This is a genomic window from Catellatospora sp. NPDC049609 (assembly GCF_040675365.1).
In the GTDB taxonomy this organism is placed as follows: Bacteria; Actinomycetota; Actinomycetes; order Mycobacteriales; family Micromonosporaceae; genus Catellatospora.
Genome location: NZ_JBFAOU010000046.1, coordinates 1 through 49,246 on the forward strand (window position 1 = coordinate 1; position 49,246 = coordinate 49,246).

Genomic DNA, 49,246 nt, shown 5'->3' on the forward strand with positions numbered 1-49,246 from the left:
TCCAAGACCCGAGGTCAGTTGGGAAGAGGGTCAGACCGGACCGGGAGGACTCCCATCCCGGTCCAGCCATGCCCCGATGAGGTCGGCAGCGCCGAAGGCGCCCCCCGGCGCAGGCCCGCAGCCGTCTTCGAGCGCGGTCAGCGCTGCGCGGCGGGCACCCAGCGCGCGACCAGGCGGCGGCGGGCGACCATGCCCGCGGCGAGCACCGGCATCCCGGCCAGCAGCAGCCACAGCGGCCGCCCGGCCCAGTACGCCCACGACTCGACCTCACCGACGCGCTGCACGCTGTACCCGTCGTCGTCGAGCACGTACGCCTCGATCGTCGTGGTCTGCGTGCGCGCCTCGAGCTCCTGGTAGAGCAGGGTCAGCCGGCCGCGCTGCAGGCGCCCGTCGGCGTGCCAGGTCGCGCCGTGGCAGTAGAAGTCCGCCCGGGGCGCCCTGGTCCAGATCGTGCCGTGCCGGCAGTCGGCGTCGACGACGGCCACCTCGGTGCGCTGCCCGTACAGGCCGACGTAGTCGGCGGGTGCGAGCTGGCGCATCGCCACCCCGGACACGCCCCACGACAGGCCGAGGGCGCCCAGGCCGACGATCGTCGCCACCGCGACCGCCGCGCCCTGGCGCAGCCGGCTCGCCCCGCGCGGCGCCGCGTCGAGCAGCGCGAACCCGAACGCCAGGCCGGGCAGCGCGATGTTGACCATCGTCAGGCCGAACCCGGCGAGCACCGTCGTGCACACCGCGAGCGCCAGCGACGCCAGCCCCACGCCCCCGACCAGGACCGCCAGCCCCACGACGGTGCTCGCCACCAGGTCCGACACGGACACGTCGTAGTCACGCCGGGGTGCGGAAGGGCTTGCGGACCGCTCGGCCATCTTCGTCCCCTCAGGTGGCGTTAGAAGGCCTCACTTTAGGGGTACGCGTGCGGGTTGGCATCCGGTGAACCACGGGGCGGCCCAGACCGCACGCCAGGTCACGGCCGGACCGTCAGCACCACTCGATGCCCTGCCCGTGGCCCATGGTGAAGGCGACCGGGCGTCCGTCCACCGCCAGCACGAACCGTCCCCGCGGCACGTCGCCCGCGACCTGCCGCGCGACCTGCGGGACCACCGCCGCCGCCTCGTTGCTGACCCACACCGTGCCCGGCCGCCGCCGCGCCAGCTCCGCCATCTGCCCGGTGAACCGCTCCACCCCGGCGGTGTCCAGGTAGGCCAGCACCGCGGTGTGGAACACCACCAGTGTCGCGTCCGCCGGGGCCTGCTCGGCCAGCGCGAGCAGCGACTCGTTGAGGTCGCCGCGGACCAGCGCCGGCGGGTCGCCCGCGGCGATGGCGGCGGCGGCGACCAGGCGCTCGCGCCGGTCGGCGTGCTCGGGCCAGATCAGGCTCTCCAGCCAGCGCACGTCACCGGGGTCGGTGACGTCGAGCGGGTTCAGGTCGATGCCGGCCCGCCACACGACCCGCGGCACCTCGGCCGGCACCGGGACCGGCCCGTCGACCGCGCACTCCAGCAGCGGCCCGTCCGCGGGGCCGAACGGCTCGCCGTCGCCGAACCGGTACCGGTAGCGGTCCGGGTAGAGGCACAGCCCGGCGGAGGCGCCGACCTCGAGCAGCGCCAGCGGCTGCGGCAGCGCGGCGAGCACCGGCAGCAGCGTCGCGCACCGGCCGGCCTCGTTGGTCTGCGTGCTGCGGTCCAGCATCTCCCGGCTCACCGAAGCCCAGTTCGCGAGCAGGAACTCCCGGAACGCCGGGTAGTCCCCGACCGGCCCGCCGAGCAGGCGTACGGCGCCGAGCAGCAGGTTGGGCTGGCGCTTGGCCAGCGGCAGCTCGCCGAGCATGGCGAGCGCCGCCGGGTCCTCGGCGATGGCCGTGCACAGCCGCTCGTACGACGGCGACCGTCCGGCCAGCTCCCGCTGCGCGAAGGTGCGGTAGGTCTGCGCGAGGGCCTCGTCGCCCCGGGGGATGCCATTCACGATCCGTACCGTAGAGCGTGGCCGGAGCCGGGCGCACCGTGATCAGCGCGACACGGCGGTGTGGTGTGCCAGCAGCCGGGTGAGCAGCTCTGTCAGCTGTGCCCGCTCCCGGTTGTTCAGCGGCGCGAGCAGCTGCTCCTGTACGCCGTCGAGCAGCTCGGCGAGGCGGTCGAGGCGCTCGCGGCCGGTGCCGGTGATGGTGATGACGTTGCGGCGGCGGTCGCCGGGGTCGGGGCTGCGCCGCACGAGGTCGCGTTCGGCGAGCTCGTTGAGGGTGGCGACCAGGTCGGACAGGTGGATGCCGCTGCGCCGGCCGAGGGTCGCCTGGCTGGCGGGGCCGTGCTCGGCGAGGGTGGCCAGGACGCGGTAGTGGTAGCCGCGGGCGTCGGCGGCGGCCAGCCCGTCGGTGACCAGGCGGCCCGCGTGCGCGGCGGTCTGCGTGAGCAGCCAGCTCGGCAGGCTGGTGAGGCGGGTGGGCGCGACGTCGGCGGCCGGTGCGGGCATGTGATCACTGTACAAGCCGTTGGTGCCCCTAACGGAACGTCGGCGCGGGCGCGGGTCGCCGTGCCACCCCCTTTCGTCAGCGGGCGGACACGGCGGCGGTGGAGGAGGAGGCGGCGCCGCCGGTGATGGCGGCCATCAGGGCCATGTTCATCGCGTAGATGACCTTGCCGACGGCGGGTCCGCACCACTCGCCCTCGGTCAGCTCCTGGATGCGGTGACGCATGTCGTCGCGGTTCATCTCCGGGAAGTGGTGGCGGTCCAGCATCAGCGTGTGGATCAGCGAGAGCAGGCTGACCGAGTCGCGGTCCGGCTCGGCGATGCGGTTGAGCACGTCACGCAGGTGGTCCACCAGGTTCTTCTCGGCGGCCCGGTCCACCTCGGGGTAGCGGGGCCGGTGGAAGACGCCCATGACGCGGTGGTCCACCCGCTCCAGCACGCCCTTGGCCACGAGCCCTTCGAGCAGTCGCTGGCGGTGGTGCGGGGAGGCCAGGTGGTAGATCCACCAGTCGGGGGCGTGGCCCTTGGCGTCCTCGGCGATCTCGACCAGGGCGGCGTCGGCGGACAGGTTGCCGACCGCGGTGCGGTCGACGGCCACGACCTCGCCGCGCTGGATCGCGATGCGGCCCGCGTTGGCCAGGCTGAACAGCACCGCCCCCTCGATCCCGAAGTCGAGGTGGTTGATGGGCACCAGCGGCCTGCCGGTCGCGTCGTCGTAACTGAGCAGGACCAGCTGCTCCGCCAGAGAGAGCTCCATAAGCCCGAGTTTAGGCGCTTTGCCCGCATCCGCAGGGGCTACGCGGGACTGCCGCCCCGCGCACTAGGCTGCGGCCATGGGTGAGCACCGCTACGAGCTGACCGTCGAGTGGACGGGCGACGAGGGCACCGGCACCGGCAGCTACCGCGGCTACCGGCGTACGCACGAGGTGCACGCGCCGGGCCGGCCGACGCTGCCCGGCTCGTCGGATCCGGCGTTCCGCGGCGAGGCCGACCGCTGGAACCCCGAGCAGCTGCTGCTGGCCTCGCTGTCGCAGTGCCACATGCTGTGGTACCTGCACCTGTGCTCCGTCAACGGGGTGGTCGTCACCGGCTACACCGACACCCCGCAGGCGACCATGGTCGAGGACGAGACCGGCGGGCACTTCACCGAGGCGGTGCTGCGCCCGCACATCACCGTCGCAGACGCCGGGATGACCGAGCGTGCCCTGGCGCTGCACGCCGACGCGAACAAGGCCTGCTTCATCGCCGCCTCGGTCAACTTCCCGGTGCGGCACGAACCGGTGATCGTCACCCCGGGCCAGGGCTGATCCCCGGAGCGGCACGAGCCGGTCATTGTCCCCCCGGGCCGAGGCTGATTCCCGGTCCGGCACGAACCCGCGATCGTCATCCCGGGCCGAGGCTGACACCGCGGCATCGTCGCGCTCCGGAGCCGCTCAGCCGAGCAGCGAGCCTTCGCGCAGCCTGCGTACCCACCGCTGGACCTGGGCTCGGCCGCGCAGCCGCACCACCGCGACCTGCTCGCCGCGCTGCTCCAGCAGCCCGGCCACGCGCTGGCCGGGCTGGCCCTGGGTGCGCCACGCCCAGCGGATCACGTGCTCGGGATCGGTGAACACGGTGCGCAGCGGCCCCTCGGTGTTGCCGTTCCACAACTGCTCACGGCGCCAGCGGCGCAGCACCGTGCGGCGGGTGACCTGCCACATGGTCAGCCGTCGCGGGTGGTCCAGCCACAGCACGGTGTCGGCGCGGCCGCTGAGCAGGTCGCCGAGCTTGTTCGTGTACTGCCACTCGGTGACCCAGCGCGGTTGCGCGGCGAACGCGGCGACGTCGTCGGCGAAGGTCGGCAGCGGCTGCCAGTCCGGCCCGTGGTGCAGCGCGTCCAGCTCGACGCGGGGCAGCCCGAGCGTCTCGGCGATCGCCGTGCTCAGCGTGGTCTTGCCCGCCCCCGAGGTCCCCGCGACCAGCACACGGTCGGGCACCCACGGCAACGGATCGTCGACGGTCAGCAACGGCACCGGCGTACCCTACCGCGAAGATCGCCGCGCCGTGCGACCGCCAAGATCCCGACGATCTTGCGCGAACTGTTGCTGTTATGCCCGGAACGAGTGTGTCGTCCCCACAGTCCGCGCAAGATCGGCGAGGTGGAGCGGGTGAGGCGGGTCGGGTCAGTAGACCTTGAGGAGGTCTACGACGAAGATGAGGGTGGCGCCGGGCTTGATGACGCCGCCCGCGCCGCGGTTGCCGTAGCCCAGGTGGGGCGGGACGACGAGTTTGCGGCGGCCGCCGACGCGCATGCCGGCGACGCCCTGGTCCCAGCCGGCGATGACGCGGCCCGCGCCGAGCTGGAACTGGAACGGCGAGCCCCGGTTCCAGGACGCGTCGAACTCCTCGCCTTCGAAGGTGACGCCGACGTAGTGCACGGCGACGGTGCGGCCGGCGACGGCCTCGTCGCCGTCGCCCACCACCAGGTCGGTGATCTCCAGGTCGGCCGGAGGCGCTCCCTCGGGGAACTCCACGGTCGGTTTGCTCAAGGTCATGTTTGCCATCCTAGGCACACCGGGAACGCGGTCAGCGCAGCGCCGCCGTCGAGCCGCGCACCACCAGCTCGGGGCGGAACATGTACTCGCTGTGCGGGGCGGCGTACCCGCCGATCTCGTCGAGCAGCGCGCGCACCGCGGCCTGCGCCATCGCCCGCACCGGCTGGCGCAGCGTGGTCAGCGGCGGGTCGGTGTACGCCATCAGCAGCGAGTCGTCGAACCCGACCACCGACACGTCGGCGGGCACGGCAAGGCCGCGCTCGCGCACCGCCCGGATCGCGCCGAGCGCCATCAGGTCCGACCCGCACAGCATCGCGGTGACGCCGCGTTCGAGCAGCCGCAGCGCGGCCCCGTGGCCGCCCTCGACGCCGAACGGCGCGATCTCGATCAGGTTCTCCAGGTCGCCGGCGTACAGCCCGGCCATCGCCTGGGCGAACCCGGCGACCTTGCGGCGGGTCGGGGTGAACCGGCGCGGGCCGCAGATCAGCCCGATGCGCCGGTGCCCGAGCGAGGCCAGGTGCGCCACGGCGAGCTCGGCCGCGGCGTGCTCGTCGCACGACACGAACGGCGCGGCCACCCCCGGCAGGTATCCGTTGACGAGCACGAACGGCACCCGGTCGGCGGTCAGCCGGTGGTAGCGGCCCGGGTCGCCGTCGGCGGAGGCGTGCATGCCGGACATGACCACGATCCCGGCGACGTCGCGCTCGCGCATCATGTCGACGTACTCGTCCTCGCTGACCGTGCCCGGCGTCTGCGTGCACAGCATCGACGTGTAGCCCTGCTGGGCCAGCGTCGACTCGGCGATCTGCGCGAACGCCGGGAAGATCGGGTTGTCCAGCTCGGGCAGGATCAGCCCGACCAGGCCCGCGCCGGTGCGGTGCAGGTGCCCGGGGCGCTCGTAGCCCAGCACGTCCAGCGCGGTCAGCACCGCCTGGCGGGTGGACGCCGAGGCGCCGGGCCGGTCGTTGAGCACCCGCGACACGGTCGCCTGGCTGACCTGCGCCTGGGCGGCGATGTCAGCCAGGCGTGCGCGCGTGCCCACTCAGCCCTTCGTCCCGCCGGCGGTCAGGCCGGACACCAGGTGGCGCTGGGCGTACAGGAACACCAGGCCGGCCGGGACGGTGACCAGCACCGCCGCGGCGGTCAGGTACTCCCACTGGGCGTTGAACTGCGGCACGAACTGCTGCATGCCGTAGGCCAGGGTGAACCGGTCGTCGGTCTGCATGAACGCCGACGCGTACGCCACCTCGCCCCACGCGGTCAGGAAGGTGTAGAACGCGGTGACCGCGATGCCGGGCCGGGCCAGCGGCATGATGACCTTCCAGAACGTGGCGAACGGGCCCGCGCCGTCGATCGAGGCGGCCTCGTCCAGCGACGTCGGGATCGAGTCGAAGTAGCCCTTGAGCATCCACGAGCAGAACGGCACCGCGATCGTCAGGTACGCGATGACCAGCGCCGCGTGGGTGTTGATCAGCCCGAGCGCGGCCATGATCTGGTAGATCGGCACGATCAGGATCGCGACCGGGAACATCTGCGTCACCAGGAACACCAGCAGCAGGTGCCGGCGGCCGGGGAAGTTGAACCGCGACAGGGCGTAGCCGGTGGTCGCCGACATCAGGATGCCGATGAGCATCGTGCACAGCGCGATGACCACCGAGTTGACCATCCACGTGGGGAAGCTCGTGTCGAACAGCACGTAGGAGTAGTTGGCCAGGGTCGGTTCCTTGACCAGCGTCAGCTCGCTGCTCTGCACGGCGTGGCCGGGCTTGAACGACGACAGCAGCACCCACACGATCGGGAACACCGCGATCAGCGACGCGACGATCAGGGTGGCGTGCAGGCCGAGCGAGGCCAGCGGGCTGCGGCGGCCGCGGCCGCGGGGGTGGGCGCCGGTGGTCTGGGGGGCCGGAGCGGCCATCGGAGTGACGGTCATGGTCACCACACCTCGCCTTGCTTGCGCAGCGCCCGCCGGTACAGCACCGAGAAGACCAGCAGGATGGACAGGATGAGTACGCCGTACGTGGACGCCATCGAGTAGTTGCGGATGCCCTCGAACGCGGACCGGAACGCGCCGGTCACCAGGATCTCGGTCTGCCCGGCGGGGCCGCCGCCGTTGACCAGGAAGATCACCGGGAACATGTTGAAGGTCCAGATGGTGCCCAGCAGCAGCACGGTCATGCTGACCGAGCGCAGGCCGGGCAGGGTGATGTTGACGAAGCGCTGCCAGGCGGTGGCGCCGTCGATCTCGGCGGCCTCGTACTGCTCGGTGGGGATGGTCTGCATGCCGCCGAGCAGGGTCACCATCATGAACGGCACGCCCAGCCAGATGTTGGCGACGATGGCGGTCAGCAGCGAGGTCTTCCAGTCGGCGAACCACTCGACGCGGCTGATGCCGGCGGCCTCGAGCAGGGAGTTGATCAGGCCGAACTTCTCGTTGAACATGAACCGCCAGGCGAACGCGGACACGAAGGCGGGCACCGCCCACGGCAGGATCAGCAGCACCCGGTAGACGCCGCGCCCGCGGATGGGGCGGTTGAGCAGCACCGCCAGGCCCAGGCCGAGCGCGTAGTGGAACACGACGCAGCCGACGGTCCAGATCAGCGTGATGCCCAGCCACTGCCAGAACCGCCCGACCTTGCCCGAGAGCACGTCGGCGTAGTTGTCGAGGCCGATGTACTGCCAGGCGTTCGGGTTGGGCCGGCACACCTCGGCGCCGGTGATCGACCGGTCGCAGATCTCGGCGAGCTGGTTGGCCTCGGTGAGGTCGGTGAACGACAGCAGGATGCCGCGGCCCAGCGGGTAGAAGATCAGCACCGCGAGCACGATGACGACGGGCGCCACCATGACCCAGGCGTACCAATGCTTGTCCCAGCTGCGGCGCAGTCGTCCTGGTCGGGGGGTCTCGCGCGGCGGGGGACTGGTCCGGGCCGGCGGCGTGGCGGTGGCTGTGCTCACGGGCGTGCTCCGAGGGGGTGGAGGGGCCGCGCCCTGCCGTCGGGCGCGGGGGAACGGGGCCGAGGCCGGTCCCTGTGACGGGACCGGCCTCGGGCGAGGATCAGGACGCGGAGTAGTCCTTGACGACCTCGGTCTTGTACGTGTCGGCGACCGTGTCGAGCGACGCCTTCGCGTCCTTGCCCTGGACCAGGACCTCGGTGGCCATGACGTCGAGCGCGGTGAAGAACTGGCCGCCCTCGGGGATCCACGGACGCGCCACGGCGGCCGCGACGACCGGCTGGAACGCGGCGATGATCGCGTTGTTCTTCACCGAGTCGATCTCGTACGCCGACTTGCGGGTCGGCAGCACGCCCAGCTTGTCGGCCAGGAACGCCTGCGACTGCGCCGAGGACATGAACTTCACGAACGCGATGGCCGCGGCGGCCTTGTCCTGCGCCATGCCGGAGTACAGCACGTAGTTGTGGCCGCCCACCGGGGCGCCGGCCTTGGCGGAGCCGGCCGGGACCGCGGCGACGCCGAGGTTCTCGATGCCGCCGAAGGTCGGGGCGGTGCGGACGTTGTTGACCTCCCACGGGCCGTTGATGATCATGGCGACCTTCTGCTCCTTGAACAGGGTCATCATGGTCCCGTAGCCGTCCTTGGCCGGCGGCTTGACCGCGGCACCGGACTTGACCAGGTCGGCGGCGACCTTGATGCCGGCGACGTTGGCGTCGGAGTTCACCACGATCTTCTTGGCGGCGGTGTCGACCAGGTCGCCGCCCTCGCCGTAGATGAACGGCAGCAGGAAGTAGCCGCCCGGGTTGATGAACAGGCCGTCCTTGCCGGTCTTGGCCTTGATCGTCGCGGCGGCGGTCTTCACGTCGGCCCAGGTCTTGGGGGCCTCGGTGATGCCGGCCTCGGTGAAGATCTTCTTGTTGTACATCAGCGCGAGCGAGTCGGTGACCTGCGGCACGCCGTAGGTCTTGCCCGCGAACTTGTTCGCCGACATCGGGGTGGCGAAGAAGTCGGACTCGTCGGCGAGCAGCTCGCTGCCGTCGAGGTTGTACAGGTAGCCCAGGGAGGCGAACTCCGGCACCCACGCCACCTCGGCGCGCAGGATGTCCGGGGCGCCCGACTTGGCCGCGGCGGCGGTCTTGAACTTGTTCTGGGCGTCACCGAACGGGACCGACTGGTAGTTGATCTTGACGTTCGGGTACGTCTTGTTGAACTCGGTGATGAGCTGCTTGAACGCCGGGCCCTCGTTGGCGGGGTCCGACGTGTCCCACCACGTCAGCTCGGCCGACAGGGCCGCGGGGTCGGTCTTGGTGGGTGCCTCGGTCGCGTCGTTGCCACAGGCCGTCACCACGAGAGCGATGGCGGCGGAGGCAAGAACGGCGATCCCTCTGGCGGTGCGACGCATTATTCGCTCCTCGGGGGTATGCCTGTCCTTTCAGCGCCGGACGTTAGCAAGAAGTTTCTGATTCAGAAAGTCCTTGCGGCTCCCGCAGCAAGCCCGTTACCAAACGGCAGCCGAAAACCGGCCAAAACCAGGACCATCTGCATGCGTGACCCCGTTCACAGCGCTATGATCTAACGAAATCAATCGGAAGACCTTGCTAACAGTTTCACGGCCCGGTGAAAACGGCTGCCGCCGGGCACCCTCGACGTGACACAGTCCACGCATGCGCGATCCCGACCACACCGACCTCGACCAGGCACTGCGCTCAGCGCTGACGGTGCTGCGCGGCCAGGCCGGCGCCGACTGGACCGTCCCCGCCGGGCCGCTGGACTGGACCTGCCGCGACACCGCCGCCCACATCGCCCACGACCTGCTCGCCTACGCCGGTCAGCTCGCCGCCGCACCCGACGACGCGTACCTGCCCTGCGACCTGACGGTCCGCCCCCACGCCACCGTTGCCCAGATCTTGCAGATCATGACGGCATCGGGCGGTCTGCTGTCCACCGCGCTGGCCGCCGCCGACCCGGCGCTGCGCGCCTGGCACTGGGGACCGTGCGACCCCAGCGGCTTCGCCGCCATGGGCATGGCCGAGACCCTCCTGCACACCCACGACATCACCCAGGGCCTGCGCGCCGCCTGGACGCCGCCCGCCGACCTGGCCGCCCTGGTCCTGCACCGGCTGTTCCCCGACGCCCCCGACGGCGACCCCACCGCCGTCCTGCTGTGGTGCACCGGCCGCGGCGAACTGCCCGGCCACGCCCGCCGCACCGAATGGTCCTGGCGCGCCGCCCGGCCGTGACCCGGCGGCCCGCGCCCGGCGGGCCGCCGGGGACGCAAGCGATGAGGCTTCCCACAAACCGTTGAGGCCGCCGGACCGCGGCCCTACCGTCATCGCATGAGCGCCGACGACGTCCGGGCGCTGCTGCGCGAGCGCGGCGCCGAGACCATCGACCACCCCGGCGGCACCCTCCACGCCCACCTGGTGCGCGTCCACGACCGGCTCGCCGGCCACGGCCTGCCCGAGGCGACCTGCCTGGCCGGGCTGGCCCACGCCGCGTACGGCACCGACGGCTTCGACACCGCCCTGCTCACCCTCGACGAGCGGCACGTGCTGCGCGCCGCCGCAGGCGAGCAGGCCGAGCAGACCGTCTACCGCTACGCCGCCACGCTGCGCAAGGCCACCTGGCGGGAGCTGGCCGCCACCCGGCGGCTGCACGACCGCTTCACCGCCACCGCCGAGACCCTCACCGCCGCGCAGCTGCGCCCGCTGGTCGACATCAGCATCGTCAACGAGCTCGACCTGTGCGAGCAGGCACCCGAGGTCGCCACCCGCTACGGCGACTACTTCCGCGGCCTGTTCACCTCCTGGGCCGAGCTGGCCTCACCGCCGGTGCTCGCCGACGCCCGCGCCGTCCTGCGGTTCTGACCGCCGCGTAAATCGTCGCGCCCAGGCGCCAACCATCGCCGCCCCGGCTGTCGTCTACGGGGGTCGAGCAGTGTCGGCACAGGGGACAGGAGCGGCATGGACGACGCCGGGTTCGACGAGTACGTGCACGCCCGGCTGGGCCAGTGGTCACGGGTGGCGTACCTGCTCACCGGTGACCACCACGCCGCCGAGGACCTGCTGCAGAACGCCCTGTTCAAACTCGCCGTGTCCTGGCGCAAGGTCCGCATCGACACGCCCGACGCGTACGTCCGCAAGATCCTCTACCACGAGCACGTGTCCCACTGGCGGCGCAGCCACCACCTGCGCGCCGAACACGTCACCGACCGGCTGCCCGAACGCGCCACCGGCGCCGACGTCGCCGCCGACACCGTCCGCCGGATCCTGCTGCGCCAGGCCCTGGCCAAACTCACCCACAAGCAGCGCGCGGTCATCGTGCTGCGCTTCTTCGAGGACCTCACCGAACCCGAAGCGGCCGACGCCCTCGGCGTGTCCGTCGGCACGATCAAGAGCCAGACCTTCCGTGCCCTCGCCCGGCTGCGGGAGGTCGCCCCGGAACTGCACGTGCTCGTCAAGGAGACCAGGGAGGTGCCGGCATGAGCGACCTGCGTGAACTGCTCGACGGCCTGGCCGGCGAAGCGCCGCGCTACGACGTCGTGCCCGCGGTGCGGGCGCGCCGCCAACGGCGCATCCGCCACCGCCGCATCGCGGGAGTCGGCCTGCTGGCGAGCGCCGTCATCGTGGCCGTGGGAACGCAGGTGCCGCGGGCGTTCGGCCCCCCTGGCGACAGCCCGGCGGCGCAGCCGTTCCCCACCGTGTGGAACGGCTGCCAGGCGCAGCGCCTGCCGCTGCCCGCCGGCTACGACGGAGTCAGCGCGGTGGGCGCGATGGATCCCACGGGCCGCTACCTCGGCGGAGGCGCGAGCCGTGGCCAGACCTCGATCGCCGTCATCTGGGACCGCGGGGGTCAGCCCCGGCAGGTGCCGGTCCAGGGCGATTCCGTCGGTGTCGCCGACCTGGACGCCACCGGCACGGCTCTGGTGAGCAGCGTCGTCGACGGTGAGAACGTCGGCTGGATCGTGCGCGACGGCATCGCCGCCCGGCTGCCTGGCACCGACGTGGCCGTGCTGCGGTTCAACGCCACCGGCCAGGTCCTCGGCAGGATCGGCATGCGGCCCATGGTGTGGCGCGACGCCAGCAGGCAACCCACCCCGCTGCCGCTGCCCGACGGCATCACCCAGGCCGCCGTGTACGACATCGCCGACGACGGAACCGTCGTCGGCACGATCCACGGCACGGCCGGCCCCCGCCCCTACCTCTGGCACCCCGACGGCACCGGCGAGGAGCTGGCACTGCCCGAGCAAGCCGCCGAGCCGATCCAGGACGTCCGCGTCGGCGCGGTCTATGGCGACTGGATCACCGGCGCGGTGCGGTACGGCGACTCCGCCGGAACCACGCTGCTCATCCGCTGGAACCGGGCCACCGGCCGGCAGTCGTGGTGGCCGGCCCGCAGCATGCCGGACGCGTACGGCGACGGCATCGGCGCCGGAGCAGACCGGTTCCACGACGGGCGCGCACGGCTCGATCCCGACACGGTGCACGCCGGCACCGACATCGAACTCACCGCGTTCGGCACCGGCCGGACCCTGCCGACCGCCGCGGGGGCCGTCCCGCCCACCAACGGACCGGACGCGCAGTTCGCGGCGATCAGCCGGGACGGTTCCGTGATCGGCGGCAGCCAGGAGTTCCCCATCGCCGCCGGCAGCGAACAGACCATCCCCGGCGCCGTCTGGTGGCGCTGCGACTGACCGACGCCGCTGGAGGGCGGTCTGCGGGCCGCCCTCCGGCACAGGTCACGGACAGCCGCGGTGGCGCTCCCACTCGTGCGACAGGATCGACATCACCGTCGCGTCGACCCACCCGTCGCCGTCGCGCTTGACCTCACGCAGCACACCCTCGGCGACGAACCCGACCTTCTCGTACACCCGGCGCGCCCGCGGGTTGAACGCGAACACCTCCAGCCCGATGCGGTGCAGGCCCACCTGCTCGAAGCCGTACCCGACGAACATCCGGACCGCCTCGGTGCCCAGACCCCGGTCGCGGCCGGCCGGGCCGATCAGCACCCGGAAGTTGCAGCTGCTGTCGGCCGCGCTCCACTCGTTGAACACGACCTCCCCGACGCACCCGCCGCCGGCCCGGTCCACCACCGCCAGGTCCAGGCGGTCCGGCTGGGCGTTGCGGGTGCCGTACCAGCGCCGCAGGATCCTCTCCTGCTCCACCGGGTCCTCATCGGCGGTGCTGCCGGTCAGCCGGATCACCTCCGGGTCGCTCAGCGCGGCCCGCATCCCGTCCAGGTCCGTGTCGGCGAACGGGCGCAGCACCACCTTCTCGCCGGTCAGCGTGGGTTTGACGGAAAAGTCCGCGACGTGTTCCCCGATCATCCCGCGATGATGGCGACCCGCCCGCCCCGGCGCAAACACAAATCCGTCACCGCCACCCCCACCGCGCCGCGGACCACCGGCCGGCCACGCCCGAACCCGGACCCCGCGGCACGAACCCACCCGAGCACAGCACCCGCCACCCTGATGAGGCATGCTGGACACCGAACGTTGCGACTGGCGGCACGAGGATGGGAACGACCATCGGGGAGCAGGCCGCGGAAGCCGACCGCCTGGGCGACCGCGATGAGGAGCCGCATGTCCGCGCCCACCACCACCGCCCGGCTGCTGCCCGGCAAACCCGTCGCCGAAGCCGTCCTCGCCGACGTCGCCACCCGCGCCGGCGCGCTGCGTGCCCGCGGCATCACCCCGAGCCTGGCCACGCTGCTCGTCGGTGACGACGACGCCAGCGCCGGCTACATCCGCATCAAACAGCAGCAGGCCGCCGACCTCGGCTTCGTCTCACCGCACGAGCACCTGCCCGCCGACGCCGGCCAGGCCGACGTCGAAGCCGTCATCAAAGCCTGGAGCGACGACCCGGCCGTGCACGGCATGCTCGTGCAGTACCCGATCCCCGGGCACCTCGACTACAACGCCGCGCTCGCCGTGATGGACCCCGACAAGGACGTCGACGGCATGCACCCGGTCAACATGGGCCGCCTCGCGCTGGGCATGCCCGGCCCGCTGCCGTGCACCCCCGCCGGCATCGAGGCCCTGCTCGCGCACTACGACATCCCGATCGCCGGGCGGGAGGTCGTCATCGTCGGCCGCGGCGCCACCCTCGGCCGGCCGCTGGCGATGCTGCTCGCCCAGAAACGGCCCACCGCCGACGCCGCCGTCACCGTCGTGCACACCGGCGTCAAGGACTGGCCCCGCTACACCCGCCGCGCCGACGTCCTCATCGCCGCCGCGGGCGTGCCCGGCATCATCCAGCCCGAACACGTCAAGCCCGGCGCGACCGTCGTCGGCGGCGGCGTGCGCTACGAGGGCCGCCGCATCCTGCCCGACGTCGACGAGTCCTGCGCCGACGTCGCCGGGGCCATCACCCCCCGCGTCGGCGGTGTCGGCCCCACCACCGTGGCGATGCTGTTCCGCAACGCCGTCGCCGCCGCCGAGCGGGCCAACCCGTGACCGCGGCGAGGGCCGCGGTCGCCGCGCTGCACCGCCACCCGGTCAAGTCCCTGCTCGGCGAGCAGCTGGCCAGCGCCGACGTGACCGAGCGGGGCATCACCGGCGACCGCGCCCTCGCCCTGCTCGACACCGCCACCGGCCGCATCGCCAGCGCCAAGCACCCCCGGCTGTGGCAGCGGCTGCTCACCCTCACCGCCACCACCGACGCCACCGGCGTCCGCCTCACCGGCCCCGGCCTGCACACGCACAGCACCGACCCCGACGTCGACAAGCAGCTGTCGGCGCTGCTCGGCCGCGACGTCACCCTCACCGGCACCCCGCCCGAGATCCCGCTGCTCGACCGCGCCGACCCCGACGCCGTCCTGCGCGACGGCATCACCGACACCACCCCGCTGACCGTCGGCAACGTCGGCACCGGCGCCCCGCCCGGCACGTTCTTCGACTTCGCGCCCGTACACCTGATCACCACCGCGACCGTGAACCGGATCGGTGCCCTGCACCCCGACGGCGCCGCCGACGCCCGCCGCTACCGGCCCAACATCGTCGTGCACACCGACGCCACCGGCTTCGCCGAGGACGCGTGGGTCGGCCGGGAGCTGCGTATCGGCGACGACCTGCGGCTGCGGGTCATCGCCGCGACCCCACGGTGCGCCGTCCCGACCCTCGCGCACGGCGACCTGCCCCGCGACCCCGACGCACTGCGGGTGCTCGCCGAATACCACCGTGTCGTGCCGCTGCCCAGCCTCGCCCCGCAGCCCTGCGCCGGCGTCTACGCCCAGGTCGTCCACCCCGGCCGCATCCGCCCCGGCGACGCCGTCCGCGACGCCTAGCGCACGACCTGCTGCAGCAGGCCGTGCACGAACATCAGCCGGTATCCGGCACCGTCCGGGCCCGGCACGTCCACCCCCCACCGGGCGGGCGTCTCCGGGTCCCGCTGCACCGCGTCGGGAAAGGTGGCCAGCACGTCGCCGACCACACACGACCACGGCGCCAGCGACCCGGCCGGGCCCAGGCGCGGCACGGGGGAGTCCGGCGCCCGCACCAGCCACCCGTGCAGCACAAAGTCCGCCGCGCCGACCAGCGCCTCCCAGCGCAGGTCCGGCCACAGCCCCGGCAGCCGCCACCGGTGCGCCGTCATCAGCGCATCCCCGAACGGCACCGCCCGCCGCTCGTCGGCCGGGCCCAGCACCGCCCCGTACAGCGCCAGCCCCTTCGGCGCCGACCGCGACCGCAGCATCGTCTGCCACCGGTTGTGCGCCGCCATGTACTGCGCGTGCGACGCGCCCAGCTCCGTGCACGCGGCCTCGACCAGCTCCGGCTGGAAGTCGCACATCCGCCGCAGCAGCATCAGCTGGAACTCCCGCCGTGCGAACCCCTTCACACGACGAGCCTACGGGCGCACCCGGGCCGGGCGGCGCCGCCCACGGCCCGCCGGCGGCGGAAACAGCCGCCGCAGCGTCGGCGCCACCGCCGCGACCAGCGACGCGTCCGCGCCGTGCCACCGCGACCAGTGCACCACACCCATCGCGACATGGCCGCTGCCGCTGCCCGCCACCGCCGCCACCAGATCCTGCCCGGACAGGTCCGCCAGCAGCCGCCGCACCAGCACACCCTCGCCCCAGAACGCCTCCGCCTCGGCGGGCAGCCGGCCCAGCCACTCCAGCAGCACCCCCGCCCGCGCCACCGGGTCGGGCACGTCGGCGACCAGCAGGGCACGGATCGCGTCGAGCCGCGCACCGTCCAGCTCCGCCGCCTGCTGCCCCGACACCGCACTCAACGGCCCGTGCAGCACCGCGGGCACCCGCCGCGCCGCCAGCACCCGCCGGGCCTCCGCAAGCGCTTTGCCCTCCCGCCCGGCCTGCCGGAACTGCGGCGTGCCCTCCCGCAGGCCCAGCAGCCCGACCAGATCCGCGTGGAACTGCGCCAGCTGCCCCGGCACACCCTGCTCGGCCAGGAACAGATGCAGCGCCGCCGGGTCGGCCACCTCGAGATCGTCGCGAAACCGCGACCGCTCCCACGACAGCGTGCCGTAGCCGTGCACGCTCGCCGCGCCCAGCACCGCCCCACCGGCGTCGCGCAGCACCACCGTCATACCCCCCAGGCAGCGGCAGATGCCGCCGGTGAACGTCCCGGCCGTCATCAGCTCCCGGGCCCGCGCCAGCGCCTGCGGCTGCGACACCTCCGCCAGCAGCTCCCGCCGATCCAGGTCGCCGCCGTCCTCACCGCCGTCGAGCACCTGCACGGCCACCGCCCGCGACCACACCCCGTCCAGCCAATCGATCAACGGAACCCCCGTGGAGAAGCAAGCGGCCGAGCCGCGTCAGATCCTGCCCGGATGTGGGCATCGGATACAACAGAAACAGCCCCCGAAAGGACGAGCGATGCCCGCCCGCCACCGCACCCGCTGGACCGTCGCCCTCACCGCCGCCGCCGTGCTGACCCTCGGCTGCGGCGCCCTGCCCGACCCGGACCTGCCCGACGACAGCACCCCCCAGCCCGACCAGCCCCGGCCCACCGCCACCACCCAGGTCGACGGCACCAAGACCGTCGCGGAGTTCCAGACCGACGCCGAGGACGCCGTAACCCTGGCCGAACGGTACTGGGACGCCGTGTTCGACGCCTCCGGCGTCCCGTTCACCCCCGTCCGCACCGTCACCACCTACCGCGACAGCGGCGAGCTCGCCTGCGGACCCGAACCGATCCCCGCCGACAACGCCGTCTACTGCCCGGCCGGCGACTTCATCGCCTACGACGCCGACTGGGCCGTCACCGCGTTCCGCCGCATCGGCGACGCGTTCGTGTTCTACCTGCTCGGCCACGAGTACGCCCACGCCGTACAGGCCCGGCTCGGCATCGAGCACCGCTACGCCGTCGAACACGAACTGCAGGCCGACTGCATGGCCGGCGCCTACCTCGGCGACAGCGTCCGCCGCGGCGACCTCAGCCTCGCCGACGGCGACCTCGACGAGTTCCGCCGCGGCCTGCTCGCCGTCGGCGACCCCGAGGACCAGCCCTGGTTCGCCCCCGACTCCCACGGCACCGTCCAGCAGCGCACCCGCGCCTTCTTCAACGGCTACGACGGCTCGCTCAAAGCCTGCGACCTCACCTGAACCCGCACGCCGCCACCGCCCGGCACCACACCCCGGTGCTGTCGACAGGCTCGTCGACAGCACCGAACGGCGGCACCGCCGCCCGCCCGAGCCGCAGCTGCCCGGTCAGCCCCGCAGCTCCACCCAGTCCGCCGTGCCCCGCGGCGACAGGCACCGCACCCGGCCCGACGGCCGCAGCCGAGGATCGGCCGCATACCAGGCCGACAGCTCACGCTCCGCCGACTCGTCACCGGCGTCCGCCGCCAGCAGCATCGCCGCCACGTCATCGGCCAGCGCCAGATCCGCACCGGCCAGATCCTGCGCCATCGCACCCCAGCCGTCCCACAGCAGCAGCTCGTCACCCTGCCGGTGCGCCAGCTCCTGCAGCACGTAGTCGTACACCAGCCACCCGCCGGCAAGCTGCGGCAGCGACGGATCCACGCCGTAGCGGCCCACGTCCACCGCACCGCCGCGGTACGCCGACCACACCTGCGCCGCCGACGCGAACAACGCCCCCGGCGCCGCCGCCGCCCACGGGATGTCGGCCGTGTCGAACCCCCAGTCCAGCGCCGGATCCAGCTGCGCGTCCAGCCACACCCACCGGTCGCCGTCCCGGTACTCCACCACCACATGGTCGCAGTGAAACCCCGGCACCAGATACGACGCGAACCCGACCCGGCTGCGCGCCGCCACCCCCCGCTGCCGCAACGCCGCCACCGTCAGCAGCGTGAAATCCCGGCAGCACCCCACCACCCGCTGCTCCACCGGCCGCGGCACCGCCAACGGCACCGGAAACCGCCCCTGATCGGCCCCCAGGATCCGGTCCACCCACCGGTTGTCGATCTCCGCCAGGCGCTCGCCGGTGAACACGATCCCCGCCGCCCGATAGTGCACCAGCACGTTGCGCACCACCGCCGACAGCTCCCGCACCCCACCGGGCAGCGCATCCAGCAGCGGCGCGAAGCTTCCCGGATCGCTGTAGGGGGAGTGGCGCGACCAGTCCCGGCTCATCGCACACCACCCGACACCGGCACCGCCACCTCGGCGTACGGGTCGTCCCCGGCGATCGCGTCCCAGTCGGCCAGGTACACCTCCCGCCCCGCACCGGCCGTCACCAGACCCGACCGGCGCGCGAACCCGTCCACCGCCGCGTACGCCGACATGATCCGCGGATAGAAGCAGTCGTCCCGCAGCACCGTGCAGAACACCTGCGTGTGCGCCGGCTCCAGCCGCACCACGATGTCCCCGGCCGGCTCCACCGCCCCCGTGAACGGCACGCACACCTCCACCGGCGCCGCACTGTCCGGCGTCACCATGCCGTGGTACAGCACCCACAGCCGCCCACCCGGCCCGGCACCCGAGTCCGCCAGATGCCGCCGCAGCACGTCCTCACCCGTCCGGATCGCCGCCACCAGCCCCTGCTGATCGACCTCGTAGCGCACCGACACCACCTTCGCCCCGGGCACCGGGCGCACCGACACCTCGTACGCCGCCCGCGGCAACGCCGTACGCAGCAGCTCCGCCCGCACATGGGCGTAGGTCTCCCGCCGCGCCCGCAGCGCCGCCTCCTGCACCGCCCACCACCGCGCCAGCCGCAACGCCGCGTCCTCGTCGGACAGCTCCAGCAGCTCGCCGATCACCGACAGCGGCACCTCCAGCTGCCGCAGCACGCTGATCCGCCGCGCCCGCGCCAGCTGCTCCGGCACGTACAGCCGGTAGCCGTTGCCCGGATCCACCTCCGCCGGCGGCAGCAGACCCGAGACGTCGTACAACCGCAGAGCCTTGAGCGACAGGCCGGAACGCCGGCCGAACTCGCTGATCGTCAGCGCCGAGCGGCGCGTGTCTTGCGATGCCATGCCGCCAGTCTGGGGCCCGCCCCAGGGGCAGGGTAAAGACCCCGCTGCCGAAACGGTGAGGGTGGGCCGCGCGACCGCGCGACCCACCCTCACCATCACCGGAACCACTACGGCGCCGGGGTCTCCTCCGCGGTGACCGCCACCGCGGTCGGCTCACCGACCACGTTGCCGTCCGCGTCCAGATTCACCGTGTACTCCACGGTCAGCCGGTTGCCCCAGCACGCCTCAGCCGGGTCGCCCGGCGGCACCGGGCCCGCCGGCACCAGGTTGTACTCCCCGGTGAACTGCAGCGTCGCGGCCGCAGGGAGCCGGAAGTGCGCCGCGCCCCGCGCCTCGCACGACACCCCGGTGCCCGTGCCGACCACGTCCTCCAGGCGGGTGTGGATGATCCGCAGCGCATCCGGCGTGGTCGCCGGCCGCGGCTGCACGGACACCCGGACCTGCCCGGCGAACGTCAGCGTGCCCAGCTCGGCGAACGTCGCCTCACCGGTCAGCGGCACCTCGAACCGGGTCTGCGGCCCGGTGACAGGCGGATCCTCCGGCTTCGGCGCGGCCGAGGCCGACCCCGCGAACACCGCGGCCGCGACGGTGGCCGCAGCGGCGGCCCATCGAGCGATCCTGGATACGGACATGAGACAACCCCCGTTGGTTGTGACCACGGAATACCCGCAGTACCCGGTCAACTTCCCGACGAGCGGTGACACTATCGCTACAGAATGTGAGCGCCTACGGTTCCGGCCGCGTGTCGGCCCGCAAATGCCACCTCACACCTTCTCCCACACCGACACATGCTTGCCGCTCTCATCACCGAACGGCGACCGATCCCAATCCGCCCACCGCTCCCGCAGCCGCAACCCCGCGATCCGGGCCATCAGATCCAGCTCCGCCGGCCACACATACCGGAACGGAATCGACCGATACGACCCCCGCCCGTCCACGACCTCCACATAGTTCGAACTCATCGCCTGCGTCGACACCTCGTACAGGTCGAACGCCCACCGCGTCGGCGTCACCCGGAACGGCACCGCACGCTGCCCCGGCGGCAGCTGCCGCAACTCCGGCACCATCACCTCCACCACGAACACGCCACCGGGGGACAGGTGCGCCGCAGCATTACCGAAGCACTCCACCTGCGCATCCTGCGTGGTCAAATTCATGATCGTGTTGAAGACCAGATACACCACCGAGAACACGCCGTCCACCCGCGTCGAGGCGATGTCGCCGATCGTGACACCGATCGCGTCACCACCCGGCTTGGCCCGCAACCGCGCCACCATCGCCCGCGACATGTCGATCCCGTGCACCTCGACACCCCGCCCGGCCAGCGGCAACGCCACCCGCCCCGTCCCGACCGCGAACTCCAGCGCCCGCCCGCCACCAGCCAGACCCGCCAGCACGTCCACCGTCGCACCGACCACGTCCGCCCGGAACATCTCCGCCGTCGCATCGTCGTACCCGGCCGCCACCGGCTCCCCGAAGAACCCGTCCCCGTCGAACCCCACATCACTCATCGGCGGACCGTACCGCCCACCACCACCACGACGCCCCCGAATATCCGCGCCCACCCCAGCCGACCGCCCCCGCCCGCACCGATACGCCGTCGCTGAACCACCGTGGAGACTTCTACGCGACATCACCGGGCCGACACCGCAAAACCCTCAACCGGTGCCAGCCCCGTACGCTGAAGAATGCGCTCGTCACGCCCCCGCCCGCTGCACGTCTACTGGATCGGCGGCGCCAGCGGCGCAGGCAAATCCACCATCGCCCGACAGCTCGCCACCCGCCACGGCCTGCGCCTCTACGCCACCGACGACGTCATGCCCGACCACGCCGCCCGCAGCACCCCCGCCGACAGCCCACTGCTCACCGCGTTCGCCGGCATGGACATGGACGAACGCTGGCTGCACCGGACACCGCAGACCATGCTCGACACCTTCCACTGGTTCCACGGCGAAGGCTTCCACCACGTCACCGCCGACCTCGCCGCCCTACCGGCCCCGCCGCCCGTGCTCGCCGAAGGCTTCCGCCTGCTCCCACACCTGGTCGCCCCACTGCTCGCGGCACCCGAGCACGCCGTGTGGCTGCTGCCCACCCCGCAGTTCCGGCGAGCCGCCTTCGACCACCGCGGCTCCACCTGGAAGATCGCCAGACAGACCAGCGACCCGGAACGGGCCCTGGACAACCTGATGGAGCGCGAACGGATGTTCACCGACCGACTGCGCGGGGAATTGGCCCGCCTCGGCCTGCACGCCATCGAGGTCGACGGCCACCTGTCCGAAGACGAACTGGCCGACCACGTCGCCGACGTGTTCGGACTCTGAACCCGCTACCGCCGCCGGACGCGCAGCACGCAGGTCAGCATCGGCAGCGTGAACTCGCCCTCCGCGGTCTCCGGCCGGCCCGCCAGGAAGGCGCGGATCCGGCCGAGCGCGGCCTCGCGCTCCCGCTCCGCCATGACCAGCATCCCCGCCCTGGTCGCGAGCGTCGCGACCAGGGAGTCGGCGGTACGCCGCTGCCCGTGCGGGAACCAGGCCTGCTCCGGTGAGCCGAACCGGGCGGGCGCGCCGGTCTTCGGAAGGTGCATGTCCGCCGTCTCGGCACGCCAGCTCGCGGGTGTGTCGCGAGGGCCGACGGCCGCGCTGCCGCTGACCCGCGCCAGGCCGGCGACCCAGTCGACGCTGTCGTCCAGGACGTTCCACAGGCCGGCCAGGATGCCGCCCGGCGAAAGCACCCGGGCGATCTCGGGTCCCGCGACGGCCATGTCGAACCAGTGCATGGCGTTGCCGGCCAGCACGGCATCGACGGACCCGTCCGGCAGCGGGATCGCCTCCGCGCTGCCCGCCAGCGCACGAACCTCCGGCTGGGCACGGCGCAGCTCGGTCAGCATCGCCGGGTCGGGCTCGACCGCGGTGACGTCGGCGCCGACCGCGACCAGCGTGGCGGTGAGCTTGCCGGTCCCCGCGCCCAGGTCGAGCACCCGCGGGCCGGGCGCGGGCTCGAGTGCCCACCGTGCCGCGGCGTGGGCGTAGTCCGGGCGGTGCGCGGCGTACGCAGTCGCCGCGGCGCCGAACGACGAGGAGTGCCGGAGTCGCTCATCCTGATCCACGCGGCCACCCTAATCCAGTCTTGATCTCGGCGGGGGACAGCGCTCGGCGCAGGCACCGGGTCACGCCGTCGTCATGTCTTCGCGAACAACCGCCCGGCACCGTCGCGACGGGAACAGAACGCCGTGCATCCGTGACGGCTCACGAGATACGGCCGGGCCGTCCGAGCCCCGACGCGAGAACGTCCGCTGCCTTCCCACGCTCAGCCGAGCCCTGATCTGATTACAGGATTGCCATTATCGGTAATCTAATAATTGGAAAACAGCTTCAGGACGAGAGTTCGGCTCATAATCGCGATACAACATAATGACTGTTATGTTGTGTGACCGAAATTCCGGTGAACCTGTGCGCCGAACGCGTCTGAACGCGCTCCGAAGCCGACATCGGTGATCGGATCGCGGAACGGAGTCACCGACGCGCTTGCCGGGAGCGCGCTACGGCGCCGGACCGCACGGTCCAAAGCCGCCACTGCGGCGTCGGTCCGCCGTTAATGTGGATCTTGTTGCCCGGCGCTCACGAAGCGCTGGATCCAGCCGTCAGCCACCCTTGAACAAGCCTCTGACCTGCGAAAACAGCCTGAAAGCGCCGTAGCGGCCGCAGGGGCTCCCAGCCTAGGTCAGACCCACCGTCATGTCAGGATCCGAGGTCGCCGAGCCGGACTTTCGGGGTATGCCGGCAGTAGGCAGCGCGATGAGCCCGGCGCCGGTGGCACGGAAGCCGCACGCGTCGACGTAGAAGTCGCGCAGGTGCTCCTCGAAGTCGACGTGCAGCCACTCGCACCCGGCGGCCGACGCCCGGCGCACCGCCTCGTCGACGAGCCCGGTGCCGACGCCGAGCCGGCGCGCGTCCGCCGCGACGACGGTGTCCAGGATGAACGCGTGCCCGGAGCCGTCCCACGCGACGTTGACGAAGCCGACCAGGCGCCCGCCGTCACGCGCGCACACCCAACCGAGGCTGTGCCGGCTGACCTGCGCCCACCAGTCGTACCCGGACGGCTCGTACCCGAAGCCCGCGGCGTGCAGCGCGCCGACCTCGTGGTTGTCGAACGGCTCACGCCAGTCGTAGCTGATGGTCATAGGGCGGCACAGTAGGCGGTCGCGCCCTGGTGAGCGACCGATTTGGCCGCACCGACCCCTGCGCATAGCCTCTGACCTGCTAAAACGTCCTGAGATCCACGTAGGCGCGTCGTGAGGCTTGGGTGCATATCCGACTAACCACAGATATTGGACGTTTGCGCGGTCGGGACGAAGGGCGGGCCGTCGTGCTCTCCCCCACCCTTAGACGATCTTGTGCTCGGCGATGTGTTGTGGGCCCGCCTGGGCCGCGTGTGCACGACGGTGCCGTGGGCCGGGGTGCTCCCCCGGCCCATGGGTGGTCGTCAGGCTTTGGCGTCGGTGGCGATGGCCTGTTCGGTGCGGGTACGCAGATCGGCGAGGTCGATGCCGTTGTCGGTGAGGATGCGGGCGGCGAGGCCTTTGCCCTCCCGGATGAGGCCGAGCAGGATGTGCTCGCTGCCGATGTAGCGGTGTTTGAGGCGCAGTGCTTCGCGCAGGGACAGTTCGAGGACGACCTTGGCGCGCGGGGTGAACGGCATGTGGCCGGTGCCGGCGGGTTTGGCGCGGCGGCGGAACAGGCCGCGCCGGGCGGGTGGCTGTGGTGGGGTGAGGGCGCCGGGGCCGAAGTTCTCCTCGAGTTTGGTGCGTACGGCGTCGAGGTCGATGCCGATGGCTTCGAGGGCGGCGGCGTCGGCGGCGCCGAGTGGTTCGGTGGCGTCGGCGAGGCCGGTGATGAAGGCGGCTACCCGTTCGTGGCTGAGGCCGGCGGTGGTGAGCAGGTCGTAGGGGATGCCGGAGCCGGGGCGCAGCAGGGCGAGCAGGAGGTGTTCGGTGCCGATGTGGTTCTGGCCGCAGCGGCCGCAGAGCCGGGCCTCGGTCTGGGCGCCTTTGACGACGGCGCGGGCGGCGTCGGTGAATCGTTCGAACATCACTTCTCCCGTCGGTCCGGTTCGGGCCAGCGGCCGGCGTGTTTCTTGTGTACGGCCTGGCGGCTGACTTCGAGGGCGTCGGCGATCTCCTGCCAGGACCAGCCGGCTCTGCGGGCGTTGCCGACCTGCAGCACTTCGAGGGTTTCGAGGAGTCTGCGCAGGGCGAGCACGGCGCGTAGGCCGACGCCGGGGTCGGTGCTGCCGGCCGCGGCGGCGAGTTTTGTCGCGTCGCTCATGGTGTCAATGTAGGTTGACAGGACGGTGCTTGTCAACTCGGGTTGACAGACCCGGCCGCGGCACCTGGGCGGTGCCGCGGCCGGCGGGAGGAACGAACGGGGCCGATCAGCCCTTGAGGAAGGCGAGCAGGTCGGCGTTGAACTCGTCCTGGTGCGTGGCGGTCAGGCCGTGCGGCGCTCCGGGGTACACCTTGAGGGTGCTGCCCTTGATGAGCTTGGACGACTTGTTGGCCGCGGCCACGATGGGCACGATCTGGTCGTCGTCGCCGTGGATGATCAGCGTGGGTACGTCGATCTTCTTGCAGTCCTCGGTCTGGTCGGTCTCGGAGAACGCCTTGATGCAGTCGTAGGCGCCCTTGAACCCGACGGTCATGCCCATGAGCCAGAAGGCGTCGCGCAGGCCCTGGCTGACGTTGGAGCCGTCGCGGTTGGCGCCGTAGAAGGGTGCGCTGAGGTCCTTCCAGAATTGTGAGCGGTCGCGTTCGACGCTCTCGCGCAGGCCGTCGAACACGCTGCGGGGCAGGCCCTCGGGGTTGGCGTCGGTCTGCAGCATCAGCGGCGGGATGGCGCCGACCAGGATGGCCTTGGCGACGCGGTCGGTGCCGTGGCGGGCCATGTAGCGGGTGATCTCGCCACCGCCGGTGGAGTGGCCGACCAGGACCACGTCGCGTAGGTCGAGCTTCTCGATGACGGCGGCGAGGTCGTCGGCGTAGGTGTTGAGGTCGTTGCCCTCCCACGGCTGGCTGGAGCGCCCGTGGCCGCGCCGGTCGTGGGCCACCGCGCGGAAGCCGTTGGACACGACGTACCACATCTGGTCGTCCCAGGCGTCGGCGGTCAGGGGCCAGCCGTGGCTGAACACGACGGGCTGTCCGCTGCCCCAGTCCTTGTAGAAGATCTCGGTGCCGTCCTTGGTGGTGACTCTGCCGGTGCTCACGGGTGGCTACCTCCGCACTCCAGGGTGGTTGTCGTCGGCGGGCGGCACGCGTGCGCTCCGGTGCGGCAACGGCGCGCCGACTTGCCGAAAGTAGCACCGCGAGCACTTTCCGTAATCGGATTTGCCTGCCCGGCGGAGGTTCGGCCCGGTGTCCGTGTTATGTGGCTTTATAGACGCTATGTGGTGTTAACGTCCTCGAGGCCCGTGCTGAGGGCCGCCTGCCGCCGATCCCCGGGATGTATGACGATGACGCCTGACCAGGTCACCTGCCGGTGCCGTGGCAACATACGCGACGCCGTGCTGTGGTGCGTCGTCGCCGCGGCCGTGGTGGGGTCCTTCGCCTTCCGGCTGGCCACCAACCGCAGCCAGGTCCTCGACTACGACGACGGCGTGTACTGGCAGACCGCGCTGGCCATCGCCGCCGGCGGGCAGCCGTACACGGAGGTCTTCCACGCCCAGCCGCCGTTGTTCCCGTGGCTGGTGGCGCAGCCGTTCGCGCTGTGGGGCGACAGCGGCGAGCCGGCCGCACGGTTCCTGATGGTCGGGTTCACCGCCCTGCTGGCGGCTACCGCCGCGGCGATGGCCGCCGTGCTGCGCGGGGCCCGCGCGGGGATGCTCGCCGCGCTCGCCGTCGCCGTGTTCCCGCTGGTGCAGCGCTACAGCTTCCAGTTCGGCGCGGACCTGCCCGCGGCCGCGCTCGGCGGGGTGGCCGTGTGCCTGGCGCTGCGTGCCCGCACCGCCGCCCGCGGCAGGGGCTGGTGGTGGGCCGCGTCCGGCGCCGCGCTGTGCCTGGCCGCGCTGGTCAAGCTCATCGCGGTCGTGGTCGTGCCGTCGGTCGCCCTGGCCCTGCTGACGACCGCCGCGCTGGCCGGGCCCGCCCGCCGGTTCGCGTGGCTGCGCCGCACCGCCGCCGCGGCCGGCTGGTTCCTGGCCGGGTTCGCCGCCGCCGCCGGGGCCGCGGTCGCCGTGCTGCGGCCCGGCCGCGCCGCCTGGGACCAGGTGTTCGCGCTGCACCTGCGGGCCACCGACACCGCCGGCGGCACGCCCGACGTCATCAAGATGATCGACAACACGGGCGACTGGGGCCTGCCGTACTTCACCGCCGCGGCGGTCGGTGCCGTGCTCGCCATCGCCCTGCCCGGTCGCGCGGGCGGGCGGCCCGACGCCATCGCGATCACGCTGTGGGCGCTGGCCGTGGTGCCGTTCGGCTACCTGCACCACCCCACGTTCAAGCACCACGTGCTGCTGTTCATCGCGCCCGCCGGGGCGCTGATCGTGCTGGGCGCCGCGGCGCTGTGGGCCGCGGTCCGCCTCGCCGTGCGCCGGGTCACCGGCGAGCGCCGCCGCTGGGCCGGTGCGCTGCTGGTGCTGCCGGCGGTCGCCGCGGCGCTGTGGCACACCGCGGGGACCACGGTGGCCCCCGAGCTCAAGGACACCGCGGTCGAGGCGTGCCTGCGCACGCTGCCGCGCGACATCGTGCTGGTCGCCGACGACCAGGCCATGCTGGCGCGGGCGGGGCTGCGTACGCCGCCGTGGCTGGTCGACACGTCGCACGTGCGGATCGACTCCGGCTGGCTCACCGACGGCGAGATCGTCGCCGCGGCCACGGTCGCCGACGGCGTGATGTTCGCCCGGCCGCGCCGCATCGGCAAGCACCCCGAGGTGCGGGCCTGGGCCAAGGAGCACTTCACGGTCCGGTACACCGCCGACCGGTACGAGCTCTACCTGCGTACCACCGCGCCCCTGGCGGGGTGTGTCGGCACCGTCAAGCAGGACGGCAAGACCGTGGTCAGCCCGCCGGTCACCACCGCGCTGGGCTGACCCGCGGGAGCGCAGGAGACCGAAAAGCTCCGCCCACGCCGTGTACAGGGCGTGGGCGGAGCTGTCACCACGGTCGGCGACCGGCCGGGCTGCTACCGGTCCAGCAGCTGCTCGTGGAAGTCGCGGTAACGCTGCACCGCCTGGCGCAGCCGCTCGGTGTCCGTGCCGGCGCCGTTGAAGGCCTCGTCGAGCTCGGCGCGGCGGGCGGCCACGCTCTGCTGCAGCTGCTCGACGGTCTCGGCGACGATGTCGCGCATCTCCGCCGCGACCGCGGCCGGGTCGTCCACGAATCGCAGCTGCGCGGCCTGCCACCGCTCCCGCAGCCCGTCGGCGGCGCCCGCCGACCACAGCGACGCGGCCGCCACCACCTCGTCCACGTCCGCCGTGCCGGTCACCGGCTGCTCCACCGCGTCCGGGCCGCCCACGACCTCGTCGGTCGGGGTCGGGTCCGGGACCTGGTCCGTGCCGGCGGGCGTGGCCTCGTCGACGATGTCCCCCGCCGTGCCGTCGGCCGGCTCGACCTCGGCGAGGTCGTCGGGGGTGCGGGTCTGCTCGCCGTCGGCGTCGGCGGGCTCGTCGCCGATGTGGGCCTCCGGATGCACCGGGTCGTCGGTCGCCTCGGCCTCGACCGGGACACCGTCGTCGTCGACCGGGTTGGCGACGCTGTGGCCGCCGCGCGTGGTGCCGTCGAAGCCGTCCAGGTCCACCGGCTCCACGTCGTCGTCGGACCGGTCGCGGTCCACGTCGTCGGCCTGCTCGGCCGTCAGGTCGGGGGCCTCGGGGTCGTCGTCGCGGACGCCGTCCTGGTCGTGCCGGTGCTCCGGCTCGGTCGTCGCGTCGACGACCTCACCGTCGACGACGTCACGGTCGTCGGCGGCGCCATCGAAGCGGTCGCCGTCCACGGCGTCACGGTCGTCGGCCCGGTCCTGCGCCACGCCGTCGAAGCGCTCGTCCGCGGCGTCGCGGTCCTGCGGCATGCCGTCGAAGCGCTCGTGCCGGTCGGTCTCGTCGGTGAGGTCGAAACGGTGCCTGGTGTCGTGCGTCATGCGTTGACCTCCTGGTCCTGGCGGGCGGTCTGGTTCTGGCGGGCGGTGTCGGTGGTGGGGGTGGTGGCGTCGGCGGGCACGGGCTCCTCGCCCAGCAGCTCGGCGACCAGCTCGCGGTAGCGGACCACCGCCACGCGCAGCTCCTCGGTGCTCGCCTCACCGTTGCGGTTCTTCGCGGCGATGTCCTGCGCCTCGCGGTAGGCCTGCAGCGTCGCCGCGTGGTCGACCGACAGCTGCGCCAGCTGCTCGTCGCTGTCGCCGGTCGGGTAACCGCGCGCGGCGATCAGCTCGGTCACCAGCTCGTCGGCCTCCCCGACGGCGTCGGCCGGGGCGTCGATGAAGTGCGACTGCAGCGCATGCCAGCGCACCACGAACCGGGCGTGGTCCTGCGGGGAGAGCTCCTTGAGCTCCAGCTCGCTGTGCCGGCGCTCCCGCTCGCGCAGCTCCCGCTCGGCCTCGCCGCGCGAGTCGTACTCGGCGACCGCCCGGTCGTACTCGGGGCCGAAACGGCTGCGCAGCTGGCGGCGGCGCATGGCCTGCATCGCCACGAACGCGCCCACGAGCACCGCCACGACGACTATCGCCAGGATGATGATCTGTCCGGTGTCCATCGGGTACCTCCTTCGAGCAGGCAGATACCCCGTCTGCGGGCCGTAAACCCTGGATTGTGGCGCCGGTGACGGGACTCGAACCCGCGGCCCTCCGCTCGACAGGCGGATGCTCTGCACCGCTGAGCTACACCGGCATCGTGTGTCGGATGGTGGATCAGCACGGGCGGCAGGATTCGAACCCGCAACCGCCGGATTTGGAGGCCGGTGCTCTGACCGTTGAGCTACACCCGCGTGCTGTGCAAAAAAGGACGCCGCCTGCCCCGACGGTGCGGGGCGGACGGCGTGGGCCGTGCGCGCGGCGCTCAGCGGCGCCGGTCACCCCGGGTCGGCGGATCGGTGTCGCGGCCGGCGGGCCGGCAGCCGGCCACGGCACGCGACGCGGACCATCGCGTATCACCGCTGTGCCACATGGCGCTGCTCCCCTGGATCGTCGTCCCGCTGACCGGCAAACCGTACGCGCACGGCCGCGGCCGCCACAAAGGATTTTCCGCCGCCGCGAGCTACAGCTCGGTGACGATGACGTCGAGCTGCCAGGTGCGTCCGGCGCGGGCCGGGGCCTGCTCCTCGACGGTGTACTTCAGGTCGCGCAGCGCGGTCGCGAGCTCGGCTGGGTCGCGGGGCGTGCCGCCGTCGGCGAGCAGGTCGCGGACCAGGCGGCCCTTGGTGGCCTTGTTGAAGTGGCTGACCACGGTGCGGGCGCCGTTGCGTTCGTGCAGCACCCGCACGGTCGCGGTCCGGGCGGCGAGCTCGCCGCGCGGTGACCAGGCGGGGGTGTACATCGACGAGCGCAGGTCCAGCACCAGGTCCTTGCCGGCGGCGTCGGGCAGGGCGGCGGCCATGGCGTCGCGCCAGTGGGTGGACAGCAGGCCCACGCCGGGCAGCCGCACGCCCATGGCGCAGCGGTACGGCGGGACGCGGTCGTCGATGCGCAGCGCTCCCCACAGGCCGGAGAACACCAGCAGCGAGCGGCGGGCCCGGGTGCGGGCCGGGGCGGGCAGGTCGGCAAGGCCGAGCGCGTCGTAGAGGACACCGGTGTAGAGCTTCGCCGCGGGCAGCGCGGGCGCGGTGCGTAGCGCCGCGTTGCGGGCCGTCTCCCCGGCCAGGCCGGGGCTGAGGCCGAGCACCTGCGCGGCCTGGGCGGGGTCGCCCGTGCACAGCTCGACCAGCGCGTCGAGGGCCTGCTCGCGGGCGGTGCGCAGCGCGGGCAGGGACAGGGCGTCCAGGTCGAGCGGTTTGCCGGAGCCGGACGCGGCCTTGCCCTCCGACGGCGGCAGCAGGATCAGCACCGCAACACCATAGGCGACCTGCGCCGACCGGCCGCGGTCGGCACGCTGCGCGGTGGGCCGGGCCGCGGTCAGGTGGTGATCGTCTTGCCGTGGGTCTGGGTGAACGAGTCGGCGATCAGCTCGCGCAGCGCCGCGGTGTCGAGGTCGGCGAGCTTCTTGATGTAGAGGCAGGCCTTGCTGGTGGTGACCGGGCCGAGCCGGGCCGGCAGGTCGGCCTGGTCGGCGAAGCCCTCGGCGAGGTAGACGACGAGGTTCTGCTTGCGGGGGGAGAACGCGACCGCGGGCCAGTCGCCCTGCCTGCCGGACGCGTAGTGGTAGCGGTAATGGCCGAACCCGACGATCGCGGTGCCCCACATCACCGGCGGCTGCCCGGTGACCTGCTCCATCAGCTCGCACAGTGCCTGGGCTTCGGTGCGGCGGCGCGCGTCGGCGACACCGGCGAGGAACTCCTCGACGCTCGCGTCGGTCCTGGTCGTCTTCGGTTCGGCCATGCGGACAGAGTATGCCGCCCGTATGACGGCCGCCGGGGACAGCGCGGGGGTGACGGCGCGAAGTACGCTCGCCCCATGACCACCCGTATCGCGCTGACCGCTCTGGTGGGCCGCACCGGTGCCGTGCTGCTGCGCATGCGTGACGAGCAGTCGGCGGTGCGGGCCAACCGGTGGAGCCTGCCCGGGGGCGCGATCCGGCCGGGCGAGACGCCGGTCGGCGCGGCCAAGCGGCACATCTCCGAGCAGACCGGCCTGCCGGTCGACGGCGAGCCGGAGCTGTTCTGGCACGGCTTCCTGCCCGGCACCCGCGTCGACGTGTACTGCTTCGCCGTGGCGACCCCGGCCTGGAACCACGACATCGTGCCGTCCGAAGGCGTGCTGGCCGAGTTCGTGGCCGGTGAGGAGGCGCTGTCGGGCCGGGCGTTCACGCCCGCGTCCGGGTTCGTGCTGGGCCGCTTTCTCGACTCCAACGAGTATCTGACGCTGGCCGGCCGGTTCTTTCCCAGCGACCCGGTCTGATGCCGTCGCTGCGGCAGCCGGGCCTGTTCGAGGCGCTGTCGGGCTGCGAGCGGGTGCTGATCGCGGGGGCGGGCGGCGGGTTCGACGTGTACGCGGGTCTGCCGCTGGCGTTGCAACTGCGCGCCGACGGCGTGCAGGTGCACCTGGCGAACCTGTCGTTCGCGGACCTGACCGCGTTGGATCTCGACGTGTGGCTCGCGCCGGACCTGGCCGCGATCGGCCCGGACACCAAGGGCCTGGACGACTACTTCCCGGAGCGGACCCTGGCGCAGTGGCTGCACCTGCGGGGGCTGCCCGCGACGGTGTACGCGTTCCCGAAGACCGGCGTGCAGCCGCTGCGGCAGGCGTACCGGGTGCTCGTGGAGCGGCTGCGGGCCGACGCGGTGGTGCTGGTCGACGGCGGCACGGACATCCTGATGCGCGGCGACGAGACGGGCCTGGGCACCCCGGAGGAGGACATGGCCAGCCTGGCCTCCGTCGCGGGGGCTGGACGTGCCGGTGCGGCTGGTCACCTGCCTGGGGTTCGGCGCCGACGCCCACCACGGCGTCAACCACGTCCAGGTGCTGGAGAACCTCGCCGAGCTCGACCGCGCCGGGGCGTACCTGGGTGCCCTGTCGATCCCCGGGGACTCGCCGCAGGCCCGTGACTACGTCGAGGCGGTGGTGCACGCCCGGGCGCTGACGCCGCTGTGGCTCAGCATCGTCAACGGGCAGTCGGCGAGCGCGGCCGCGACCAGATCGGCCAGGTCCGCGGGCAGGAACGTCTCGCGCACGCCGCGGGTGAGGATCTCCTCGCGGGTGAACCAGCCGATGCCCGATGTGGATGAATGAGCCATCCCCAGGGGTCGATCGACGGATTAGGTTACGTGCATGTCCGGGGATGCGTTGATGATCGGCATTATCGGTGTGCTGCTCGGGGTCCTGGTCGGCCGCCGGTGGCTGAAGATGCAGCAGGCGCGGGCCGGCTACCGGGGCGCTGTGGCGGCCGTGCCGAAGGCCAGGGCGGCGGTGAAGGCGGCCCGCACCGGGTGGCTGCTGGCTACCCGCGCGGCGATGCTCGCTGCGGTGCTGCTGCTGGTTTACTTCCTGGCCACCACCACCGCCGTGTTCCAGTCGGCGCGCTGACCGCCCACCCACAACGGAGTGTGTTCGCAAAGTCACTATCCGTCGGCGCGGCACGCTCCATTTGCTTCGTTTTCCGATAGAACGGGTTTGATCTTCCACCAGGAGGATCTTCTGTTCTCATCGAGGAGACCCGTGAAGACGTTCACCCGACGCCGGGCGCAACGCGTCCTCGGCGTGGCCGGCCTGGCCGCCGCGACCCTGCTCGCCCTCGGCGGCTTCGCCCAGGCCGAGCCCGAAGCGGCCGCCGTCGTCAAGGCCTGCGTCGACAAGAAGACCGGCGACGTACGCATCCCGAGCCTGCCGCGCGCCGGCAAGGGGTGCGACAAGAACGAACAACCGCTGACCTGGAACATCAAGGGCGCGCGCGGCCCGCAGGGTCCCGCCGGCCCGGCAGGGCCGCAGGGCCCGGCAGGCCCCGAGGGTCCGCAGGGCCCGCCCGGGACCGGCAGCCTGCCGCAGGCGTTCCAGGCCGACGACGACGCGACGATGACGGTCGACGACGCGACGATCGTCACCCTGCCGCTGCCCGAGGGCCGCTACCTGGTGACGGCTTCGATGACGGCCAGCCTGAACGGCGCCAACCCGACCTTCTCCTGCGACGTCGAGGTCGGCGACACCGACGTCGCGGAGGTCGCCCAGCAGGTCAGCGTGCCCAACACCGAGCCGGACACCAGCTACATCGAGTCCACCGCGGTATCCGGCCTGGCCACGGTCGGCCTGGACGGCAGCGTCGAGCTGGTCTGCCGCGGCGAGGGCATCCTGGAGGCGCGGCTGAACGCGATCCAGGTCGCCACGGCCACCCCGTAACCGCTCGCAGGGCCGGCGGCCCACCCGCCGCCGGCCCAAGTCGCGACCGCCCCGCTGTGTGATCAGGCAGCGGCGAGCGCGGCGGCGATCGCCTCGGCGTGCTCGCGGGCGTGGGCGTCGTCGGCGTACTTGGTGCGGGGCCAGAAGAAGCCGCGCAGCCCGTCGCCCTTGCGCCGCGGCACCACGTGGGTGTGCAGGTGCGGCACGCTCTGGCTGATCGTGTTGTTCAGCGCCACGAACGTGCCCTGCGCGGCCATCGCCGACTCGACCGCCCCGGCGATGCGCTGCACGTGCTGGAAGTATCCGCCGACGTCGGCCGCGGGCAGCTCGTGCAGGGTCGGCACGTGGGCGCGCGGGACGACCAGGGTGTGCCCGGGGAACACCGGCCGCACGTCCAGGAACGCCACGACCGTGTCGTCGGCATGCACCAGGTGCGCCGGGCGGTCCCCGGCGACGATCTCACAGAACAGGCAGCCGTCCATCTGAGCGCCGAGCCTACCGTGACCGTGGGTAGCATCGGGCGCATGTCTGCTGCACCGATCGGGAACTTCGAGGCGGCCTGGCCCGCCGTGGACCGCGCCGATCTCGTCGCCGCGCCGGTGGTCAAGGCCCTGGCCGGCTGGACCGGCGCCGAGCCGGTCACCTCGGTGCTCGTCGTCGACACCGATCCGGAGCTGGCCGACACCGGCAACTTCGGCGAGGCGTACGCGGTCGCACCCGAGCTGTCGGCCAACTGCGTGATCGTCGCCGCCAAGCGCGGCCAGGACGTGACCCACGCCGCGTGCATGGTGCTGGCCAGCACCCGCGCCGACGTCAACGGCCTGGTCCGCAAGCACCTCGGGGCGCGCAAGGCGTCGTTCGCGCCGATGGACGAGGCGGTGTCGCTGACCGGGATGCAGTACGGCGGCATCACCCCGATCGGGCTGCCCGACGGCTGGCCGGTGCTGGTCGACGCGGCCGTCGCGGACACGCCGTGGGTCGTCATCGGCTCCGGCAACCGCCGCGGGAAGATCATCGTCCCGGGCAAGGTGCTGGCCGGCCTGCCCGCGGCCACCGTCCTGGAGTCCCTTGGCGTCTGACCCGCCCCACCACTCCCCCTTTTTTATAGACGTTGGCCTATCTGGATGACTTTTCGATGATCGAAGTCACCCAGATAGGCCAATGTCTATGGCAAAACGGGCCCGCCAGGCCCCGTCAGCCGGGCAGGGCTGCCAGCAGGGCGAGGAACTCCCAGCGCTGCGCCTCGGTCAGCGCGTCGTAGACCGGGGCGTCGCGGCGGTTGGTGTCCTCCTCCACCGCGACCCGCACCGGATCGTCGGCGGGCAGCGCGCGCAGCTGCTCCAGGGTCAGCCCGGCCGCGGCCCACGCGGCCCGGTGCGCGTCGCCGCGGTGGTGGCGCAGCGCACCCATCCGGGTGCTGACCCGCAGCGCGTACGACGCGCCGGCGGGCTCGAACACCGGCGCGGCCGCCGCGAACGCCGGACCGCCGCTCGCCCGGCCCGCCTCCAGCAGCACGGCGAGCAGCTCCGCCAGCCGCGGCAGCGCGGCCAGGCCCGGCATCGTCGCGATGGTGGTGCGGCCCCAGTGCTCCTGCGCGCCGTCGGCGACCGCCTGCTGCAGCGCGAGGGTGAACTCGCGCCCCTTGCCGGTCAGCGACCACGTGCCCTGCTCGTCGACGGCCATGATGCCCTGCGCCAGCTCGTCGCTCATGTCGCCGGCGCCGTACGCGGTGACGGCCGCGAACGCCGCGGCGGGCATCGGCCGGGCCAGCAGGCCGAAGTAGAAACTGATGTTCAGGCCGGGACGCAGGCCCGTCTGCTCGACCACGCGGCCGGTGTGCTCGCGCGCGGCCGCGCGCATCGCGCTGTAGACGCGGTCGAGGGCGGGACGGACCAGTGCCGCGTAGTGCATGAGTGAGCTCCCCGTGGTCGGTGGTGCGGGCCGACCGGACACCCTACCGATCGCGCCGGATGCGAACCAGGCCACATTCCGCCCTCACCCCGTAGTGGAGGACACATCGAAAGTGTCGGCTGTATCGCAGCAGAGCAGCCGTTCACGAGCAACGATGGATGCCATGTCCTCGGTACCCGATCCGCTGGTGGTGGCACGCGCGGCGACGTTCGCCGTCGTGCTGATCGTGCTGTACGTCGGGCACCAGCTCGGCGACCACGTCGCCCAGACCGACCGCCAGGCGGAGGGCAAGTCCGCGCCGGGCCCCGGCGGCTGGAAGGCGATGGCCGGGCACCTGGCCGGCTACCACGTGACCGTGGCCGTGCTGCTGGTCGCCACGACCGCGCTGCTCGGGCTGCCGCTGTCGCCCTGGGGCATCGCGGCGGGCCTGGCGTTCTCCGCCGCCACGCACGCGATCCTGGACCGGCGCTGGCCGGTGCGGGCGATCCTGCGTGCCACCGGCTCGCCCCGCTTCGCCGAGCTGACCACCCCGGTGTGCGGCATGTACGCCGCCGACCAGGCCCTGCACCTGCTCGCCCTGCTCGTGTCGGCGCTGCTCATCGTGGCGGTCTGAGCCGAAAACCCGTGGACGCCGCCCGCCGGGCGGCCGGTAGCCTGCCCGGCATGGACTCCATCGTGGTACCCGCCTGGTCGCAGGCCCTGGCCTGGATAGACGACACCCTCGGCGGCGCCGGCCTGCGCCCGACCGGGCCGGTCGAGCAGACCCGGGTGCGGCCCTGGTCGGTGCTGGCGAAGGTCCCGGTCGGCGACGGCACGGTGTGGTTCAAGGCCAACGGCCGCTGCTCGACGTACGAGGCGCGCCTGCTCGACGCGCTCGCCAGGTGGGCGCCGGGACGGGTCCTGGAACCGATCGCGATCGACGCCGGGCGTGGCTGGTCGCTGCTGCCCGACGGCGGGCAGACCCTGCGCGAGGTCGCGCCCGACGACCCCGGCCACTGGGAGGAGCTGCTGGCCCGCCACGCCGAGCTGCAGCGCGACCTCGCACCGTACGCCGCGGACATGGTCGCCCTCGGCGTGCCCGACATGAGCGCGCCGCTGCTGCCCGGCCACTTCGCCGCGCTGCTCGACGACGAGCAGGTCGCGGCCGCGCTCGGCGACGACCTGGCACGGCTGCGGGCCTATCAGCCGGAGTACGAGCGGCTGTGCGCGCGGGTCGCGGCGAGCGGTGTTCCGGTGTCGGTGCAGCACGACGACCTGCACGACGGCAACGTGCTGGTAGGCGACGGGTACCGGTTCTTCGACTGGGGCGACGCGTCGGTGGCGCACCCGTTCGCGGTGCTGCTCGTCGCGCTGCGGGTGGCCGCCGACCGCTACGGACTCAAGGCCGGCGACCCGGTGCTGGCGCGGCTGCGCGACGCGTACCTCGAACCGTGGACCGGCCACGGCACCCGCGCCGAGCTCGCCGCCGAGATCGAACCCGCGATCCAGGTCGCGAAGGTGAGCCGGGCGCTGTCCTGGCAGCGCTCCCTGGCCGACGCCGACGCGCAGGAGCTGGCCAAGTGGGGTGACGCCGTGCCCGGCTGGCTGGCCGAGCTGCTGGTGCCCAACATGCTCTGACCGCCTGCCGGTGTCGGCGGGCGGCGGTACAGTCCGGCCGTGACAGCTGAAACGTCGCTCACGCTGCGGGCACGGCTGGCCGCGTGGCGGTACGCGTTCCTCACCACCAACCCGCCGGAGCAGGGCGTGGTGGACCCGGTCACCCGCTGGCTGGTGGTGACCCGGGCCGGGGTGCTGCCGATGACGCTGACCTCGGGCCTGCTGGCCGTGCTGCTGGCCGCGATCGCCGACACGGCCGTCGACTGGCTGAACGTGACCCTGGCCGTGGCCGGCATCGTCGTGGCGCACCTGGCCAACAACCTGATGAACGACCTGGCCGACACGCAGGTCGGCAACGACACCGCCGACTACCCGCGGGCGCTGTACGCCCCGCACCCGATCCTCGCCGGGCTGGTCACCAAGCGGCAGCTGGTCACCGGCATCCTGCTCTGCCAGGTGGTCGACCTGGCCATTATGGTCACCCTGGTGATCCGGCAGGGCTGGTGGATCGTCGCGTTCGCGCTGGCCGGGCTGCTGCTGTCCTGGGCGTACACCGCGCCGCCGCTGCGGCTGAAGAAGATCGGCCTGGGCGAGCTGGACGTGCTGCTGACCTGGGGCCCGCTGATGGTCGGCGGGGTGTACTACGCGGGCACCGGCACGCTGCCGTGGCAGGTGGCCGCCGCCGCGACGGTGTACGCGCTGCTGCCCACCACCGTGCTGATGGCCAAGCACATCGACAAGCTGCCCTACGACGGCCCGGCGGGCACCAGGACGCTGCCGGTGCTGCTCGGCGAGCGCGCCGCCAAGCGCCTCACCCAGGCCATGATGGTCGCGTTCTACGTCGGGGTGGGCGCGCTGGTGGCCGTGCGCGCGCTGCCGTGGCCCGCGCTGCTGGTGCTGCTCGCGGTGCCGATGCTGGTGAAGGTGCTGCGGGCGTTCGACCAGCCGGTGCCGGCCGAGCCGCCCGCGCAGAACCCGGTGTGGCCGCTGTGGTGGGCGCCGATCGCGTTCCTGCACACCCGCCGCGCGGGCGGGCTGCTGCTGCTCGGCCTGCTCGGCTGGGCGGTGTGGCCGGCCGTGCGCTGAGCCCGGCCGGGCCTATCCCGCCCGGCGCCGGCTCGCCGGGAGCTCGCCGCCGAGGTCGCTCAGGCCGCCGAGCAGCTCGCGGGCGAGCAGGCACAGCCCGACGGCGAGCAGGACCGTGAGCACGGCGGTCAGGATGGCCGCGATCGGTGACATGCGTGGCCGGCTCATACCCGCCCTTCCGGGTCGACAGGGAACGAACGCCGCACACGGTAGCCAACTTCCGTCGCCCGCGCTGACCCGCCGGGGCCGGATACGCCGACGGCCCGCCTGTTTCGGTCTGGGCCGAAACAGGCGGGCCGCGTGACGTCAGGACGCCGCGCGCAGTGCTCTGCGGTAGTCCTTGTTGAGCCGGGAGATGGTCTCCAGCGGGATGCCCTTCGGGCACACCGAGGTGCACTCGCCGGTGTTGGTGCAGCCGCCGAAGCCCGCCTCGTCGTGCGCGTGCAGCATGTCGATGACGCGGGTGTCGCGCTCGGGCTGGCCCTGCGGCATCAGGCCCAGGTGCGTGATCTTCGCGGCGGTGAACAGCATGCCCGAGCCGTTCGGGCACGCCGCGACGCACGCGCCGCAGCCGATGCAGGTCGCTGCCTCGAACGCGGCGTCCGCGTCGGCCTTGGGCACCGGCGTGGCGTGCGCGTCGGGCGCGGAGCCGGTCGGCGCGGAGATGAACCCGCCCGCCTGGATGATCTTGTCGAACGCCCGGCGGTCCACGACCAGGTCCTTCACGACCGGGAACGCGGCGGCCCGCCACGGCTCGATGTCGATCGTCTCGCCGTCGGAGAAGTGCCGCATGTGCAGCTGGCAGGTGGTGGTCGCCTTCTCCGGGCCGTGCGGCACACCGTTGATGACCAGGCTGCACATGCCGCAGATGCCCTCGCGGCAGTCGTGGTCGAACGCGACCGGGTCCTCGCCGTCCAGCGTCAGCCGCTCGTTGAGCACGTCGAGCATCTCCAGGAACGACATGTCCGGGGAGACGTTCTGCAGCTGGTAGGTGACCATGGCGCCCTTGTCCTGGGCGTCGGCCTGCCGCCAGATGCGCAGCTTCAGGCTCATCAGCTTCTCGGTCACTTGTAGCTCCGCTGGCTCGGGTGTACGTACTCGAAGGTCAGGTCCTCCTTGTGGAGGACGGGCAGGTCGCCGCCGAACTCCCAGGCCGCGACGTAGCTGAAGCGCTCGTCGTCGCGCTGCGCCTCGCCCTCCTCGGTCTGGCTCTCGGCCCGGAAGTGGCCGCCGCACGACTCCTCGCGGTGCAGCGCGTCGATGCACATCAGCTCGGCCAGCTCGAAGAAGTCGGCCACCCGGCCGGCCCGCTCCAGCGACTGGTTGAGGCCCTCGCCGTCGCCGGGCACCTTGGCCCGCTGCCAGAACTCGGCCTTCAGCTCGCGGATCTCGCTGATCGCCTTGCGCAGGCCCGCGTCGGTGCGCTCCATGCCGCAGTACTCCCACATGATGCGGCCCAGCTCGCGGTGGAAGGAGTCCACGGTGCGGTCACCGTCGATCGACAGCAGCTTGGCGATGCGGTCCTCGACCTGCTTGCGCGCCTGCGCGACCTCGGCGTTGTCGGCGTCCAGCTTCGGGAACGGGCCCGCGGCCAGGTAGTCGCCGATGGTGTTGGGCAGCACGAAGTAGCCGTCGGCCAGGCCCTGCATCAGCGCCGACGCGCCCAGGCGGTTGGCGCCGTGGTCGGAGAAGTTCGCCTCGCCGATCACGAACAGGCCCGGGATGGTCGACTGCAGGTCGTAGTCGACCCACAGCCCGCCCATCGTGTAGTGCACGGCCGGGTAGATGCGCATCGGCGTGGTGTACGGGTCCTCGCCGGTGATGCGCTGGTACATCTCGAACAGGTTGCCGTACTTGGCCTCGACCGCGTCGCGGCCCAGCCGGCCGATCGCGGCGGCGAAGTCCAGGTAGACGCCCAGCCCGCCGGGGCCGACGCCGCGGCCCTCGTCGCAGACGTTCTTCGCGGCGCGCGAGGCGATGTCGCGCGGCACCAGGTTGCCGAACGCCGGGTAGATGCGCTCCAGGTAGTAGTCGCGCTCGTCCTCGGGGATGTCGGCCGGGGTCCGGGTGTCGCCCTTGGCCTTGGGCACCCACACCCGGCCGTCGTTGCGCAGCGACTCCGACATCAGGGTCAGCTTGGACTGGTGGTCGCCGGAGACCGGGATACACGTCGGGTGGATCTGCGTGTAGCACGGGTTGGCGAACAGCGCGCCCTTGCGGTGCGCCCGCCACGAAGCGGTGACGTTGCAGCCCTTGGCGTTGGTGGACAGGAAGAACACGTTGCCGTAGCCGCCGGAGGCCAGCACGACCGCGTCGGCGAACTCGGTGGTGATCTCGCCGGTGACCAGGTCGCGCACCACGATGCCGCGGGCCCGGCCGTCGACGACGATCAGCTCGAGCATCTCGTGCCGGTCGTGCATCTGCACGGTGCCGGCCGCGATCTGCCGCTCCAGCGCCTGGTACGCGCCGAGCAGCAGCTGCTGGCCCGTTTGGCCCCGGGCGTAGAAGGTGCGCGACACCTGCGCGCCGCCGAAGGAGCGGGTGTCGAGCAGGCCGCCGTACTCGCGGGCGAACGGCACGCCCTGCGCCACGCACTGGTCGATGATCTGCACGGAGATCTGCGCCAGGCGGTGCACGTTCGACTCGCGGCTGCGGAAGTCGCCGCCCTTGACGGTGTCGTAGAACAGCCGGTGCACCGAGTCGCCGTCGTTGCGGTAGTTCTTGGCGGCGTTGATGCCGCCCTGCGCCGCGATGGAGTGCGCGCGGCGCGGGGAGTCCTGGTAGCAGTACGACTTGACCTGGTAGCCCAGCTCGCCCAGGGTCGCCGCGGCGGAGCCGCCGGCCAGGCCGGTGCCGACCACGATCACCGAGAGCTTGCGCTTGTTGGCCGGGTTGACCAGCTTGGCGCCGAAGCGGCGGCGCTCCCAGCGGGTCTCGATCGGGCCGTCGGGCGCTTTGGTGTCGGCGACCGGGTCGCCGAGGGTGTAGTAGTCCGTCATGGTCATTTCACCAACCCTGTGAGTACGGCGAACGGAACGGCGAGGAAGCCCGCGCAGATCACGAAGGCGACGGCGAACGCGACACCCTTGAGGGCGCGCTCGCGGCGCGCGTTGCTGACGCCGAGGGTCTGCAGCGCGCTCCAGATGCCGTGGCGCAGGTGGAACCCGAGGGTGACCACGGCGAGGGTGTAGAAGGCGGTGACGTACCAGCGGTCGGGCGCGAAGTCGGCCACCACGGCCGCGTTGGCCTTGGTGGGGTCGGCGACCGGGTTCAGGTGCCGGGTGGTCAGGTCCAGGATGTGGTAGACCACGAACAGGAAGACGATCACCCCGCCCCAGCGCATGGTGCGCGCGGCGTAGCTGCCCTGTACCGGCTTGCGGTGGGCGTACTTGACCGGGCGGGCCTTGCGGGCGCGGATGGTCAGCACGGCGGCCGACCAGATGTGCAGGATCAGCGCGGCCAGCAGGCCGATGCGCTGGATCCACAGGAAGCCGGAGTGCGGCAGTGCCGGAGCACCGATCTCGCGCAGCCAGTGCGCGTAGTGGTCGAACGCCTCGGCGCCGAAGAAGATCTTGAGATTGCCGATCATGTGGGCGAGCAGGAACAGCACGAGGGCTGCCCCGGAGATCGCCATGATGACCTTTTGGCCGACCGTGGATCGGAAAAGTCCAGGTCGGGAGAGGGTCTGATTCGCTACTGCCACGTCACGGAGGCTAGGGCGAAGTGGATCAGGCGTCCAATGCATGGCTGCCGCCCAGTCGATAGCCGGAGACTATCTGGAAACCACCTGAAGACCTGAACCCGCGCTGAAAACCGCACGCGGCCAGCGGCGGCGTGCGCGCGGCCACCGGTTGACCTGTGACACATCACTCAGGGCGTGGTAAAACTCACTGCCCGCGAAACCCGCAGGTAACGGGCATCGAACAGTACCACTGTCATGATCAAAGCCCGCCGGACGGTGCGTCGGGGCGGCCCCGGACCGAGGACGCGTGCGCGGCCGCCAGCCGGGCGGCCAGGGTCGCGAGCTCGTCGACGAGCTCGGCGGGCTCCAGGACGGTGAAGTCGTGGCCGAGCAGCGCCAGGTGCAGCGCGATCTGCCCCGGCGCGTACGCGCCGGTCACCAGCAGGCAGCTCGCGGCGTCCAGCGCCTCGACCACGCCGGTCGCGGGCGGCACGCTCGGGGCCACCACCTCGGCCGGGGCGTGCACCCGCACCCGGGCCCGCACCGGGTAGGGCGCGGTGGTGACCGCGTCCGCGACGAACGCCGCCGCGTCCGGCGGGTCGGCGGGGGTGAACCGGACCCCGTCCGAGCGCGGGCCGTCGATCCGGTCGGCCCGGAACGTGCGCCAGGCGTCGCGGTCGGTGTCGCGGGCCACCAGATACCAGCGGCGGCCGGTGTGCACTAGCCGGTGCGGCTCGACGCGCCGGCGGGTGGCCGTGCCGTCGCGGTCGCGGTAGCCGAAGGTGAGCCGGTGCTGGGCCTGGCACGCCTCGGCGATCACGGTCAGCACGTCCGGGTCGGCGGCCGGCGCCGCGCCGGGCAGCGGCACGGTGGCCTGCCGCAGCGCCGCCGCCCGGTGGCGCAGCCGCGCGGGCAGGATCCGCTCGAGCTTGGCCAGCGCGCTGACCGCGGTCTCGGCCGTCGCGGCCACGCCGTGGGCGGCCGCCGTGCGCAGGCTCAGCACCACCGCCACGGCCTCGTCGTCCTCCAGCAGCAGCGGCGGCAGCGTCGACCCGGCGGCCATCCGGTAGCCGCCCGCGACCCCGGGCGTGGCCAGCACCGGGTAGCCGAGCTCGCGCAGCCGGGCCACGTCGCGGCGCAGCGTACGGATGGTGACGTCGAGCCGCTCGGCGAGCTCCGGGCCGGTCCAGGCGGGCCGGGCCGGCAGCAGGGACAGCAACCGCAGCAGGCGCGCCGACGTGTCGAGCATGCCGTCGAGTGTGACAGCGATTGCGGACCGGAACTGTCCGCAATGGGGGCTAGCGTGGCGGGCATGAGCATCGACTGGACCACCCAACTGGCCGACCAGCTGGACTGGCACTGGCGCGAGCACGTCCGCCCCCACCTCGATGGCCTGACCGACGACGAGTACCGGTGGGAGCCGGTCGCCGGCTGCTGGAGCGTGCGCCCCCGCGCCGGGGCCGACGCGTCCGCCGCGGGCACGGGCGAGTACGTGATCGACTACGCGTACCCGGAGCCCAGCCCGCCGCCGGTCACCACGATCGCCTGGCGCATGGCGCACCTGATCGTCGGGGTGTTCGGCGCGCGCACCGCGAGCCACTTCGGCGGTCCGCCCTGCGACTACGACACGTTCGGGTACGCCGGCACCGCCGCGCGGGCGCTGCGGCAGCTCGACGACGCGTACGACGGCTGGGTCGCGGGCATACGCAAGCTGGACGCCGACGGCCTGGCCCGCCCATGCGGCCCCGCCGAGGGCCCGTTCGCCCAGTACCCGATGGCCGCGCTCGTGCTCCACATCAGCCGCGAGGCGATCCATCACGCGGCCGAGATCCTGCTGCTGCGCGACCTCTACCGGAATCGAGGATGACGACGATGGCTTACGAGTTCCAGGTGGTGCTGGACTGCGCCGACCCGCACAAGCTCGCCGACTGGTGGGCCGAGACGCTCGGCTGGCAGGTGGAGCCCTCCGACGAGGAGTTCATCCGCCGCATGGTCGCCGAGGGCCACGCCGCCGACAGCGACACCACCGTCCACAACGGCACGCTGGTCTGGAAACAGGGCCAGGCGATCCGCCACCCCGACGGGCTCGAACGCGCCCCGCGGCTGCTGTTCCAGCAGGTGCCCGAGCCCAAGCGGGTCAAGAACCGCATGCACCTGGACGTGCGCACCGGCGAGCAGGACATCTCGACGGTCGTCGCCGGGCTGGTCACGCGCGGCGCGACCTTCCTGCACGAGGGACGCCAGGGCCCGCACACCTGGACCACCATGGCCGACCCCGAGGGCAACGAGTTCTGCGTCACCGGCTGAGCGGGTACTCCCCTGCCATACGGCTCATGATCGATGCTCGGGTCACGCTGTCCTGCCGGCTGACCCGAGCATCGATCCTGGCGTGGCCGGCGCGGGAGCACCGCAGCGGCGGGCATCGCCGGCGACGAAGTGATGGCGATAGGCTATCGACGTGCAGCTGCAGCAGCTCAAGTACTTCGTCGCGGTGGCCGAGACGCGGCACTTCACCCAGGCCGCCGAGCAGGCCGGGGTGACCCAGCCGTCGCTGAGCAAGCAGATCCACGTGCTGGAGACCGAGCTGGGCGCGCCGCTGTTCACCCGCTCGCGCGGCAACATCATGCTCACCCCCGCCGGGGAGGCGCTGCTGCCCCGCGCCCGGCGCATCCTCGCCGACGTCGAGACCGCCCGCCTGGAGGTCCAGGAGCTGATCGGCGTACGCCGCGGCCGGCTGCGCCTGGGCGCCACGCCCAGCCTGTGCACCAGCCTCGTGGCCCCGGTGCTGCGCCGCTACCAGGAGGGATACCCGGGCGTGCGGCTGCTGCTGGAGGAGGGCGGCTCGCAGGACCTGGTCGGCAAGATGGCCCGCGGCGGGCTTGACCTGGCCCTGATCGTGCTGCCCGAGCAGGGCACCGACCCGGCGCTGCGGGCCGAGCCGATCCTGCGCGAGAGCCTCGTCGTCGCCTCCGCCGCGACCCTGCCCGCGCCCACGGAGGCCGCCGAGCTGAGCCTGTCCGAGCTGGACGGCCAGCCGCTGGTCATGTTCCGCCCCGGCTACGACCTGCGCGACACCACCCTGGACGCGTGCCGCCGCGCCGGGTTCACCCCGACCTTCGCGATCGAGGGCGGCGAGATGGACGCCGTGCTCGGCTTCGTCGAGGCGGGCCTGGGCGTCGCGCTGGTCCCGTCACTGGTCCTGTCCGGCCGCCCCCGCCTGCGCGCCACCCCGCTGGCCCCGCCCGGCGTCCAGCGCACCATCGCCCTGGCACACCGCCGCGACGTCACCCCGACCCACGCCGCCCGCGCCCTGCGCGAGGTCCTGCTGGCCTACGTGCACGAGGAGTCGGCCTGGTCCCGCCTGCCCGCCGGCGTCGAGCCGATCTGAGGCGGGCAAGGGCACCTTCCTGACGCTCCGCGTGCAGGAAGGCGCCCTTGCCGGGTTCAGGCCGCGGGTTCGGCGATGCAGGCGGTGGCCACGCGGTCGAAGCCCTGGCGCTGGTACACACGGGCCACGTCCTCGGAGGCGGCCGCCATGAACACGGTGCGTACGCCGTGCTCCAGCGCGTGCCGGGCGAGCAGCGCGGTGACCGCGCCGGCCAGGCCCTGCCTGCGGGCCGAGGGCAGCGTGGCCACGCCCGCGATCTCGGCGACGTCGCCCGCGCGCTGGTAGACCCCGCTCGCCACGACGCCCTGGCCCGCCGCTTCGGCGTACGCGTACGCCCGCACGCCGCCGGCGATGTCGGCGAGCTGCCGCGCGAGGTGCTCGTCCGCCGAGGAGGCCTTGATGGCGGCGTCGCGTTCGGCCGGCCCGGCCTCGCCGGTGGCCGTGCCCGGGGCGCCGAACCCGACCTGTGCCACGGCCGCGATCTCCGCGAGGAGCCTGGCCGCGTCCGGCGCGTCGGCGGTGACGATCCGGGCGGTGTCGCCGGGGTCGGCCAGCCGGGCCGGGTCGAGCACGAGCAGCGGCGCGCGCAGCACGGCCAGGCCCGCGGCCTCGGCGATCGGCAGCAGGCCGGGTGTGGTCTGGTCGACCCACTCGAACGCCTCCGGCACGCCCAGCTCGCGCTGGCGGGCGCGGACGGCGTCCAGGTCGGCCGCGGTCGGGGTGGGGCCGCCGAGCACGGGCCGGGCGTAGAACGGGTACGGCGTGCCCTGGCTCAGGAACAGCTCGAGGGTGCCGTGCCGCTCGACGGCTGCCCGGTCGCGCGGGACGGCGTCGTAGAAGGCTTCCAGCCGGCTCAACAGATCATCGGTCACGCCGCGCAGGCTACCGCCCGCCCCGCCCCGGGTCGCCCGCATTTCCCCGCCGCCACGCACTTGCCGACAGCGTGTACTTTGCGATACAAAGTTGCCACGACACGAGGGGAGCCGATCCGATGACGACACCAGCGACCACCGCCGATCCCGGCGCGATGCTCGACGAGGTACGCCGCCTGCGCGAGCAGGCCCGCGACCGGGCGCACGCGGGGGCCTGGTTCCCCGTCGCGATGCTCGCCGCGCTGCTGCTGGCCAGCATCGCGCTCTATCGCGTGCCGTTCGCGCAGACCTACGTCCACTCCGACGACCTGCACCTGTGGGCGGGCCTGCCGGTGGCCCAGCGCAGCGCGACCGCCTCGTACCTGTTCTGGTTCCTCGGCACACCGGCGACCATCGCCCTGATCGGAGCCTGGTACCGCTGGCGCGCCCGCCGGGTCGGCATCCGCGTGCCGTGGCGCTGGTTCGCGATCACCGCGCTCGGCGCGCTGGCCGCGCTGGCCGTCATCGCCGCCATGCCGCAGGACCGGCCCGCCCCCGACCCGGACATGATCATCGCTGTCGAGCAGGTGACGCTGCTGCAGGAGCTGCGCTGGGGGCTGCTCACGCCGCTGATGCCGATCGCGCTGGCGATCATCGCGCTCGGCTGGGTGGAACGCAGCAGGGCACTGGTCTTCGCCGGGGCCTGGGTCGGCGTCATCACCTACTGGCAGAGCTCGCAAGGTCTCGGCGAGCTCCCCGGCTGGCTGACCTGGATCCTGGGCGGGTTCCAAGGTCCCGCGCTGGGTGGTTCGCTGACCCTGTTCGGGCTCAACCGGCCCGGCCCGACGCTGATCCTGATGGCGCTGCCGCTGCTGGTGTTCGCGGTCGTGCGGGCCGTACGCACCCGTGGTGGTCTGCGATGAGTGACGAGCCGGCGCACCCGGTGCTGGCCCTGGACGAGACCGTCCACCAGCGCATCCGGCTGGGCATCCTGACCGTGCTGGCCGAGACCGCCGAGTGCGCGTTCACCACGCTGCGCGACCAGCTCCAGCTCAGCGACGGCAACCTCAGCCGCCACCTGCGGGTCCTCGAGGAGGCGCAGCTGGTCGAGATCCGCAAGGGGTACGAGGGGCGCAAGCCCTGCACCTGGCTGAAACTGACCCGGCAGGGCGGCGCGGCGCTCAAGCAGGAGCTGGCGGCGCTCGAGCAGCTGGTGGCCCGCTTGCGAGCCACGGACTCCCTGCGCTGACCAGGCGCCCGTTCCGCGGAGGGGACGCGGATGCCCGGCCCACGCGGCCGGGTATCCGTACATGTTCACCGCGGAGAACGAGGGTCTCAGCGGACCGGCCGGGGCCAGTCCGCGAAAGCGCGGCGGACCGCGGCGCAGCCCTGCGGGCTCAGGCCGTACAGCTGCCGCCAGACGATGTCGTCGAGCCGGTCCAGGCGGGCCATCGCGGCGGCGAAGTCGTCGTCGTCCAGCGCCGGATCGGCCCGGCGGCCCAGTTCGAGCAGCTGCGCGCGGCTGTAGCGGCGCAGCGCCCCGGCCACGTCGACGTAGTCGCGCGGCTCGGCCCGGTTGGCCAGCGCGGCGACCTTGCCGCCGAGGACGTCCTCGACGTGCAGCACCGGACCCACGTCCATGATGACCGTGCCGCGGTTGCGGTCGAACCGGGCCAGGGTCAGCCGCATCACGGCCGCGCCCCGCGTGATCTGGAACTCGACCAGCTCGTCGTCGAACCCGCCGAACACCTCGCCCAGGTCGTCGCCGTACACGGTGACATCCAGCCCGGCCTCGCGCAGCGCCCGCACCACGAGCTCGCCCGCGGCGCGCACGCCGCCGTCCACGTCGGTGAACAGGTCGACGTCCTCGGTGCCGCGGTGCACGATGCCGTACAGGTTCAGGGCGTGCCCGCCGCCGAGGGCGAACCCGTGCGACTGCGCCACGCCGAGCGCGATCCGGGCGACGTCGGCCTGCAGCTCCTCGACGGTCATCCGACGGGCAGCGAAGCGCGCAGCACCGGGTGCCGCTCCTCCCACGCGTGGCGCAGCCCGCGCGGCAGGAACAGCTCCGGCCACAGCCGGACCAGCGTCGGGCCGTCGAGCCAGGTGCGCAGCTCCTCCAGCGTGCCGGCCTCGCGCAGCACCGTCTCGTACGTCCAGCGCAGCAGGTGCGGGTTGTCGAGGTCGACGCGCCGGTCGGCCTGCCAGAACAGGCGGTGCGGCAGCACGGCAACGCCGGAGGTCGGCCCGTGCAGCGCGCTCAGGTCGGGTGCGACGAGCGCACGGCGGCCCGGCCGCGCCGTCGGGGGCGCGGCGCTGCGGCGGTCGCGGCGGTCCACATGTCAAGAGTAAGGGCAGGCGCGTCCGTGGGGACAGCGGCGGGCTTCCTAGGATCACCCGCGTGGTGGAGATCAGACCGATGACCGAGGCCGACGCGGACGCCGTACTGGCCATCTTCCAGGCCGGAATCGACACCGGCGACGCGTCGTTCGAGACGGCCGCGCCCACGTGGGCGGCGTTCGACGCGTCCCGGCTGCCCGCGCACCGCCTGGTCGCCGTCGACGGGGACACGGTGCTCGGCTGGGTCGCCGTCACCGCGGTGTCGGCCCGCCCGGTGTACGCCGGCGTCGTCGAGCACGGGGTGTACGTCTCCCCCGCCGCGCGCGGGCGCGGGGTGGGCCTGGCGCTGATGAACGCGCTGATCGCCTCGACCGAGGCGGCCGGGGTGTGGACGCTGCAGTCGGGAGTGTTCCCGGAGAACACGGGCAGCGTCGCGCTGCACCGCCGCTGCGGCTTCCGCGTCGTCGGCACCCGCGAGCGGATCGGCCGCCGCGACGGCCGGTGGCGCGACGTGCTGATGCTCGAACGCCGCAGCACGATCGCGGGCCGCGACTGACCGGCCCGCGACGCCGGGGACGGGGCGGTGCTCCGCCCGCGCCTCGTCCCCGGCGCAGGCGGAGCACCTGATCACGGCGGGCCGCGGCCTACCCCTGGCCGTGCTCGGCTCACCGTGACGCCTGGCCGGCCCGACAACGCACGCGGCGCGCGCATACAACCGGAGTTCGGGCGACAACCCAAAAGTTGTCGCGACAACTTCTGGGTTGTCGCCCGCAGCAGACGTGGCATCCCGGCGCCGCCGCCGAGGGGACCTGCGTCGCGAGCGCCTGCTGCGCAGCCGTTGCGCCGGCGTGCCGTCGGGCTTGCTCCGGCCGGCGGCCGCACCGCCACCGGCCTGTCCACGATCGCTCGCGCTCACCGAGCCCACACCCCACGAAAGCCGGTCACCATACCTGACTTACGTAAGGACCCCGCCCGATGATCGTCCGACTTGCCTGGCACATGGGCGTATCTTGGCCGCGCAAACTCACCCGTGGTGGTGCCCTCGCGCAGCAGGTCGTCGATGGCGACGGCGGTCGC

Annotated in this window: 60 protein-coding genes, 2 tRNA genes, 1 pseudogene and 1 riboswitch; of the genes and pseudogenes, 24 read left to right on the forward strand and 39 right to left on the reverse strand. The window is 72.8% G+C overall.

Going from position 1 to position 49,246, the window contains the following annotated elements:
- Positions 1-137 precede the first annotated feature (137 nt).
- The 4 genes from AB0J67_RS15445 to AB0J67_RS15460 form a co-directional block, all read right to left on the reverse strand.
- The gene (locus AB0J67_RS15445) at positions 138-815 is read right to left on the reverse strand and encodes a hypothetical protein (protein ID WP_363482084.1); all 678 of its coding nucleotides are present in this window, start codon (positions 813-815) and stop codon (positions 138-140) included.
- Positions 816-981: 166 nt separating this feature from the next.
- Positions 982-1,965, reverse strand: a complete 984-nt coding sequence (locus AB0J67_RS15450; protein ID WP_363482087.1) for a DUF2332 domain-containing protein — start codon at positions 1,963-1,965, stop codon at positions 982-984.
- Positions 1,966-2,007: 42 nt separating this feature from the next.
- Positions 2,008-2,469 carry a MarR family transcriptional regulator gene (locus AB0J67_RS15455; protein ID WP_363482090.1) on the reverse strand — a complete coding sequence of 154 codons (462 nt, stop codon included), beginning with the start codon at positions 2,467-2,469 and terminating at the stop codon, positions 2,008-2,010.
- Between the two features lie 76 nt (positions 2,470-2,545).
- The gene (locus AB0J67_RS15460; RefSeq protein WP_363482092.1) at positions 2,546-3,223 is read right to left on the reverse strand and encodes a GPP34 family phosphoprotein; all 678 of its coding nucleotides are present in this window, start codon (positions 3,221-3,223) and stop codon (positions 2,546-2,548) included.
- Positions 3,224-3,299: 76 nt separating this feature from the next.
- Here AB0J67_RS15460 and AB0J67_RS15465 point away from each other — a divergent pair, with 76 nt between their 5' ends.
- Complete coding sequence (locus tag AB0J67_RS15465) at positions 3,300-3,773, forward strand: OsmC family protein (RefSeq protein WP_363482095.1); 474 nt, start codon at positions 3,300-3,302, stop codon at positions 3,771-3,773.
- A gap of 126 nt (positions 3,774-3,899) precedes the next feature.
- Here the strand turns inward: AB0J67_RS15465 and AB0J67_RS15470 are convergent, their stop codons facing one another.
- The 6 genes from AB0J67_RS15470 to AB0J67_RS15495 all read right to left on the reverse strand — a co-directional run bounded on the left by AB0J67_RS15470 (position 3,900) and on the right by AB0J67_RS15495 (position 9,354).
- On the reverse strand, positions 3,900-4,478 hold the full coding sequence (locus AB0J67_RS15470; protein ID WP_363482098.1) for a hypothetical protein: 579 nt from the start codon (positions 4,476-4,478) through the stop codon (positions 3,900-3,902).
- Positions 4,479-4,628: 150 nt separating this feature from the next.
- On the reverse strand, positions 4,629-5,000 hold the full coding sequence (locus AB0J67_RS15475; protein WP_363482101.1) for an FKBP-type peptidyl-prolyl cis-trans isomerase: 372 nt from the start codon (positions 4,998-5,000) through the stop codon (positions 4,629-4,631).
- A 31-nt stretch (positions 5,001-5,031) separates the two neighbouring features.
- A complete protein-coding gene (locus AB0J67_RS15480) occupies positions 5,032-6,042 on the reverse strand; it encodes a LacI family DNA-binding transcriptional regulator (protein WP_363482104.1) in 1,011 nt (336 codons plus the stop codon).
- Positions 6,043-6,933 (reverse strand): sugar ABC transporter permease, encoded by an 891-nt coding sequence (locus AB0J67_RS15485; RefSeq protein WP_363482107.1) that lies wholly within the window; start codon positions 6,931-6,933, stop codon positions 6,043-6,045.
- A 2-nt stretch (positions 6,934-6,935) separates the two neighbouring features.
- Positions 6,936-7,844 carry a sugar ABC transporter permease gene (locus AB0J67_RS15490; protein ID WP_363482239.1) on the reverse strand — a complete coding sequence of 303 codons (909 nt, stop codon included), beginning with the start codon at positions 7,842-7,844 and terminating at the stop codon, positions 6,936-6,938.
- A gap of 211 nt (positions 7,845-8,055) precedes the next feature.
- Positions 8,056-9,354, reverse strand: a complete 1,299-nt coding sequence (locus AB0J67_RS15495) for an extracellular solute-binding protein (RefSeq protein ID WP_363482110.1) — start codon at positions 9,352-9,354, stop codon at positions 8,056-8,058.
- A 262-nt stretch (positions 9,355-9,616) separates the two neighbouring features.
- Between AB0J67_RS15495 and AB0J67_RS15500 the strand changes: the two genes are divergently transcribed.
- From AB0J67_RS15500 to AB0J67_RS15515, 4 genes are all read left to right on the forward strand, one after another.
- Entirely contained in the window at positions 9,617-10,192 is a 576-nt protein-coding gene (locus tag AB0J67_RS15500) for a maleylpyruvate isomerase N-terminal domain-containing protein (RefSeq protein WP_363482113.1), read from the forward strand.
- Between the two features lie 96 nt (positions 10,193-10,288).
- Positions 10,289-10,819, forward strand: a complete 531-nt coding sequence (locus AB0J67_RS15505) for a DUF6817 domain-containing protein (RefSeq protein WP_363482116.1) — start codon at positions 10,289-10,291, stop codon at positions 10,817-10,819.
- Between the two features lie 96 nt (positions 10,820-10,915).
- Positions 10,916-11,437 carry a SigE family RNA polymerase sigma factor gene (locus AB0J67_RS15510; protein ID WP_363482119.1) on the forward strand — a complete coding sequence of 174 codons (522 nt, stop codon included), beginning with the start codon at positions 10,916-10,918 and terminating at the stop codon, positions 11,435-11,437.
- Positions 11,434-12,645: a hypothetical protein gene (locus AB0J67_RS15515; protein WP_363482122.1), complete on the forward strand. Its 1,212-nt coding sequence runs from the start codon at positions 11,434-11,436 to the stop codon at positions 12,643-12,645. The genes AB0J67_RS15510 and AB0J67_RS15515 overlap by 4 nt, the downstream gene beginning before the upstream one ends.
- A gap of 45 nt (positions 12,646-12,690) precedes the next feature.
- Here the strand turns inward: AB0J67_RS15515 and AB0J67_RS15520 are convergent, their stop codons facing one another.
- Positions 12,691-13,278: a GNAT family protein gene (locus AB0J67_RS15520; RefSeq protein WP_363482125.1), complete on the reverse strand. Its 588-nt coding sequence runs from the start codon at positions 13,276-13,278 to the stop codon at positions 12,691-12,693.
- Positions 13,279-13,438: 160 nt separating this feature from the next.
- Positions 13,439-13,521, forward strand: a riboswitch (ZMP/ZTP riboswitch).
- A gap of 12 nt (positions 13,522-13,533) precedes the next feature.
- Here AB0J67_RS15520 and AB0J67_RS15525 point away from each other — a divergent pair.
- A complete protein-coding gene (locus AB0J67_RS15525) occupies positions 13,534-14,406 on the forward strand; it encodes a tetrahydrofolate dehydrogenase/cyclohydrolase catalytic domain-containing protein (protein ID WP_363482127.1) in 873 nt (290 codons plus the stop codon).
- Entirely contained in the window at positions 14,403-15,236 is an 834-nt protein-coding gene (locus tag AB0J67_RS15530; protein ID WP_363482130.1) for an MOSC domain-containing protein, read from the forward strand. Before AB0J67_RS15525 ends, AB0J67_RS15530 begins: the two co-directional genes overlap by 4 nt.
- On the opposite strand, the gene AB0J67_RS15535 is transcribed toward AB0J67_RS15530, so the two are convergent.
- Both AB0J67_RS15535 and AB0J67_RS15540 read right to left on the reverse strand, forming a co-directional pair.
- Positions 15,233-15,787 (reverse strand): hypothetical protein, encoded by a 555-nt coding sequence (locus tag AB0J67_RS15535; RefSeq protein WP_363482133.1) that lies wholly within the window; start codon positions 15,785-15,787, stop codon positions 15,233-15,235. The two genes, AB0J67_RS15530 and AB0J67_RS15535, sit on opposite strands and share 4 nt — an antisense overlap.
- 9 nt (positions 15,788-15,796) lie before the next feature.
- Positions 15,797-16,690, reverse strand: a complete 894-nt coding sequence (locus tag AB0J67_RS15540) for a hypothetical protein (RefSeq protein WP_363482135.1) — start codon at positions 16,688-16,690, stop codon at positions 15,797-15,799.
- A 97-nt stretch (positions 16,691-16,787) separates the two neighbouring features.
- Between AB0J67_RS15540 and AB0J67_RS15545 the strand changes: the two genes are divergently transcribed.
- A complete protein-coding gene (locus AB0J67_RS15545; RefSeq protein WP_363482138.1) occupies positions 16,788-17,516 on the forward strand; it encodes a neutral zinc metallopeptidase in 729 nt (242 codons plus the stop codon).
- A 105-nt stretch (positions 17,517-17,621) separates the two neighbouring features.
- On the opposite strand, the gene AB0J67_RS15550 is transcribed toward AB0J67_RS15545, so the two are convergent.
- The 4 genes from AB0J67_RS15550 to AB0J67_RS15565 all read right to left on the reverse strand — a co-directional run bounded on the left by AB0J67_RS15550 (position 17,622) and on the right by AB0J67_RS15565 (position 20,817).
- Complete coding sequence (locus AB0J67_RS15550; RefSeq protein WP_363482140.1) at positions 17,622-18,506, reverse strand: transglutaminase domain-containing protein; 885 nt, start codon at positions 18,504-18,506, stop codon at positions 17,622-17,624.
- The gene (locus AB0J67_RS15555; RefSeq protein WP_363482143.1) at positions 18,503-19,351 is read right to left on the reverse strand and encodes a MerR family transcriptional regulator; all 849 of its coding nucleotides are present in this window, start codon (positions 19,349-19,351) and stop codon (positions 18,503-18,505) included. Before AB0J67_RS15555 ends, AB0J67_RS15550 begins: the two co-directional genes overlap by 4 nt.
- A 107-nt stretch (positions 19,352-19,458) precedes the next feature.
- The gene (locus tag AB0J67_RS15560) at positions 19,459-19,983 is read right to left on the reverse strand and encodes a hypothetical protein (RefSeq protein WP_363482146.1); all 525 of its coding nucleotides are present in this window, start codon (positions 19,981-19,983) and stop codon (positions 19,459-19,461) included.
- Positions 19,984-20,115: 132 nt separating this feature from the next.
- The gene (locus AB0J67_RS15565; protein ID WP_363482149.1) at positions 20,116-20,817 is read right to left on the reverse strand and encodes a class I SAM-dependent methyltransferase; all 702 of its coding nucleotides are present in this window, start codon (positions 20,815-20,817) and stop codon (positions 20,116-20,118) included.
- A 222-nt stretch (positions 20,818-21,039) separates the two neighbouring features.
- Between AB0J67_RS15565 and AB0J67_RS15570 the strand changes: the two genes are divergently transcribed.
- A complete protein-coding gene (locus AB0J67_RS15570) occupies positions 21,040-21,672 on the forward strand; it encodes a hypothetical protein (protein WP_363482152.1) in 633 nt (210 codons plus the stop codon).
- Between the two features lie 5 nt (positions 21,673-21,677).
- On the opposite strand, the gene AB0J67_RS15575 is transcribed toward AB0J67_RS15570, so the two are convergent.
- The 5 genes and pseudogenes from AB0J67_RS15575 to AB0J67_RS15595 all read right to left on the reverse strand — a co-directional run bounded on the left by AB0J67_RS15575 (position 21,678) and on the right by AB0J67_RS15595 (position 25,609).
- Positions 21,678-22,457 (reverse strand): class I SAM-dependent methyltransferase, encoded by a 780-nt coding sequence (locus AB0J67_RS15575; protein ID WP_363482154.1) that lies wholly within the window; start codon positions 22,455-22,457, stop codon positions 21,678-21,680.
- Between the two features lie 609 nt (positions 22,458-23,066).
- Positions 23,067-23,531, reverse strand: a complete 465-nt coding sequence (locus AB0J67_RS15580; RefSeq protein ID WP_363482157.1) for a GNAT family N-acetyltransferase — start codon at positions 23,529-23,531, stop codon at positions 23,067-23,069.
- Between the two features lie 320 nt (positions 23,532-23,851).
- A pseudogene (locus AB0J67_RS15585) lies at positions 23,852-24,439 on the reverse strand (Clp protease N-terminal domain-containing protein); the annotation flags it as partial.
- A complete protein-coding gene (locus AB0J67_RS15590; protein WP_363482160.1) occupies positions 24,439-24,675 on the reverse strand; it encodes an HTH domain-containing protein in 237 nt (78 codons plus the stop codon). The pseudogene AB0J67_RS15585 and the gene AB0J67_RS15590, both read right to left, overlap by 1 nt.
- Positions 24,676-24,781: 106 nt before the next feature.
- Positions 24,782-25,609: an alpha/beta hydrolase gene (locus tag AB0J67_RS15595; RefSeq protein ID WP_363482163.1), complete on the reverse strand. Its 828-nt coding sequence runs from the start codon at positions 25,607-25,609 to the stop codon at positions 24,782-24,784.
- Positions 25,610-25,855: 246 nt separating this feature from the next.
- Between AB0J67_RS15595 and AB0J67_RS15600 the strand changes: the two genes are divergently transcribed.
- Entirely contained in the window at positions 25,856-27,430 is a 1,575-nt protein-coding gene (locus AB0J67_RS15600; protein ID WP_363482166.1) for a glycosyltransferase family 39 protein, read from the forward strand.
- A 92-nt stretch (positions 27,431-27,522) separates the two neighbouring features.
- Here the strand turns inward: AB0J67_RS15600 and AB0J67_RS15605 are convergent, their stop codons facing one another.
- The 6 genes from AB0J67_RS15605 to AB0J67_RS15630 form a co-directional block, all read right to left on the reverse strand.
- Positions 27,523-28,476: a hypothetical protein gene (locus tag AB0J67_RS15605; RefSeq protein WP_363482169.1), complete on the reverse strand. Its 954-nt coding sequence runs from the start codon at positions 28,474-28,476 to the stop codon at positions 27,523-27,525.
- Positions 28,473-29,087: a hypothetical protein gene (locus AB0J67_RS15610; protein ID WP_363482172.1), complete on the reverse strand. Its 615-nt coding sequence runs from the start codon at positions 29,085-29,087 to the stop codon at positions 28,473-28,475. Before AB0J67_RS15610 ends, AB0J67_RS15605 begins: the two co-directional genes overlap by 4 nt.
- Positions 29,088-29,144: 57 nt before the next feature.
- Positions 29,145-29,221, reverse strand: a tRNA-Asp gene (locus tag AB0J67_RS15615).
- A 24-nt stretch (positions 29,222-29,245) separates the two neighbouring features.
- A tRNA-Trp gene (locus AB0J67_RS15620) sits at positions 29,246-29,318 on the reverse strand.
- 269 nt (positions 29,319-29,587) lie between these two features.
- A complete protein-coding gene (yaaA, locus tag AB0J67_RS15625) occupies positions 29,588-30,373 on the reverse strand; it encodes a peroxide stress protein YaaA (protein WP_363482174.1) in 786 nt (261 codons plus the stop codon).
- 68 nt (positions 30,374-30,441) lie between these two features.
- Complete coding sequence (locus tag AB0J67_RS15630) at positions 30,442-30,864, reverse strand: DUF1801 domain-containing protein (RefSeq protein WP_363482177.1); 423 nt, start codon at positions 30,862-30,864, stop codon at positions 30,442-30,444.
- Between the two features lie 75 nt (positions 30,865-30,939).
- Between AB0J67_RS15630 and AB0J67_RS15635 the strand changes: the two genes are divergently transcribed.
- Complete coding sequence (locus AB0J67_RS15635; protein ID WP_363482180.1) at positions 30,940-31,383, forward strand: NUDIX domain-containing protein; 444 nt, start codon at positions 30,940-30,942, stop codon at positions 31,381-31,383.
- On the forward strand, positions 31,383-32,030 hold the full coding sequence (locus tag AB0J67_RS15640) for a DUF1152 domain-containing protein (protein WP_363482182.1): 648 nt from the start codon (positions 31,383-31,385) through the stop codon (positions 32,028-32,030). The genes AB0J67_RS15635 and AB0J67_RS15640 overlap by 1 nt, the downstream gene beginning before the upstream one ends.
- Here the strand turns inward: AB0J67_RS15640 and AB0J67_RS15645 are convergent, their stop codons facing one another.
- Complete coding sequence (locus tag AB0J67_RS15645) at positions 32,031-32,219, reverse strand: hypothetical protein (protein ID WP_363482184.1); 189 nt, start codon at positions 32,217-32,219, stop codon at positions 32,031-32,033.
- Between the two features lie 34 nt (positions 32,220-32,253).
- On the opposite strand from AB0J67_RS15645, the gene AB0J67_RS15650 reads away from it, so the two are divergent.
- Together AB0J67_RS15650 and AB0J67_RS15655 are read left to right on the forward strand one after the other, a co-directional pair.
- Positions 32,254-32,508: a hypothetical protein gene (locus tag AB0J67_RS15650; protein ID WP_363482186.1), complete on the forward strand. Its 255-nt coding sequence runs from the start codon at positions 32,254-32,256 to the stop codon at positions 32,506-32,508.
- A 132-nt stretch (positions 32,509-32,640) separates the two neighbouring features.
- Entirely contained in the window at positions 32,641-33,315 is a 675-nt protein-coding gene (locus AB0J67_RS15655) for a hypothetical protein (RefSeq protein WP_363482189.1), read from the forward strand.
- A gap of 62 nt (positions 33,316-33,377) precedes the next feature.
- On the opposite strand, the gene AB0J67_RS15660 is transcribed toward AB0J67_RS15655, so the two are convergent.
- Complete coding sequence (locus tag AB0J67_RS15660; RefSeq protein ID WP_363482192.1) at positions 33,378-33,797, reverse strand: HIT family protein; 420 nt, start codon at positions 33,795-33,797, stop codon at positions 33,378-33,380.
- A gap of 42 nt (positions 33,798-33,839) precedes the next feature.
- Here AB0J67_RS15660 and AB0J67_RS15665 point away from each other — a divergent pair, with 42 nt between their 5' ends.
- Positions 33,840-34,394: a YbaK/EbsC family protein gene (locus tag AB0J67_RS15665; RefSeq protein ID WP_363482195.1), complete on the forward strand. Its 555-nt coding sequence runs from the start codon at positions 33,840-33,842 to the stop codon at positions 34,392-34,394.
- Between the two features lie 115 nt (positions 34,395-34,509).
- Here the strand turns inward: AB0J67_RS15665 and AB0J67_RS15670 are convergent, their stop codons facing one another.
- Positions 34,510-35,226, reverse strand: a complete 717-nt coding sequence (locus tag AB0J67_RS15670; RefSeq protein WP_363482197.1) for a hypothetical protein — start codon at positions 35,224-35,226, stop codon at positions 34,510-34,512.
- Positions 35,227-35,389: 163 nt separating this feature from the next.
- Here AB0J67_RS15670 and AB0J67_RS15675 point away from each other — a divergent pair, with 163 nt between their 5' ends.
- From AB0J67_RS15675 to AB0J67_RS15685, 3 genes are read left to right on the forward strand one after another with little or no spacing between them, the layout of a single operon-like run.
- Positions 35,390-35,839 carry a DUF3307 domain-containing protein gene (locus AB0J67_RS15675; protein WP_363482200.1) on the forward strand — a complete coding sequence of 150 codons (450 nt, stop codon included), beginning with the start codon at positions 35,390-35,392 and terminating at the stop codon, positions 35,837-35,839.
- Positions 35,840-35,889: 50 nt separating this feature from the next.
- A complete protein-coding gene (locus AB0J67_RS15680; RefSeq protein ID WP_363482203.1) occupies positions 35,890-36,843 on the forward strand; it encodes an aminoglycoside phosphotransferase family protein in 954 nt (317 codons plus the stop codon).
- A 39-nt stretch (positions 36,844-36,882) separates the two neighbouring features.
- Positions 36,883-37,908, forward strand: coding sequence for a prenyltransferase (locus tag AB0J67_RS15685; RefSeq protein ID WP_363482205.1), 1,026 nt, complete (start codon positions 36,883-36,885; stop codon positions 37,906-37,908).
- A 12-nt stretch (positions 37,909-37,920) separates the two neighbouring features.
- On the opposite strand, the gene AB0J67_RS15690 is transcribed toward AB0J67_RS15685, so the two are convergent.
- The 5 genes from AB0J67_RS15690 to AB0J67_RS15710 form a co-directional block, all read right to left on the reverse strand.
- Positions 37,921-38,061, reverse strand: coding sequence for a hypothetical protein (locus tag AB0J67_RS15690; protein ID WP_363482208.1), 141 nt, complete (start codon positions 38,059-38,061; stop codon positions 37,921-37,923).
- A gap of 153 nt (positions 38,062-38,214) precedes the next feature.
- Positions 38,215-38,961 carry a succinate dehydrogenase/fumarate reductase iron-sulfur subunit gene (locus AB0J67_RS15695; RefSeq protein WP_363482241.1) on the reverse strand — a complete coding sequence of 249 codons (747 nt, stop codon included), beginning with the start codon at positions 38,959-38,961 and terminating at the stop codon, positions 38,215-38,217.
- A gap of 11 nt (positions 38,962-38,972) precedes the next feature.
- Complete coding sequence (locus AB0J67_RS15700) at positions 38,973-40,913, reverse strand: fumarate reductase/succinate dehydrogenase flavoprotein subunit (protein WP_363482210.1); 1,941 nt, start codon at positions 40,911-40,913, stop codon at positions 38,973-38,975.
- Positions 40,910-41,611, reverse strand: a complete 702-nt coding sequence (locus tag AB0J67_RS15705) for a succinate dehydrogenase cytochrome b subunit (protein WP_363482213.1) — start codon at positions 41,609-41,611, stop codon at positions 40,910-40,912. Before AB0J67_RS15705 ends, AB0J67_RS15700 begins: the two co-directional genes overlap by 4 nt.
- Positions 41,612-41,849: 238 nt before the next feature.
- Complete coding sequence (locus AB0J67_RS15710) at positions 41,850-42,839, reverse strand: YafY family protein (protein WP_363482215.1); 990 nt, start codon at positions 42,837-42,839, stop codon at positions 41,850-41,852.
- Positions 42,840-42,902: 63 nt separating this feature from the next.
- On the opposite strand from AB0J67_RS15710, the gene AB0J67_RS15715 reads away from it, so the two are divergent.
- From AB0J67_RS15715 to AB0J67_RS15725, 3 genes are all read left to right on the forward strand, one after another.
- A complete protein-coding gene (locus tag AB0J67_RS15715; protein WP_363482218.1) occupies positions 42,903-43,457 on the forward strand; it encodes a DinB family protein in 555 nt (184 codons plus the stop codon).
- 5 nt (positions 43,458-43,462) lie between these two features.
- Complete coding sequence (locus AB0J67_RS15720) at positions 43,463-43,897, forward strand: VOC family protein (RefSeq protein ID WP_363482221.1); 435 nt, start codon at positions 43,463-43,465, stop codon at positions 43,895-43,897.
- A 145-nt stretch (positions 43,898-44,042) separates the two neighbouring features.
- Positions 44,043-44,978, forward strand: coding sequence for a LysR substrate-binding domain-containing protein (locus tag AB0J67_RS15725; RefSeq protein WP_363482244.1), 936 nt, complete (start codon positions 44,043-44,045; stop codon positions 44,976-44,978).
- A gap of 56 nt (positions 44,979-45,034) precedes the next feature.
- On the opposite strand, the gene AB0J67_RS15730 is transcribed toward AB0J67_RS15725, so the two are convergent.
- Complete coding sequence (locus AB0J67_RS15730) at positions 45,035-45,850, reverse strand: GNAT family N-acetyltransferase (RefSeq protein WP_363482224.1); 816 nt, start codon at positions 45,848-45,850, stop codon at positions 45,035-45,037.
- A gap of 119 nt (positions 45,851-45,969) precedes the next feature.
- On the opposite strand from AB0J67_RS15730, the gene AB0J67_RS15735 reads away from it, so the two are divergent.
- Both AB0J67_RS15735 and AB0J67_RS15740 read left to right on the forward strand, forming a co-directional pair.
- Complete coding sequence (locus AB0J67_RS15735) at positions 45,970-46,752, forward strand: hypothetical protein (protein WP_363482227.1); 783 nt, start codon at positions 45,970-45,972, stop codon at positions 46,750-46,752.
- Positions 46,749-47,078 (forward strand): transcriptional regulator, encoded by a 330-nt coding sequence (locus tag AB0J67_RS15740; RefSeq protein WP_363482230.1) that lies wholly within the window; start codon positions 46,749-46,751, stop codon positions 47,076-47,078. The genes AB0J67_RS15735 and AB0J67_RS15740 overlap by 4 nt, the downstream gene beginning before the upstream one ends.
- A gap of 86 nt (positions 47,079-47,164) precedes the next feature.
- Here AB0J67_RS15740 and AB0J67_RS15745 read toward each other — a convergent pair whose 3' ends face one another.
- Together AB0J67_RS15745 and AB0J67_RS15750 are read right to left on the reverse strand one after the other, a co-directional pair.
- Positions 47,165-47,821 (reverse strand): nucleotidyl transferase AbiEii/AbiGii toxin family protein, encoded by a 657-nt coding sequence (locus tag AB0J67_RS15745; protein ID WP_363482233.1) that lies wholly within the window; start codon positions 47,819-47,821, stop codon positions 47,165-47,167.
- Positions 47,818-48,168, reverse strand: coding sequence for a hypothetical protein (locus tag AB0J67_RS15750; RefSeq protein ID WP_363482236.1), 351 nt, complete (start codon positions 48,166-48,168; stop codon positions 47,818-47,820). Before AB0J67_RS15750 ends, AB0J67_RS15745 begins: the two co-directional genes overlap by 4 nt.
- A gap of 80 nt (positions 48,169-48,248) precedes the next feature.
- Here AB0J67_RS15750 and AB0J67_RS15755 point away from each other — a divergent pair, with 80 nt between their 5' ends.
- Positions 48,249-48,725: an N-acetyltransferase family protein gene (locus AB0J67_RS15755; RefSeq protein ID WP_363482247.1), complete on the forward strand. Its 477-nt coding sequence runs from the start codon at positions 48,249-48,251 to the stop codon at positions 48,723-48,725.
- Positions 48,726-49,246 lie beyond the last annotated feature (521 nt).

Bases quoted from the DNA above. Each gene is read 5' to 3' on its own strand.
- AB0J67_RS15455 (WP_363482090.1), bottom strand. From the start codon at position 2,469: ATGCCCGCACCGGCCGCCGACGTCGCGCCCACCCGCCTCACCAGCCTG.
- AB0J67_RS15460 (WP_363482092.1), bottom strand. From the start codon at position 3,223: ATGGAGCTCTCTCTGGCGGAGCAGCTGGTCCTGCTCAGTTACGACGAC.
- AB0J67_RS15465 (WP_363482095.1), top strand. From the start codon at position 3,300: ATGGGTGAGCACCGCTACGAGCTGACCGTCGAGTGGACGGGCGACGAG.
- AB0J67_RS15475 (WP_363482101.1), bottom strand. From the start codon at position 5,000: ATGACCTTGAGCAAACCGACCGTGGAGTTCCCCGAGGGAGCGCCTCCG.
- AB0J67_RS15485 (WP_363482107.1), bottom strand. From the start codon at position 6,933: ATGACCGTCACTCCGATGGCCGCTCCGGCCCCCCAGACCACCGGCGCC.
- AB0J67_RS15490 (WP_363482239.1), bottom strand. From the start codon at position 7,844: ATGGTGGCGCCCGTCGTCATCGTGCTCGCGGTGCTGATCTTCTACCCG.
- AB0J67_RS15495 (WP_363482110.1), bottom strand. From the start codon at position 9,354: ATGCGTCGCACCGCCAGAGGGATCGCCGTTCTTGCCTCCGCCGCCATC.
- AB0J67_RS15500 (WP_363482113.1), top strand. From the start codon at position 9,617: ATGCGCGATCCCGACCACACCGACCTCGACCAGGCACTGCGCTCAGCG.
- AB0J67_RS15505 (WP_363482116.1), top strand. From the start codon at position 10,289: ATGAGCGCCGACGACGTCCGGGCGCTGCTGCGCGAGCGCGGCGCCGAG.
- AB0J67_RS15510 (WP_363482119.1), top strand. From the start codon at position 10,916: ATGGACGACGCCGGGTTCGACGAGTACGTGCACGCCCGGCTGGGCCAG.
- AB0J67_RS15515 (WP_363482122.1), top strand. From the start codon at position 11,434: ATGAGCGACCTGCGTGAACTGCTCGACGGCCTGGCCGGCGAAGCGCCG.
- AB0J67_RS15520 (WP_363482125.1), bottom strand. From the start codon at position 13,278: ATGATCGGGGAACACGTCGCGGACTTTTCCGTCAAACCCACGCTGACC.
- AB0J67_RS15525 (WP_363482127.1), top strand. From the start codon at position 13,534: ATGTCCGCGCCCACCACCACCGCCCGGCTGCTGCCCGGCAAACCCGTC.
- AB0J67_RS15545 (WP_363482138.1), top strand. From the start codon at position 16,788: ATGCCCGCCCGCCACCGCACCCGCTGGACCGTCGCCCTCACCGCCGCC.
- AB0J67_RS15550 (WP_363482140.1), bottom strand. From the start codon at position 18,506: ATGAGCCGGGACTGGTCGCGCCACTCCCCCTACAGCGATCCGGGAAGC.
- AB0J67_RS15555 (WP_363482143.1), bottom strand. From the start codon at position 19,351: ATGGCATCGCAAGACACGCGCCGCTCGGCGCTGACGATCAGCGAGTTC.
- AB0J67_RS15560 (WP_363482146.1), bottom strand. From the start codon at position 19,983: ATGTCCGTATCCAGGATCGCTCGATGGGCCGCCGCTGCGGCCACCGTC.
- AB0J67_RS15570 (WP_363482152.1), top strand. From the start codon at position 21,040: ATGCGCTCGTCACGCCCCCGCCCGCTGCACGTCTACTGGATCGGCGGC.
- AB0J67_RS15580 (WP_363482157.1), bottom strand. From the start codon at position 23,531: ATGACCATCAGCTACGACTGGCGTGAGCCGTTCGACAACCACGAGGTC.
- AB0J67_RS15590 (WP_363482160.1), bottom strand. From the start codon at position 24,675: ATGAGCGACGCGACAAAACTCGCCGCCGCGGCCGGCAGCACCGACCCC.
- AB0J67_RS15600 (WP_363482166.1), top strand. From the start codon at position 25,856: ATGACGCCTGACCAGGTCACCTGCCGGTGCCGTGGCAACATACGCGAC.
- AB0J67_RS15605 (WP_363482169.1), bottom strand. From the start codon at position 28,476: ATGACGCACGACACCAGGCACCGTTTCGACCTCACCGACGAGACCGAC.
- AB0J67_RS15610 (WP_363482172.1), bottom strand. From the start codon at position 29,087: ATGGACACCGGACAGATCATCATCCTGGCGATAGTCGTCGTGGCGGTG.
- AB0J67_RS15630 (WP_363482177.1), bottom strand. From the start codon at position 30,864: ATGGCCGAACCGAAGACGACCAGGACCGACGCGAGCGTCGAGGAGTTC.
- AB0J67_RS15635 (WP_363482180.1), top strand. From the start codon at position 30,940: ATGACCACCCGTATCGCGCTGACCGCTCTGGTGGGCCGCACCGGTGCC.
- AB0J67_RS15640 (WP_363482182.1), top strand. From the start codon at position 31,383: ATGCCGTCGCTGCGGCAGCCGGGCCTGTTCGAGGCGCTGTCGGGCTGC.
- AB0J67_RS15645 (WP_363482184.1), bottom strand. From the start codon at position 32,219: ATGGCTCATTCATCCACATCGGGCATCGGCTGGTTCACCCGCGAGGAG.
- AB0J67_RS15650 (WP_363482186.1), top strand. From the start codon at position 32,254: ATGTCCGGGGATGCGTTGATGATCGGCATTATCGGTGTGCTGCTCGGG.
- AB0J67_RS15660 (WP_363482192.1), bottom strand. From the start codon at position 33,797: ATGGACGGCTGCCTGTTCTGTGAGATCGTCGCCGGGGACCGCCCGGCG.
- AB0J67_RS15665 (WP_363482195.1), top strand. From the start codon at position 33,840: ATGTCTGCTGCACCGATCGGGAACTTCGAGGCGGCCTGGCCCGCCGTG.
- AB0J67_RS15670 (WP_363482197.1), bottom strand. From the start codon at position 35,226: ATGCACTACGCGGCACTGGTCCGTCCCGCCCTCGACCGCGTCTACAGC.
- AB0J67_RS15675 (WP_363482200.1), top strand. From the start codon at position 35,390: ATGTCCTCGGTACCCGATCCGCTGGTGGTGGCACGCGCGGCGACGTTC.
- AB0J67_RS15680 (WP_363482203.1), top strand. From the start codon at position 35,890: ATGGACTCCATCGTGGTACCCGCCTGGTCGCAGGCCCTGGCCTGGATA.
- AB0J67_RS15690 (WP_363482208.1), bottom strand. From the start codon at position 38,061: ATGTCACCGATCGCGGCCATCCTGACCGCCGTGCTCACGGTCCTGCTC.
- AB0J67_RS15695 (WP_363482241.1), bottom strand. From the start codon at position 38,961: ATGAGCCTGAAGCTGCGCATCTGGCGGCAGGCCGACGCCCAGGACAAG.
- AB0J67_RS15700 (WP_363482210.1), bottom strand. From the start codon at position 40,913: ATGACCATGACGGACTACTACACCCTCGGCGACCCGGTCGCCGACACC.
- AB0J67_RS15710 (WP_363482215.1), bottom strand. From the start codon at position 42,839: ATGCTCGACACGTCGGCGCGCCTGCTGCGGTTGCTGTCCCTGCTGCCG.
- AB0J67_RS15715 (WP_363482218.1), top strand. From the start codon at position 42,903: ATGAGCATCGACTGGACCACCCAACTGGCCGACCAGCTGGACTGGCAC.
- AB0J67_RS15720 (WP_363482221.1), top strand. From the start codon at position 43,463: ATGGCTTACGAGTTCCAGGTGGTGCTGGACTGCGCCGACCCGCACAAG.
- AB0J67_RS15735 (WP_363482227.1), top strand. From the start codon at position 45,970: ATGACGACACCAGCGACCACCGCCGATCCCGGCGCGATGCTCGACGAG.
- AB0J67_RS15740 (WP_363482230.1), top strand. From the start codon at position 46,749: ATGAGTGACGAGCCGGCGCACCCGGTGCTGGCCCTGGACGAGACCGTC.
- AB0J67_RS15745 (WP_363482233.1), bottom strand. From the start codon at position 47,821: ATGACCGTCGAGGAGCTGCAGGCCGACGTCGCCCGGATCGCGCTCGGC.
- AB0J67_RS15755 (WP_363482247.1), top strand. From the start codon at position 48,249: ATGACCGAGGCCGACGCGGACGCCGTACTGGCCATCTTCCAGGCCGGA.